This is a genomic window from Desulfotomaculum defluvii (genome assembly GCF_054657375.1).
Window position 1 is genome coordinate 115343 of the sequence record NZ_BAAHYV010000001.1, and the last position, 57671, is coordinate 173013.

The following is a 57671-nucleotide window of genomic DNA, read 5'->3' on the forward strand; positions in this document are numbered from 1 at the left end:
ATTTGTCTATTTGGTTACTTTAGTTTCTAAAGGTAATTTTAATGCTTTCCATTCTGTTAAACTACCATCGTAATTTTCTACATTCTTATAACCTTGCTACGCTATAACCTTAGAATAGTCGAAGGCCAACTATCAAGCTATGGCATTTTTCAGATCATCAATAAAAGATAAAACAGCCTCTTTTTTAGTAGCCCAGGAAGTGACTAGACGGATAGCTGAGTGATCCTCATCAACTTTGCCCCAAACATAAAAAGAGTACCTTTTCTGAAGCTTGGTAATCAACCAATTTGGTAAAACAGGAAATATCTGATTAGAGGGAGAGTGCGTTAGAAACCGATAGCCTGCCCTACTGATTTCCTGCCGCAGTAAACCAGCCATCTCATTGGCGTGTCTTGCCAGGCCAAAGTATAAATCATCCTTAAAAAGTTCCAAAAATTGTATGCCTAACACCTTGCCTTTAGCCAGCATTGCTCCCTTTTGCTTCATATGGTACCTAAAATCATTTTTAAGTAAGTTATTGCAAATTACCAGGGCTTCACCCAAGAGAGCACCGTTCTTAGTACCGCCAATATAAAAGGCATCAACTAAGCCCCCCATATCAGCAAGAGTTAGGTCGTTCTCTTCCGAGCATAGTGCCGAGCCTAGACGGGCCCCGTCCACAAACAAAAATAAGTTGTTTTCCCGACAGCACTTGTTCAACTGTTCCAGTTCGTATTTTGTGTAGATTGAGCCAATTTCCGTTGGGTTAGAAATATAAACCAGTTTTGGTTTGACCATATGCTCGTCCTCGTGCATATCAACGGCAGCTTTAATATGGTTAGGATTAAGTTTGCCATCGTCAACTTCAATGGCGATGATTTTATGACCTGTGGCCTCAATGGCCCCGGTTTCGTGGACTAGAATATGACCAGTACTAGCTGAAATAACAGCTTCATGGGGCCTTAAAAAGGCTGAAAGGGCAGTGAGATTGGTCTGTGTACCACCTGATAAAAAATGAATATCTATATCATTTCGCTTAATTATTTGTTTTAATATTTCAACTGCCTGGAGGGAATAACAATCTTGACCATAGCCTTCAACCTGTTCCATATTCGTTTCTATCAAAGCGTTCAATAATCTTGGATGTGCGCTCTCGCTATAGTCATTCTTAAAACTGTACATTCTTATAATCCCCTTTGTTTAAAGTTATGTTTTGCTATAACTAATCCTTTAATTCCAAGAACAAAATGTCGTCTATACCGTTATCAAAAATTTTCATTTCCAACATATGTCCGCTTTTTTCCTAGGTACTGTTCTGTAATATTTCACATTAGGATAGCCAATAACCATACAGGTTACTATCTGCCTGTCTCCATCAATGCCGAGAAAATCCATAATCCTTTTACTTCCCTGGGCTGCCCTTACAAAGAATCCGCTAAAAAATGTTCCTAAGCCTAAGGCATTGGTCATAAGTTCCATGTTAGAGGAGGCCAGGGCTCCATTTACCTGAGATTCAGCAGTAACTATTATTATAGCTGGAGCGCTGAAAAATAATCTGTCATTTTCATGGGGATTTTCTTGATATGCTTGATGCATGTTAACCCACATCTTGGCATATCTCCTAAACCTCTTTGTTTCTGGAGTTAAATTGGCCAGCATATCTTCCCCTATTTTCTTTAAGCTTTCATAGGTTAAAGCCTTTAATTCCCGGAGCCCTTCTCTTACTACTATATAAGACACATCCTGCATATTACTGCCTGTTTGAGTAAATCTACCAGCTTCTATAATTTTAATGATTTTTTCTTGTTCTATTTCTCTATCTCTAAATTGTCTTATGCTCCTTCTGAATTTAATAAAATTAAGTAACTGATCAGCATCCACAGAAAATGCTTCTCTGTTATATTCTTTTACTTCTTCCATGTTATACTCATCTATTGATACTGCATTTTTTGGGCATATAGCGATACAATGCCCACACTTAATGCAGGTTTTGTTTTTAACCTTTGCTTTTCCGTCAACTAGTTCTATATCCTTGGGAAAACAATCTTGTACGCATTGTCCACATCCTATACATTCTTCTATGTTTACTGTTATCATTTAGCAATCTACTCCTTAATGTTTTTTCCAACTAATATATTAACAAAATTTACTTCTTTATGGGAAGATTACGTTTTCTGTTTATTTTGATCATAATTACCCTCCGCCAGTTCCTTAGAGTATTCAGTTGATAATATCTGGTCGTAGCTCTTGCTATCTAAGCGCCTACCAGCTTGATTGATTTTGGGGGCAAGACGAAAAAATTTTATACCCAGATAAATTGAGGTATATAAAGCTATTATGATAATTCCTGCCAGCAAGCCCGATGTTTGACCTGAAATAAATGGCATGCTTATAATAGCAATAAGCAAACTTAGCAAGCCAATCCAAGAAGTATATGGATATCCTGGCATTTGGCACTTCCCTTCTGGAGGGCATCCGTATAGCTTACGGAAACGTAAATGGCTGGCCATAATTACAGCATAGGTAAATAAGAGTGCTAAGCCACCAGAACTTATCAAAAATAAATAGACTCTGGGCAGCAGCAGACCAAGGCCTAACCCTAATAGCATAGCAAGGCCAGAGAACAATATTCCACGATAGGGAACATTGCTCTTGTCTTTTAGCCACTTAGGAGCCTGATTTTCATTGGCAAGGGAGCGTATCATTCGCCCGAGCCCAAACATAGCTGCCAGCATCGTGGAAATTATTGCTGTTATAAGCACTACATTTATAACATTACCTGCCCAGCTAAATCCTTGTCTATTAAGTGCAGCTACCATTGGACTGACATCTTCACTAAGGTGAGCCGTAGAAATCAATGGAAGAAGTACTAAAACAGAAAGTATATAAAACCCCACAAGACTTAAAACCGTATATTTGATTGCCTTTGGAACAGTTTCCTTGGGATTAGTCGTCTCTGAAGCAGCTAATCCAATTATTTCAAAACCGGCATAGGAAAAAATCACTATCAGCATGCTGCCGGCAATGCCCTGTAAACCTGTTGGAAATAGAGGTTCCCTGGCCAATTCTCCAGCACCAATTGCTGGGCTTCCTGGCATAAGCCCTACAATCAATAATAAGGCTAGAATTATGAAGGAGGCTATGGCTAATAGCTTCACTGCAGCAAGACTACTCTCCAGCTTGCTTAGCTTATCAGCTCCTAAAAGATTTAACAGTGTAACACCGATTATAATTAGGCTCCCCAGAAAAGCTATAGATATATTGGGTAGCCACTCACGAACCAGGATTGATACAGCAGTGGCCTCACTGGACATAGCTAGAATAATTCCGGTCCAGTACACCCATCCAACAACAAAGCCAGTCCCTGGGCCAAAGACTTGTGTTGCAAAGGTCCGAAAGGAGCCAGCATCAGGATTGGCTACTGTCATCTCAGATAAAGCAAAGAGTATGAGGTAAACAAGCAGCCCACCAAGTATGTAGGAAATTAATATGGCAGGTCCAGCTGCCGAGATGGCTACCGATGAACCAAGGAAAAATGAACCTCCTATAACGGTTCCTAATGCCATCATTGTAAGCTGCCCTGCAGATAACCCTTTGTGTCCTTGCTCCATCTTTTCCCCCGTGTTCCCCATATTTCTAGGTTTGTTTATTTCGCATTATTATATTTTTCATTTGCCTCAGTTTTATACCAAAAACAAAATACCCCGCAGTTTAATCCTGCGGGGGACTTGTTGATAGATTATTTTTAATAGGTTGCTCACCTTTTAGTTAGGGTAAAACTGATCTAGTTTAGCTTTTTTAATACGTCCTTAAACCCTGTGATTGGGACGACTGGAATACCCTTGGCCAGGCAGTGGTCAAGCAACCGTCCCTTGGCAAACACAAGATTACTGTGGCCAGCAGGGCAGATATCTGAGACCCCATCACCCACATAAATCACCTGACTACCTGGTTCCGTCAAACGCTTCATAAGGGAACTCTTACAGGTACCACATAGGCCACAGTCCTGGTTATGGTAGGTACAGGTAATACCAAACCCCTTCTCATATACTAGCTTATTAGCAAAATAGGGTACTTTAAGGTGATATTTTGTTAGAATGTGTTCAATACAAAGGTCGTAGCCATCACTAAGGATATATATAGGATGGCCTTCTTTCCTGCAATAACTGACGAAGGCCTCGAAGCTCTCATCAATCTCTATCGTATCCAACAGTCTCTGCAGATCAGCTAAAGAAGCCTGGAAAAGTTGAAAGGTTCTATTGGCACATTCTTGGGTTGAAATTTCCCTCTTCTCCCACAATTCATTAATCTCTTGCCAACCATCAGTTGCAAAGTTTTCTACCATTACATCACAGGTATCCCTTTTGGTAATTGTTCCATCAAAATCAACAAAAAACACTCTCTTCAGTGGTTTCACCCTCTCCTAACCTTGAGACAATGCCCCAAAGAATACTTCCCAAAAGTGATCCACCGGAGGCGGCAACAAGTCTTGTTCACTCCCATCCACTTCTAACCAGCGGCGACCCTCCCCTTGGGGTACCACTTTCCCAATCACGGCAGCGGGTATGCCGGCCATTTCATAAGATTTTAAGACATCCCCAACCTTATCTGGGTCAACTGTTAACACTAGGGTGCCCTCACTGATTACTTCGTAAGGATTCAGTTGAAAGTGGCTGCAGATTGCTTTTACATCAGGGGGCACCATAACTTGGGATCTTTCAATACGTAAGCCCACGCCAGAGGCTTCAGCTACTTCCCAGAGACCCCGAGCCAATCCACCCTCTGTAGCATCGTGCATAGCATGTACCCCACCGCAGGCTGCTGCCAGAAGAGCGTCCTCTACCACTGTCATTTCCTTAATTCTCTGGGAAGCCTGCCCCACTAGCTCTTCTGTAATGCCCGCGGACCGTAAACTATCTCCCAACTCACTCCCCAGGAGGGCCGCTGCCTCTATGGCTGCTCCTTTGGTAATCAGGACTGCATCACCCACCCTGGCACCTGCCGGGGTTATATATTCTCGGCCCATGCCCCACACGGTGATACCTCCTATCGTTGGCACATTAACCGCACCATAGAAACCAGTATGCCCACCGACTATGGAAATCCCCAGATTTCTAGCAGTCTCACTGATGCTTCGCACCAAGCGAGCTATGTATTCTTCATTGGTATCGGGCGGAATAAGAAGGGAATAGGTCATAAACTGGGGCTTAATGCCCATCACTGCCACATCACTGGCCCCAATATGCACAGTAATCCAACCAAAATCCTCCGGTGATGTGGTGGGTCCGGGGAAAATGGGATCCTCGGCAATAGCCATAAACTGGTCCCCTATCTTTAGGATGGCCGCGTCCACGCCCATACTTGGCCCAACGACCACTTCTGGGGTCATTGCACCTGTTTCCGGCAGGATTGCTTTTTGGAAAAATTCATCATTTACCTTACCAATCATTTTTTTCACCCCTTATGATGTTTACAAAAAGTCAAAAAAATAAACACCCCTGCCCGGGGTGCCACAAATAGCGTAGTTGCATTTCCCTTCGCTGGTATTACCCAGAGCAGGTTCAATGGGTTGGTAATTACCTCTCAGCCTTCCGGCACCCCAAATGACTTCTCAATTTATTTTATTGACTTAACTAATCTAATTATATCACTGACTTTAGACAAGATAAAGCCAGAGATATATAGTAAAAAGGTTCTTTTAATGTTTTTATTTGTAAATTAATCTTTACAGATATACTTAAGTAAACTACAATTTTATTAAAATAATATTTGGCTAGGGGTGCCTAACGGCTGAGAGGAATATATTTCCAACCCTTGAACCTGATGTGGTTAGTACCACCGTAGGGAAGCTTTGTGATGCTCAATTGATAAGCTTACCTTTTCGGTAAGCTTTTTTATTGTGGTCTCAAAGCTTCTTCCTTTCACAATTTTAATGAAAGAAGGGAAAATATGAATTATACTACCCAAATGGATGCTGCTAAAAAAGGTTTGATTACAAATCAAATGCGTACAGTAGCTCAAAAGGAAAATATGGATCCAGAATGTTTACGTAGATTGGTGGTAGAGGGGAAAGTTGCTATTCCAGCAAATAAGAATCACACTAATCTTGATTGCGATGGTGTTGGACAGGGACTACGCACTAAGATTAATGTCAATCTAGGTGTTTCCAAAGACAGTTATGATATTGAGTTGGAATTGGAGAAAGCAAAAAAGGCAATAGAGCTAAAAACTAATGCTATTATGGATTTAAGCTGCTATGGTAAGACACAAGAATTCCGGCGTAAGCTTATTGAAGCATCACCAGTTATGATTGGTACCGTACCCATGTATGACGCAGTGGGCATGTTGAATAAAGATTTAAAAGATATCACCGTAGATGAATTCTTTTCAGTTGTCCAAAGGCATGCTGAAGATGGTGTGGATTTTATGACTATTCATTGTGGTATGAACAAAGCTACTGCAGAACGAGTGAAAAGAAACAAGAGACTGACAAACATTGTTTCCCGGGGCGGTTCACTACTTTTTGCCTGGATGGAACTTAATAATCAGGAAAATCCTTTTTATGAATACTATGATAGACTACTAGATATCTGTGAAAAGTACGATGTCACAATAAGTTTAGGCGATGCTTGTCGTCCTGGTTCCCTTAATGACTCCACTGATCCGGCGCAAATTGAAGAACTGATAACCCTGGGCGAGCTAACCAAGCGGGCCTGGGCAAGAAATGTCCAAGTGATGATAGAAGGTCCGGGGCATATGGCACTAAATGAGATCGCTGCCAATATGTTGTTGGAGAAAAAGTTATGCCACGGAGCACCCTTTTATGTACTTGGACCAATCGTAACGGATATTGCTCCTGGTTATGACCATATCACCAGTGCCATTGGTGGTGCAGTGGCCGCTGCAAATGGTGCTGATTTCCTCTGTTATGTAACCCCAGCCGAACATCTTCGTTTACCGAATCTGGATGATATGAAGGAAGGTATTATAGCAGCCCGGATTGCAGCCCATGCTGCTGATATTGCCAAAGGAATCCCCGGCGTACGCCAGTGGGATAATCAAATGAGTGCGGCCCGTGCTGATGTTGATTTTACCCGTATGATTTCTTTAGCCATTGACCCTGAAAAAGCAAGAAAGTACAGGGAAGAGTCCAAACCAGAGTGTGAAGATACTTGTACTATGTGCGGAAAGATGTGTCCCATGAAAAACATGAAGAAAATCTTAAATGGAGAAGACCTAAGCCTTATTTAACAGTAAAAACATATTAAACTATAAACTCCCCCTGTAAGAAAGAGATAATTCACCTTTGAATTATCTCTTTCTTACTCACAGACCTCATTGGCGACACGCCCTACTACTCATAAAATATTTATACAATCTTTACCACTTGCCTATATTTAGCAATGCTATACTACTTATGAGGTGCACCGATGAGTTTAAGAAATTTCTTTTATGTGTTCCTGGCCCTTATTGGGTTAATGATTTTAGCAGTAATGGCCCTGATTCGTATTGAAGGGTTATCCCTGACAGATGCAGTTTGGCTAGCTACTATTAGCATAACTACCGTAGGTTATGGGGACGTCGTCCCTAAAACTGTTTCAGGCCGTCTGGTAACAATGGGACTGATTCTTAGCGGTGTGGGTCTCTACACCTATGTCCTTAGTACCTTAATGGTTATTATCTCTGAGGGCCAATTGTATGATTTATTGGGAGAAAAGCGGAGGAAAAAAATGATCGGTAAATTAAATAACCATATTATAGTCTGCGGCCTAGGACGAGTGGGTTCAGAGGTATTTGATACATTGAAGCGAGAGGGTCAGACCTTTATGGCCATTGAAAAAGATCCTGCCCGAGCAGAGAACTATCGCAACTCCACGATACCCATAATCATAGGCGATGCCAGTCAGGATGCTGTTTTACTACAGGCCGGCATTCTTAGAGCAAGCACCCTCATCACCACCTTGCCAGAAGACGCTGGCAATCTCTTTATCGTCATGACCTCAAAGGATCTCAACCCCAATATCAAAGTAATTACCAGAGCCACGCGGAATGAAGGTATTCCTCGACTAAAAAGGGGAGGTGCAGACAGTATTATTTCTCCCTCTACACTGGGTGGCAAAAGAATGGCTATGGCTGCAATCAAACCAGCCAGTGTTGCCTTTGTACAAACTCTCTTTGAGCAAAAAAATATCAATTACCAAATAGAGGAACTCACCATTAATTCTAGCTCCCCACTAGCCAATAAACACTTAAAGGACTCCGGCCTCCGAGAAAAATTTGGCTGTCAGTTATTGTTAATTAATAGAACCGGAACACCCATTCCCAACCCCAATCCGGATGACATGATTCTACCCGGTGATGAATTAATTATCTTTGGTCCTTCTGATAAATTGACAGATTTGGAAAGAGCATAATAAAAGGTTGAATATTATTATATTTAATTGCGGGATACCGAGGCGAAAGATTTTTTAAGTTTCGGACAACTTCGGCCCCTTCTGGTAAAGCCGCCAAGGCGTGTTCTTCCCAAGGTGTACCCAGCACTGGTTCTAAAATAGCTATTGCACCCCCATCCTCACGTGTTCGGATAAGTCTGCCACACCCCTGTTTTAATCTTAGGGACATTTCAGGATAGTCTACAGCAAACACCGGATCTAGGCCCTGTTCCACCACCTCGTACCTGCGTGCCTCCATTAGTGGTTCCTGTGGAGGAAAAGGCAAGTTCCAGATTACCAATAGAGTCAGTGCTTCACCAGGTATATCTATACCCTCCCAAAATCCTGAGCCAACAAGCACCGATGAAACTCTTTCACGAAATCTTCGGAGCAGATATCCTCGTTCAGCACTGTCTTCCCAAAGGAACTCGTATGGTAATTGGTAATTTTTAAGTCTTTGGCGAATTTTGTGTACATCGGATGGTGCATTAGTTAAAATCAACGCCCTTCCTTGAGAAAATCTTAAAAGATCATATAGTTGTTCTAAAGCAAAGTCAAACCAATCCTCTTGGCGGCTGTCAGGCACATTTTCTGGTAGATATATTTGCACTTGTTTTTCATAATCGAAAGTACTTTTAACAGTTGAACTAGAGAAATTTTTCAAACCCAAAGTACGCGCAAAGTAGTCAAAGTGTCCACCAGTGCTCAAGGTAGCAGAGGAAAAAACCATTGGCAGCCCTTTGTCAAAAAGGTGCCTATTTAACAAGCCACTAAGATCTCTTGGTACAACCCAAAAACTTTGGTCCCCATCGGCCCAGAAGATAACATCCGCTCCTTTATTCCTATAAAACCTGTCCAGAGCTACAATCGCCCGTTCAATTCTTGACTCATAGACTAGTAATTGAGATTCGGGAACGGATTGGGTATTAAGAGCTTGCTCATTTTGAAATTCAAAAAGTAATTTATCTAAAGCCCGAAGTAAAGTATTTACTGATTTTAGAAGTTCATCACTTAACATCACAGTTAGGCGGTCGGAACGTTCATCCCTGCTTGAAGACTTATACAAAAGCTCAAAAAATTGGGAACTGGCCCTATCTAGGGCGAAGCTGGCAGAAATTAAAGAAGTTCTACTCCCCTGGATATCTTCGATGGAAGAGAGCATACTCTTGATCTCTTGCTTATTCAAATACCTCCCGGCACTTAAAGCAGCAGGGAGCAGCACCTTATGCCCCTCATCAAAAATAACGGTTGAATATTCCGGTAAGATGGGAAGTTGGCCGTTTGCAGTTCTCTCATCCCTTGTCCACAAATCATCAAAATAGATAGCATGGTCACAAACAATTATATCTAAACCTGCCCTGTAATGTTCCCTAACTTTTACTAACTTACAAAATCCCCGCCTAGAACAAGTTTCACAGGGCATTGTCTCATCCCAGGCTACCTGCTTCCATATATAATCAGATATAGTTGGCATCTCGGAACGTTCACCACGCTTGGTATGTCTCCCCCAGTTGAGGATACTCACCAATTCTTCTGGTTGTTCGTATGATGTGTAATTCAACTTGCTAACTTTTTCGTCACAGATATACTGGCGTGGATCTTTGGCCATCCGGATATCAACGTTCAGATCAAGTAGCCGTGACAGATTTTCAATATCTCCATTTGGTCCTGCCAATTGTTCCTGAAGTGCTGTGGATGCACAGGCAATTATGGCAGGTTTTCCTTTAAAGCGGGCATAAGCAATGGCAGTAAGCAAATACGCAAAGGTTTTACCTGTACCTAATCCTGCCTCTGCCAGATGTACCTTACCACTGCAAACTGACTCGGCAATTCGAAAGGCAGTATAAATTTGTTCCTCACGAACCTCATAGCCCCTTTGGGGCAGCACATCGTAAAATATGTCCCCGATCCAATCTGTTAGCTTTTCTGAAAAATCTTCTTTACCTAGGTATGTAAAGGGTACGTTTTGTTCTGACGTCCTAATTTTTGCTCACCGCTTTCCAAATTTCAGGGCCACTGTGTTATTATTTTTACCTCTTTATTTTTCTCTAATTTTATGGCTTTAAACTGCGTTAGCAGAAAAATTAAACTCGTCAGTTAGTACGTCCCATTGATGAAATATACAACATTATATTCTATTTGATTAAGCATGTTTGCATTATTTTTTAGAATAAACTCGCTTAGTCATTGAATTTACTAAATTGTTCCAATATAATCTATAATAACTGTTATAAAATTATTGAACTATTTTAAGGTGGAAGTAGTATTGTTTAACGCTTGGGTATAATGATTCGTTTAAAGTGTTTGATGCTGGATAAATATTTTAAGAGAAAAATAAGTGAGTAATCACCTAAAATCCAGGGATAACAACAAACGAAGTATTGAAAATAATGTTTAAAATTGGGAGGAGTTAAGATGTCACGAGTGTATAATTTTTCAGCAGGTCCAGCAGTATTGCCTGAAGAAGTTTTAAAAGAGGCTGCAAACGAAATGTTAGATTATAACGGTACAGGCATGTCTGTGATGGAGATGAGCCACCGTTCTAAGTCCTTTGAAGAGATTATTACTACTGCAGAGCAAGATTTAAGGGATTTGATGAATATTCCCGACAACTACAGAGTGTTGTTTCTCCAGGGTGGTGCGAGCCTTCAGTTCTCGATGATTCCAATGAACCTAATGAAAAACGGTGTTGCAGATTATATTGTTACCGGACAATGGGCAAAGAAAGCTTATCAAGAAGCTCAGAAATTTGGAAAGGTTAACAAAATTGCATCCAGTGAGGATAAAACTTTTTCCTATATACCTGACTGCTCTGACCTCCCGATTTCAGAGAATGCTGACTATGTTTATATATGTGAGAATAACACTATTTATGGAACTAAATACAAAAAATTGCCTAATACAAAAGGGAAAATATTGGTATCCGATGCTTCCTCATGTATCTTATCCGAACCAGTAGATGTAACTCAATATGGTGTTCTTTATGCAGGGGTTCAAAAAAATGTAGGCCCTGCAGGTGTAGTAATTGTAATTATCAGAGAAGATCTAATCACAGAGGATGTGCTTCCGGGAACACCAACAATGCTACGGTATAAGACCCATGCTGATGCAAAATCCTTATATAATACTCCCCCTGCATATGGAATTTATATTTGCGGTAAGGTTTTCAAATGGCTGAAAAAAGTCGGTGGTTTGACAGCAATCAAAGAACACAATGAGAAGAAAGCAAAGATTCTATACGATTTCCTGGATCAGAGTCGGTTATTCAAAGGCACGGTTGTCAAGGAAGATCGTTCCCTTATGAATGTTCCGTTTATAACTGGCGATGCAGATATGGATGCCAAATTTGTTAAAGAAGCAACTGCTGCTGGATTTGTGAATTTAAAAGGCCATAGGACAGTTGGCGGCATGCGTGCATCTATTTATAATGCAATGCCAATTGAAGGTGTTGAGAAGTTGGTTGAATTAATGAGAGAATTTGAAGCGAAAAATCTTAAGTAGAATACGAAAACAACGCTACCTTTCAGATAAAACAAAGGTAGCGTTGTTTTGCGTTTTACCCCACTCATAAGCCTGCGAAGACATCTGCTCCATTCCTTATCAGCAACTGGACAACTTCTGCGTTTCCTACTATGGATGCTCTAATCAAGGGAGTCTGCCCATCATTTCCTTTTATATTAATATCTGCACCTTCGTCTAATAACACTTGAACTTTTTCCTGGTTTCCTTCATAAACTGCATAATGTAATGCACTCCACCCAAAATTCTTGTCAACGGCATTTACCTCTGCATCACTATCTAATAACAATTTCACTGTTTCACAAGAGTTTTTTATATTAGGGACTACCCCCGATGCTAACATAAGTGGTGTCATACCATCTTTCTCATCAGATAAATTAACATCCGCGCCGCCTTTTAGCAATAGCTTAATGGTTTCAACATTTCCACCGATGATGGCAAGGTTAAGTGGTGTAATTCCAGCCGTAGACTGAATAGCATTTACTTCTGCCCCGTTTTTCAGTAATAGTTGAATTATATCGTTATGCCCCTTCTCAGAAGCATACATTAAGGGGGTTAGCATCAAGTCATCCTTTGCATTAGGATTTATTCCTGCGTTTAGGAACAGTCTTACTATTTCAATGTCATTATCTTTAACGTTCTGAATAAAGGTACTTTCATCAAAATTCACTCCCATCTGTTTAAGTTTCTCTTCCGCCAGCCTTTGTTCGTCTTGACATCCTGTAAATAAAAATAGGATCACCACAAAACAAATTGACAACTTCTTAAATCCCATATTTTCACCTCTTTATACGATTAGATGCTCTCAGAAGAACTTTAGGTAGAAGCTATAAACTCTTACTAATATTTTGGGCTTTTTTCAGGAAGCAACTTGTTTTTAATTCAAAGTGAAACTTTAATAAATTCAGTCCACATCATATATTTTAGAGCTTTTGCAAGGGTCAATAACCTGGGTAATTACGTTTTGGGCAAAACATACTTGAATAACATTAATACTTAATGGATTGGATGTTTTTAAGTAACCATATATATCTAACACTGTACACCTTGCTTGATAGACTCCGGGTTTTGAATAAATATGATGATAGTTTCCGGTTTGTGTCGTTATTTTGGGAGATCCGTCGCCAAAATCCCACTGAAAGGCAACTACACTGTCTGAGTTCTGACATACACAGTTAAAGGCAACACTCAGCGGAGCGGCCCCTGTAACAGGAGTTGCTGTGAATAAGGTAATGTGGGCTGCTTCGTATACCGATATGTCTATTGAAGCAGTGGAAAGGGTAGCGCCGTTGTCATCTAACAACGTGCAAGTGACCGGATAGGTGCCAGGCTGTCTGTACTGGAAGGATGTAATTCCGGTAGTTGTTGTTCTATCAATAACTCCATCTCCGTTAAAATCCCACTGGTACTCCTTGACTATATCCGGGTAATTAACAATACAATTAAATGTAACGTCCAAGGATGCAGTACCCGCGGTAGGCTCTGCTGTCAAAGAACAAATTACTGTACTGCTTGCTATCTCAACGCTTGCCAGCTGGTGAATGGGAACCAGCATTTTAGTAACGCAACTTTCTAAAAAAGGATTATTATTTTGGGGTACCGAGGCAACACCAGAGACAAAGGTATAAACTCTAAAACTAGAAGCTCCTGCCGGGGGAGTTAGGATAATTGCACTGCCTGCTGTGCCAGATAAAACTGCATCAACCACTCGCTTGCTAAAGGCACCAGAAAAAAATGAAACATTCACTTTTTGACCAAGAAATTCATCGAAGAATATACTTCCGGAAGACATTTGATAAACTTCGTTAATCGCACTTATGACACTGGATTTATTATTGGTTAGTAGGTTGTTTAAATCACCTATGCGGTTGTCTAAGGCCGGTGACCAGACCAAACCATCATATACTTTTAACTGGTGTGATAATGTGTCAAACCATAATTGTTCTTCTACTTGATTGGTTGGTTCTATGGGACTAACTATCACATCCCTTATTTTGTTCACATTTAAATCTGTTCCTGTGACGAATAACTCCATCGTATCCGTAGACAAAAACAATTGCCCCGGGGAATTATCTGTGGCAGGTATACTCGTTCGAGGGCCACGTTTAATTTGAATTATGGTTGGCATATTAGATTTCACCTGCCCATGATTCTTATGCTTTACTAGAAATGTCCGTAAAATATTAAAGAGAGGCGCAGGCAGAATGCCTGCGCAGGCTCATTTTAAATAATTCAACTTTATGCTAGGTATGTGAATGTTACTGCGTCGCTGGCCCCGCCAGGCCCAGTAACGGTCACGTCTACTGCTCCTGCTTCTGTTCCAGCCGGAGAAATGGCGGTGATTTGTATGTCACTGTCGATAGTATAGGATGCTGCCGGTGTTGCACCGAAATTTACACCAGTAGCACTGAAGAAGCCAGTTCCGGTTAAGGTTACTGATGTGTTTCCGGCTAATGGACCATCATTAGGACTTATGCCATCTAATTCTGGTACTAGTACTCCTCCGTCAATTGTTGCGTGTGTAAGAACAGTTGCTGTTGTAGTTGTTGCTGCAAGTTGGGCGTCGACTCCACTAGCAAAATCACTAATATCAGCTGCTGTATAGGTGTGGATTGAAAATACAGGATCAACATGAGGACTCTCACTGCTAGCCGTTGTACAAACATATAATTTATTATCATCAGTATCAAACCATAAATCGCCTACTTCTGCAATTGTTGGAGCATCTGCAGCAACAGTTATATTGGGGTTTACTAACCTAAGACTCCCATCTGATTGACCAACGTATAACTGATTTAATGTGGTATCTAATACAAGTTCTCCTTCTGCTGCATTACCTGAGTATGTGTTAACTTGTGCAGTAGAACCCCGTTTAAGTTGAAAAATTGTTGCCATGTAAAATCACTCCTTTGATTTTTCCATAACACTTCCGGAAGTGTTTACATGGTAACATATGCAATTTATTCCAATTTTGTTCATTATTTAATATTTATAAAATGTATATTTAGCGGTCATTTGTCCCTTGCTGTTCGTTGATAAATCGGGTTTATCTTACGTATGAAGACTGATAGTATATTTCCAAATTCCAAAACTAACTGCAATTATTATTATATTAAACACAATAGTTTGGGTTATTATTTTTTTATCTTTTATCTTAATATAAGATAAGTAATTCAATATACTTACACTAACAACAAGCCAAAAAGAACAAAAGAGAAAAATAATAGCCATTAATTTAATATCTCTCAAAAATAAAAACCCACCTACCGATACGATAAGCCACTCAAAATTTTTGATTATCGAACTATTACTTTCTTTTCTAAATGGATAAGGATTATATTGACCTTTAGTATATAAATAGATCCCTCTAAAAATTTTAGAGAGTAATATAATAGCCACAACTATGATATAAAAATAATTTTCCATAAATATCGCAAATACCGCCTTTAATAAGTCCCCGAAATTAGATCTGTTCAAGCCTTATTTTTGGTGCTGTCATATTACCACTATCAAATTCGCCTTTACCTTTATCAATTAAGAAGTTAAAATCTAAGCAATTCTTTTTCTCTGGTTGTAATACAAATACGCTTTGATTATTGTTATCCTTTAGGGCTAAATCCTCTATAAAGAATTCGTTATTAATTAATTTTATAGATACTTTCAATTCTTCTTTGCCATGATTTGTTAAGATTATAGTCCCAGTTACCTTTTGCTTTTCCCCTTCAGTATTAACATTGCATTCACTTTCTTTTGCTTGATATTCAACCACATTTAAACCTTTTTGATAAGAATAATAAGTATTTTTGGTGTACTCTGTTACCGCAGGAACTATAAATATAAAAAGAGCTAAAAAAATCCCTGGCATTTTCCTGACTAAATAGGGGTGATCCTCTTTTAGACAGTCAACTGCTCCACGCCAACCAATAACAACAAATAAAAGTCCATAAAAAAATGTATAACGCAAACCCATCTTTTCTTCATCATTTTGCCAAGCTTTCAATCCTACTTTGTGAAGCAAATAATCCCCTAAGCAAAATCCATTGGAAGCTATAGTTGCAAAAAACAGCCCAAATATCATAAGCAACAGAAAAAGTATGCCGATATAACTCTTCTTCATCTACCTTTCTCCTTCTGGGTTAATTAACAGTAGCATGGATCATATTCTCTGGTTTAACTTAGTTAAAAATAACCATGCGTCATTTTAAAAGCCCCACAATTACTAATAGTTCAGGAATTGATTTCATTGATAACCCCCTTATAAAATGTTTATACTAAAGATATCCAAATTCCTCCCTAAAGTTTACTAATGATAACAATTTAAGATTTCCATCCTAACTTCTCTACATACCAAAAGGGGATAGGCAAATTGTCAGCCCCTTTTGTATTTATTGTAATTAAATAAATTAAGATAAACTCTCAGAATATTATTTACATCCCAATAATCAAAGTGTAAAATTACACTAATAGTGTAATTTTTGGAGTGATGACTTCTGGATAGAGTTGAGTTTATTAATAAAATGGATTCAAAGCTAAGACTTATCAGAAATGAACTGGGATTTACCCAGGATAAAATGTCTGAAATTATAGGCTTATCTAAGAAAACACTGGTTCAGATAGAAAAGGGGCGGTCAAGTTTAGGCTGGACAGGGTCTGTAGCTGTGGCCTCTATATTTCGAGATAGTGAAATCCTTCAAATGACTTTTGGCGGAAATCCACAGGAACTGATTTTTTCCCTTGCCTTTGAGAACTATGAAAGAGATTATCAAAGTACCATGGGTGGTAAAGTATGGTGGAGAGATTTGGAGCAAAAAGCTTCTTATAAAATTCAGCAAAACATTATCAGTCAGCATTATAGAATTCTGGATAATCAAGATAGACGGGTCTGCTCCTCCTTTAACATCGAGTATATACGAAAGAGATTACTTGAATTATGTAAAGGGGAAAGTAAAAATGATTACTGAGTTACTACGAAGAATAATTTTAGGAAAAAAAGAAAGATTTCTGTTTAAAGGCTACCAGAACGGTTTAGTAGATTTTAATTCAATTGACAGGGAAACGGGCATATATATTCACATTCCCTTTTGTCAAACCATTTGTCCGTACTGCCCCTACAACAAGATAATATATGATAAAAACAAGGCCCTGGCATATAAAGAAGCCTTAATTCAGGAGTTATCCTTATACAAAGAATATCTAGTAAATAAGAATATCTCTTCTGTCTATATTGGAGGTGGAACTCCTACCCTGTTATTGTCAGAACTAATAGAGATTATTCAGTTCATTAGAGATAATTTTAACTTCAAAGGTGATATTGGTATTGAGGTTCATCCAAATGAAGCAAATGCGGAGGTATTCAGCACATTAGTAGATATAGGTATAAACCTTATAAGTCTTGGTGTTCAGACTTTTAATAATCAAGCACTTAAAAATATAGGTCGTAATTATAGTGCTCTTGACATAGAGCACGCACTCTCTCTTATCAAAGATTACAATTTCAAGTGTGTCGATATAGATATTATGACTAATCTACCTGGCCAGACCATTGAGGATATTAAATATGACTTAGAAAAGATATATTCTTATGACATAGACCAACTCTCTATATACCCTATGATTATTTTTCCCATGACTAAAATTGGCAAGGACATAAAACAAAAGAGTATTAGTCGGTTTAGTGAGTTTCAGGAGCGATATATTCTCAAGGTCATAGACGAAACATCCCAAAATTATGGCTACCATAGGACCTCCGTCTGGACCTATGGTAAAAGCCATCATAACAGATATACTTCCGTAACCAGGGAAAGTTTTGTTGGTTTTGGAGCGGGAGCAACTTCACTGTACGGAGATTATTTCTACCTCAACACTTTTGATGTTGACGAATACATTAATGCTGTTAAACATCAAAGAATACCAATTAATCTTGTTAATGTTATGAATGAACGAGAGAAAATGATTTTTTGGATTTTCTGGAGATGCTACGAGGGCACTATTGACATGCAGAGATTCCATGAACTATTCGATAAGGACTTAGATAAGGAATTTAAGCTATTAATCAACCTCTTAAAATTACTTAGAATAACCAAAAAACAAGGTACTGAAATTAAACTAACTGATTGGGGAAGATTCGCTTACCATTATACTGAAAAACAATACTCAATTCATTATCTAAACCACTTATGGGAGAATTCAATGAAACAACCCTGGATTAAAGAAATACAAATATAAGGATCATAGAAAATGAAGATTAAACACCTCCTATCGCTCATTTGTTTTGGCATCAGTACGATTTTACTAAAAAGAAAGAAACCTATTTTAGGTACTATAATATTGACAGATTACTGTAATTTAAGCTGTAAGCACTGTGCAGTAAACAACATTAATAGGCAAATGTTCTCTTATAAAAGTATTAGAAAGGAAATGGAATGCTTCTATAAAGAAGGTATCCGGATTCTTTTCTTCTGTGGAGGCGAAACTGTACTTTGGCAGGATTCAGGAAAAAACGTCAAGGATTTGATTCGGGAAGCAAAAGAGATCGGTTTCTATATAGTTAACATTGTAACCAACGGAACAGTTGATCTTAACTTTCCAGAAGCTGATGTTATATTCCTAAGTCTCGATGGTAATAGACTATCTCATAACATAATTCGGGGAGATACTTATGATCTCATTCTCAAAAACCTTAGCAGGGCTGAGGGATGTAACATTTGTATCTACATGGCAGTCAATAAATTAAATTACTCACACATTGAAGATGTTTGCCAACTTACCAAAGAATACTCAAATATTAATTCCATCTCTTTCAACTTTCACACCCCCTATAAAGGGACAGAATCACTAATTTTAAACATGGAAGAAAAGCGAATTGCAGTCAGTACTATCAGGAAAATGGTTAAAGAAGGTATGCCCATTTTCAACCTCTATTCCGCCCTTGATGCGTTCTTAAAAAATGACTGGCCCAGGCCCTGCTACCAGTGTATCGTTTCCGAAAATAATAAGAGGTACATATGTGGAAGGTGTGTACAAATCGACGGTTTATGTAAGGAGTGTGGTTATTTATTTGCAGTAGAATTTTCACTCCTTTGCAAAGGGAACATTCCAGCAATTTTTGATATGTTAAAAACCTATATAAAATATGTTTAAGCAATTCTGTTACCTTAAATTTACTTAAAACTAATTATGATTTTCACCTTGTTCTTAACAAAGATCCCATCAATACTGTTCTATCAACGTTACTGATTGGACTGTCCGGGATAGCATTTCCCCAGAGATACAAAAATCTTTGCAAAACAAAGGAAGGTGGGCCCCAATACTCGGAGGGACTAGTTGTCCTATGCCCTTAAGACAATAGACACCCAATTACTCGGGTGTCTTCAAATATTTTATTCTAACCCAAAACCATTTAGATTGATTTTGCCCATATTTTTATAATCATTACTTTGTTTTAATAATTTTCGTAAAGCTGTTCTCGCTTTATGCAAACGCCATTTTACAAGTTCTTGGGTAATATCCAGTATTTCAGATACTTCTTTGGTAGTGCAGCCATTAACTTCTCTTAAGACGAATACCTCACGTTGTTGTTCCGGTAATTTTGCAATTGTACTATATAAAATCTGTTTGATCGCATTTTTCTGGCATCCTTGATCTGGGTCAGAACAATCACTACTTGAGGGGGTGGATTGCATTTCCTCATCCGAATGCTCTCTTTGAACACAACTTTTACGTTGATGGTCTATTGTAGTATTTACTGCTATTCTATAAAGCCAAGAGGAGACCTTTGATTCACCCTTGAAAGTTTGTTTTGATTGGAAGGCTTTAATAAAGGTATCTTGTGTTAAATCTTGAGCAAGGTGATAATCACCGGTCATTCCATATATAAGATTCAATATTTTCTGTTCATTATCATTAATGATTTCTTCAATAGAAAGGCCATCTGAAATAGTGTCTGGACCGTAAAGATTATCCATAAGACGCATACTCACACCTCCCATCATTTAAAGTTAGTTTTTTAGTATCTTTTCAAACTATGCCGAAATTCTAGTTAGACTTTAAAACCCACATAATTTTTTACTTAGGTTTTCAATACCTAAGTAAAAATATTTACCTGAAAATTTTCCTAGAAATAATGTTATCCAGTGATAAAGTACCTGCCCCTTTGATCACAAAATATAAGGATATTAAAAATAAAACAAATACATATTCAACGCCATCTGCCGGACCTTTTAAATCAAGAAAGAATCCATTTGGCAAACTTACCTTAATTGCTGCACCTGCCATTATGATAGCTAGACCCAAAGCTGCAGGACGGGTTAAGAAACCTAGTAATATTGCTATTCCACCAAAAAACTCACCCAAAATTACTAAAGCTGATAGAACTTCTGGGATACCCATTGCCTGAGAAAAATAAGCTATTGTCCCAGACCACCCGTGTCCTCCATGAATAATATGACGAGATAGAGCCACCGTTCCGATTTGTGAGAGCCACCATGTGCATGAAATAGAGCCATCATGGTACTCAAGAGAGCCACTGCCCTCTTAATCCCCCTATAATGGAATTTGCACTTCTTCAGTGTAAATAACATCTAGGAGGATCAGCAAATGATCAAGTACCGTGAAATCCTTCGGCTCCATAGCCAAGGCATCAGTCAGCGTGGCATAGCAGCAAGTTGCCAATGCTCACGTAACACCGCATCAGCTGTTATTCAACGAGCAGATGAATGTGGAATATCCTGGCCGTTTGAAAAAGACCTATCGGACAGCGAGCTTCAGGATTTAATGTTTCCCGAAAAGGCCCTACCCACTTCGAGGAAAATTCCAGATTGTGAGTATATCCACAGGGAGATGGCAAAGAGCGGAGTGACGTTAAGCCTTTTGTGGAATGAGTATTGTGAGCAGTGTAGGCTAAGTAATGAGATTCCCCTCATGTATAGCCAGTTTTGCAGGTATTATCGCAAATATGCCAATACCACAAAGGCCACTATGCATATTGATCGTAAGCCAGGGGAGCAACTTGAAGTGGATTGGGCTGGACAAACAGCCCAGATTGTTGACCGAATTACGGGCGAAACAATTAAAGCGTATGTTTTCGTCGGGGTTTTATCCTGCAGCCAGTATGCCTATGTAGAAGCATTTCTATCTCAGAATCAGGAATGCTGGATTGCAGCCCATGTGAATGCCTACAATTTCTTTGGTGGTGCGACCAGAATTCTTGTTCCTGACAACCTAAAAACAGGTGTGGAAAAGTCTTCTTGGTATACGCCTACCATTAACAAGACTTACCATGAAATGGCTGAGTATTACGGTACTGCGGTTATCCCCGCCCGTGTTCGCAAGCCCAAAGATAAGCCAAATGCCGAAGGTGTTGTGGGTAACATATCCACATGGATCATAGCATCCTTACGGAATCAGAAGTTTTTCTCTTTAAGAGAGTTGAATCATGCAATTCAAGAAAAGCTGGCTGAATTTAATATCAGGCCATTTCAGAAAAAACCAGGGAGCAGGCTGAGCGTATTTCTTGAAGAGGAGAAATCAGCTCTTATGCCACTGCCTGCAACCCCATACGAATTAGCTATCTGGAAGACAGCCACTGTGCAGTTCAATTATCACATATCTGTGGACAAAATGCATTATTCCGTGCCCTATGAATATATCAAGCATAAAGTCGACGTTCGCATAACCAGAAATGTAGTAGAAGTTTTCTTCAACAACCACCGCATTGCTTCTCATGTAAAGCTTCATGGGCGGGTAGGACAATATAGTACCATCGTAGACCATATGCCAGACGACCATAAAAACTATACCTCTTGGAACGCTGAAAGGTTTATTTCCTGGGCAGAAGGGGTTGGTCCTAATGCCGCTACAACCATTAGGGCGATCTTATCTGCACACAAGGTAGAGCAACAAGGCTATAAGTCCTGCATGGCACTGCTAAAACTAGCGGATAAATATTCTGTCACCCGTGTAGAGGCTGCCTGTAAAAAGGCTCTTACTTATACACCACAGCCCAGTTACAAGAGCGTTCAAACAATCCTGAAAACGGGTCAGGATAAAGTTGCTACAGAAGAAGATCCCACCCCACCTAGTAATGAATCCACAGCAAACTTTGGTTTTACTAGAGGTTCAGGATACTACGGGGGTGAACAGTAATGATTAACGAGACTACTGTATCAAAATTAAATGAAATGCGTTTGACTGCAATGGCTGATTCCTTTAGGGAACAGCTAAAGGATAATTCCTACCAGGAGCTAAGCTTTGAGGAACGTTTTGGCCTTATTGTGGACTTGGAGTGGTCTAGACGGAAGAACAATAAACTAGCGAGATTAATTAAGAAGGCTGATTTCAGGTTTCCCAACGCTTGCATCGAGGATATTGAATATCATGCCGACAGAAAGCTTGATAAGGCCCAGTTAACTAGGTTATCTACCTGTAATTATATTCAGGACAAGCATAATGTCATTGTCATGGGTGCATCTGGTAATGGCAAGTCATATCTTGCTTGTGCATTAGGCGTAGCCGCCTGCCGTAATTACTATACCGTTAAATATGTCCGTCTCCCAGATTTGCTCGATGAGTTGGTCGTGGCTAGAGGAGAAGGCGTATTTAAAAAGACCATGAAACAGTACAAAAACGTAAGCCTGCTCATCCTTGACGAATGGCTTCTAGTACCACTGAAGGGGGCCGAAGCACGTGATCTTCTTGAGATCATCGAGGCAAGGCATGGGAATGGCTCAACCATCTTTTGTTCACAATTCGCACCTGGTGGCTGGCACCAAAAGATTGGCGAAGATACCCTGGCAGATGCCATTCTTGATCGTATAGTTCATGATTCGTATTCCATATTTATTGATGGTAAGATCTCGATGCGTGAACGACACGGGCTAAAAGATAAGTAGTTAACCAATTAATGCGGGAGCCATCGTCACCAAATGGGGGTGGCTCTCCCATATGAACATCGTGGCTCTATTTGATGCACATAGTGGCTCTCAACAATCGGACTAGTGGCTCTAAGCCATCATAATATTCACTCCAAACCATCCAAAGAGTTTTTGGGAACCGTGAGCCATAAATACAGTACCTAAAGAAATTCTTAACACCAGATCAGCTTGTTGCGGAAACACCTGAAAAAGTTTTTCGATTAGGCTTTTATTTTGTGACAACGTAGTTACCTCCTCATTAAAATTAGTAGATCGGCGCCAACCTCTACACTATTAAGACGAGACTACTAGTTAATTGGATAGTGGTAAAATGATTTTTTCCCGCTGTTAATATGTGGAACGAGAGTAACTAGAGATATTCCTGTAAATTGCGTTCTAATTTCTATACTCATTTGTATTCACTTCAGACATAAGAGGCTTTTAATAAATTGGTTGGTTAAGAATTGAAAGATTGAGAATACCTTGGCCACTATCTTTTTTCTGTCTTAGAATTATTTTAGCTATGTCATTGTTTGGGATAAATATTTAGTAAGCAAGGCATACTAAATTATAATGATTAAATATGAGGAGAGAGTAATATGAATATTGAACAGGTCAAAGAAATTTTGACTGATGGAACGCTAGGGTATTTTGCAACTACTAACGGGGAACAGCTTGAGGTTAGAGGATGGCAGTATCAGTTTGCAGAAGACAACAAATTTTATTTTATCACTGCAAACACGAAGGATGTTTATAGGCAGATGAAGGCAAATCCACAGGTAGCCTTTGCTGGTGTCAGTAATGATCATAACGTTAGAATATCCGGCAAGGCAATTTTTGTAGGTGCTGATGAAAGGAAGAAGTATTTTTCGAGGTTATCTCAGGGAGTCCAAGATTTGTATAAGAGCTGGGATAATCCTGTTGTGGAGATATTTTATCTAGAGAGTGGAGAAGTTAAGATTAACAAAGGATACGAACCCTTTCAAACAATTAAGTTCTAATGATTCGAAAGTAGTGAACTACTAGATACTAAAATTAATGGACAAAAGAAAGAAAAAAGCTACGCCGGTTTACTCTTAACCTGTTCCATTTTAAAGTATAATTTTAAAATTGGCAGACCCTCCCTTTATCCGTTACAGGAAGGAAAGTTGTCTCAAATTTATCAGGCTTTCTTTTATCTTTATCCTCGATATCATATCAATAAATACAGTAAAATCAAGGCTTTAGTGAGTTTTGGGTAGTGGTTTGGTACAGGTTTGAAACGGGCGTTTTTTTAAAAAGGCAGGGGGATCCTGTTTTGGGCTTCTGAATCACCTGTTTTCAGCTCTGTTTTTATCCTCTGCCTACTCACCCCTACAGGGATTTCTGTTATTTTTCTCTGCTATTTTTTATAGTGTTTTCCCCTACTATCCCATTTATTCTCTATACCTTCTATATGCTCCTGATATAATTTTGACAACAAAGCAAACAACTTACACTCATATACTATCTGGTTTCTATAATACTCACACCCCTAGCCCCTTACCAATGGTTGTTCTGAACAATTCTTTTTATACAATTCCATAAGCCTAAAAGAAAGGTCTAATGATATTTCAAAAGCTTTACTTACCTCAGGAAGTGACTTTTTCCAAAACCCATGTTCAATACAATTCTCAATTATTGAGTATTGACTTGCGGGTAAGTATTTTTTCCAAACCCCAATTTCAGGTTTGTGTTCATATACTACATAGTCCTTCTTTTTTTCATCCCAATACCTCTTTTTAAAATAACTATTGGATAATTCAAGTTCAGGGTATTTTATTGATAACGCAGATAAGAGTTTACTAATAGCTCTTAAATTATTGTAAACATTCCTTTGAAAGTTTGGTTTTCTAGATATTCCACTTATAAAAAATTCATTATCATCAAAATCTTGTTTTTTCTCATTTAAGCTTTTTAATAATTCCCATACTCCACAAGTAGCTTCGGAATATTCTATTAGCTTCTGTATTGTTTTAGGCGATAATTTTGTTATTTCCCGATATAGCTCTCTTGCATCCTTGTTAAGGAAGCTACCCGTATTAAAAGTCACCGAAACTGATTTTATAAACTCAAGCACTTCTTCGATTTCAGAATTATTAATACTCTTACGGTTTACCAACTGCCTTAACTCAACAACTAAAGAACTAAAATCAGTTGATAATATTCCGGGCATTTTTTTAAGAAATACCTTAGATAACTCTGTGTAATACCATAAACACTCATCTCTGGTACAATTAAATCTTTCCCAAATTACATCACCATACCGCTTTTGGTCCCGTAGTATTGATTTGACATTATGTATTTTGTCAGCCAAAGATACACGTAAAGATAAATCCGACTGCTCCAAATGGGCTAGATACCTTTCTTTACGTTGTCTCCACGGTGGTTTAGGACTCTCACTAGTATCACTACAAGCTAAAACAATTGAAGCTACCCCATCACCAAATAGGCTTTTTATATTCGATAGAGTATCTAGACCACCTTGGTCTTCTACTGCATCATGTAATAATGCAGCAATTACTTCGTCTTCAGACCCTCCATCTTCAATAACTATAGATGTCACCGCAAGTAGGTGGCCAATGTATGGGATCTCTTTTATACCAAGTTCTTCTCGTTCCTTAATCGTAAGTTTTCTGACCTGGTTTGCATGCAATCGACTGGCATAAACCAATGCGTTTGTAAATCGTTCTGTTAAAATACTAGACACCACACACACCTTCTCAACTATTTATTAAATCTTAAAATTAGATATTCATTGCCCTTACCTCGTCTAATTGCTTTTCAATATCCATTGAAAGATTATATACTTCCATTAATCTTTCAATACTACCATGTGGTAAATCATACATTTTAACTAATTCATTAATATTCTCTCCTGGCATAACATAGCGCGGATAATCCTCGGGATTTTCCAGGTCCCATGAATCAAATATAATTAAACAATGGGTAGCACCTCTTTTTACCCCCTCGTTTAACCACTCTCGAATTTGTTGCTTAGTCGTCCCGATTCCTTTAATAATAAACCCCTCCTTCTAAAGAAGTTTCTGCTACTTTCCCAAATATACATAATATTTAATTTAAACAACCGTTTGGGGGACTAGCAAAGTAGGCCATTTCTTTACTAAAGAATTAGATGTATTGTCTTCTATTTAAAATAACGAAGTCCTATATCCCTTTTGTAAAAATTACATAAATTTTTAGATATTTTTATTGTTATTTACAAAGATAAAACCGCTCATTGCGCCGGTTGATACTAAGGTCAACCTATACTTACCCCTCTTCCTTAGAAGGATTTCTCGTTATATATCCGTAACAATTCTTGGTACCAGTGTTGTGAATATGTTAAATTAAATTGTACCGCCCAAGTCTACTGTTTCAAATCTAAATATTTTCATATTCTTCCCCCATATCTTGACTCCCGTAGGACACCCTCCTTTGGGTGGCCCTCTAACTTGATATTAGTCAGCTCTTGGCTGTATATCTAATTACTTTAGAGCAGATGATAATTCACATTTTAAAAGGCAAATTGGGGCCTTACAAGTGCGAATTGCCATCTGTTCTTTTTTTGTTCCCATTTAAATCAATCAAAGGGGGTGATAACGGTGGTACTCAATTCTCCCATCCAACATACAACCGTTATGAGGTGGAAAACCACTGGGAGATGTCTTAAATGGAAAAACAAGCTCCAAATAATGAATTAAAGAAGGGATGATGCCCTATGAAAAAATCGTTAGTGGTAAACTCTACAATACTGAGACTTCGAAACTAATTGAGTCCTGGTCAACTGGTGGTTCTTTAAGTGGATAAGTTTAAGGTGTAAGTAAAGAAGCCACCTCCTCATAAAAGGAGTTGGCTTCTTTGGCTTTCTTGCGTATTTATCTTTGGAATCCCATGTGTCCGTTTCCCATATGCTGACTGGACATCATTGAACCAGACATGGCTCGATGGTTTTGTAGCATTTCATTATGATTCTGGCTCATCTGCTGGTGATTTTGCTGCATCCAGGAACTCATTTGTTGCTGGATCTGTGGATCTATTGGTTGCTGATTCATGACTTGTCCACTAGGCATTGTTTTAGAAGTATCCGTTTGCATCATTTGATCCACTGTTTTAGCGCCATCCACCGTGTCACTGCTTTGCTGCATATTTACAGTTGAATTGGGAGTTTTAGTATTCTCAGGTTGAATTGGTGCATTCGTTATGGGCAATGCGTAAGCAGCCCCCACCATGGAAATCCCCAAAACTAATGTAGAAACTCCAGTAACCAATTTCTTTTTGCTTAACATTTGTCAAACCTCCTGATGTTTATTTAGGAACTCTTAATTTTAGGTGCTCCTTGTTCCTTTTCACTTACTCATTCGCATATGAAAACAGTTTTTGGGTGGGTTACGTTTTGAAACATAGTACAAATTTAAAATATCCCGATAATGTGACATCTTTGTAAAGGTTTTGTTAAACTTGCAAGCTACACTTAAAGTAAAGGCTTATAAATACCTATCTTTTTTCGCTTACCCACCTAAAAAGACTGCTTCATTGCGAATGTCTAATAGCGGAGGAAAACAATGTTTCAATTTAGACTTAACAGATTATTACAAAAAGCAACGAACGGCGATGCAAGGGCCAGGGAGGAACTCCTTGTCAAACACCGGGATTACATTGCCAAAGTAAGTTCCCGTATCTGTAAGCGTTTTTTAAGCTGGGAGAATGATGATGAGCTAAGCATTGCCTTATTAGCTTTCAACGAGGCCATAGACAGCTATGATTTTAGTCAGAGAGCTGCTTTTTCCTCCTTTGCATACACCGTGATGCAAAGACGCCTAACGGATTACTTTAGAAAAAGTCCTTCCAAATACGAACTTATGCTTTCTGAGAACACTGAGTTTGCCGATAGCAATATGCTATTCCTATTGGAGCAGCGATCTCACACCTCCTATGAAGAAGGTTTGCAGCAGGAAAAAATGGCCGAAACCATCGAACTGTACCAACAGCATTTGAACAAATACGATATTACTCTGGAAGATCTGGTACTATGCTCCCCCAAGCACCGGGACAGCCGGGAAAAGTTATTTCAGGTGGCTATGACTATTCTCCATAACAAAGATTTTCTAAGCTGCCTACAGAAGACTCGAAAGCTACCTGCCAAAGAACTCGTAGAAGTCACCGGACTAAGCACCCGAGTTTTGGAAAAGGGCCGTAAATACATTATTGCTACGGTAATCCTGCTCACCGAACCGGACCTTTCCGCTCTAAAGAGGTTCACCAAACCATTCAGTCCCGAGACAGAGAGGTAAAAACAAATGGTAAAAATAAAAGCAGTAGTTATGGCCCACAGAGAAAAATATAAGAATACCTTAGTTTACACCGAAGATGGCCAATACTTGACCACCCGTATCAAGCCGGAACCACAGGTTGGTTCTACCATCTATGTAAATCAATCGTCCATTATGGCTAAACCTAAAATGTTGGTTGTTGCAGCGGCTGTTCTTTTAATCCTATTCACCGGTCTAATGCCTAATTTTGCTCCCACTCCGGCCGCTGCGGCCTATGTAAATCTAGCTTGGCAACCGGAAATTGGACTATGGGTTGATGGAGAAGGTAAAGTCACCCAGGCCAATATCGTGGGACTACCGAATGAGGATTTTGGCACCACCCTTAAGGGGCAAGACCTTTATTCTGCTCTTAGTGAGCTATTACAGTACAGCCAGGAACAAGGGTATTTAGAAAAAAAACAGAGTATGGTTATTGGCACCCTGATTAAAACAAATGAACAAAACCTCCCCGATATAACGGAACAACAGTTAAAGGACTTCCTATACAGCCAATTAGAAAAGCAGGGTTACCAAGGGGCACTGGTGGTAACGGTCCAAAAGCAGGAAATCCTTAAAACTGCTGAAAAGGCTGGCATGCCCTTGGGGAAGTATGTGGTTTATGAAAATAGTCGTCAACAGAATCAACCAGTAAAACTTGACCTGCTTAAACAACAAGATGTCCTCACCGCCTTATCCCAGGCAGGTGTTAAAGGTGGCGACATCTTTGGTCATCATTATATGGAGGTTAATGAGCATATGCATGAACAGGGAAGTCCTATGGAAAATGGCACTATGATAACCAACCCTATTCACCAACAGAGCTCTTTACCCGCTACCCGACCATCCGAGGGTACATCTAGCCAAACCCAAATGCATACAACACAGGGGACCATGAACCATTCAGTAATGCAGGATCAACACAGTTCTAGCACTTCACATGATACAGAATCACACAGTGGCCATATGGGAATGAACAGACACCAATAAAACTAAAGCCAGATAGCATTATTCTTGCTATCTGGCTTTATAAGTTTTGTTAGTTCAAACTAGTGCGTTATACTACTGCCAACGGCAAGTTTAGCATGACGCTCTTCAAGTCCTTTGTATGATGCACTTTTCCCGTGCCCACTACCATATGGGTTGCGCAAAGCTGCCAAGTTTGTAGCTATCGCACGCAAATTACCCAAAATGGCTTTCATCTCAGATGCTGCAGATGTCGTATCGGGTATGTCTTTGGGCATTAGCTTAAGAAGTTTAACCGTCTCGCCAGTCAACTGCCCTACATCCCAGTTCTTGTCCCATTCTACTCCTTTTTCATCAAGAATAGTTTTGCAACAGCTCTCAACCAATTCCTTAGCTTTTCCGATTGCTTCTGTTGGATTTTCAGACTGCATTTTTAACATTAAATCAATCTGTGCAGAAAGATATGTGCTTGAAAATTTCTCTTTCAACTCTACCGCAGCGGAAGCAAGAGGATTTTTGTTATATAAGATACGTTCCATTATATCTTTGCATCGGCCATACACTTTTGAATATTCCCCACTGTTTTCAATTTCATATTCGTAACGAACTTCGTAATAGTCCAACAAATCTTTCAACAACTTTATGGTGTCATCCTCGGTAGCTTCGCTAATATAAGCCATCAGTGATTTACCCTTTGATTGTTTGTAAACCTGCGCATAACGGAACCCCAACACTTTCTAATGTAAACACGTTAAAGTCATTTGTGGAGAAATTTAGTACATAGCCGCCTCTATTGAACAGCTTCATAAAAATTCCTTTTTCAGTTTGAGATAGCCTAGGCATATTTTCTTCCTTTTCTTAGACATTTTTTATTCTTAAGCCATAGTAATTTGTTAGGTTATCTTCTCAATAAGTTCAAAACAGGGCTTCCCATAATTGTTATACTGTCGGCATCTTGAACTGCTGATTATTAGCCTAATGGGTATATATGAATATGGGAAGTTTTCATCCAAAAATGTTATTACTCTTTCAACCAATCAGGCGTAATATCATTAATTGATATATCTATACTTGGATGATTCTTAACGTCATCAAAAGCTTTTTGTAAATCTTTAAAGTCTATTGGATTAAAACTCATATTACCATTTTTGAATTCCTCTATAGAATTGTATTTCACAATAGCCGGGGATTTAACTCTATGCTTAATTACAAAATTGCTTATTTGTTGATAAGCATCCACAATCTCTTTTGATAAGTGATAAACTACTGTTAAAAGCAAAACTGTCAAATTGACATTCATGGGTTTTATATATGGACGTATGTCTATATTCTCATCCAACTTTTCTAAATCCTTTTTAACATGTTTCCACTTAGAGAACTCCATTAAATGGCTTTTGCTAAATTCTAGACTATTCCCACTAAAATCTACTTTATATTTTGTAAAAGGTAAGGAATAATGCATGATAAAATTCCTTAATAGTACAAGGAATCTATATTCAAATTTTTCATTATAAAGATCGTTTGTTGTTTTTCTAAAATCCTCTAGTTTATTGCCCCCTTTTTTTGTTAATACCTTTTCAATCTGGTCTATAAACATGCCAATGAATGAACAGTAATTAGCAATCAGCCGATTACCCTCTATAAATATATTATCGGTTTTCATATTTTGTATTGATGAATAATTAAGGTAAATAGCTTTTAAAAATGATTGTAGCTCATTACCATTTGAAATCGTAATTTCATATAGATACTTTATGTGTTTATATTCTGATATTGGTTTTAGATGGTAATAAAGTTGATCTAATTCTTCCTGTTGAATATCTTTTAATACCTTAATAGTTCGTTTTCCATCTACTATATTTATTTCTGCTAACTGTATGTACAACCTAATCCCCCCCTGTAATCGAGCATAAAGTAGATCTTACAGGTGTTAATAAAGAGTTTCCTTATGTTAAATTCACCTTCGCATTATAGACACTTGTTATCTCCTTCCAAATAATTGTAAACACTATTGGTAAGGAGGCTGATCTTATGCAATCTAATAAAACTTGTCCACTAGTTGAGCAATATCTAGGGTATCTTGTAGTAATAAAAGGCCGTTCTGAAAACACTATTAAGGAATACCGCACAGATTTACTTATGTTTTTCAATTTCATCATGCTCTCACGCAATACCCCTATAATAAATAATAATTTTGCAGCGGTTAATGTGGAATTTATCAAAACTATATCTCTCAATGATATGTACTCATTCATTGCATATTGTCAAACTGAGCTACAAGCTTCTGCAGGAACCAGAGCCAGAAAAATAGTATCAATCCGTCAATTTTGGAAATACCTTAAAACCAAAGCTAATCTTATTGAAAACAATATTGCCGACGAGCTGGAAACTCCCAAAATTCCTAAAAGAATACCTAAGTACCTAAGTCTCGAAGAATCTGTCAGACTATTAATCCAATGTCAAAAATCTCCCCGAGATCATTGTATTATCACGATTTTTCTTAACTGTGCGTTAAGACTATCTGAATTAGCGAGTTTAAATATTGAGCAGGTGGGTAATGATGTCTTAACTGTTATAGGTAAGGGAAACAAGGAGCGTAAAATCTTTTTAACCCCGGCTGCTAAAAAATCAATCAATAATTGGATGCAAATTAGAAATACTCTCAATGTAAATACTAAAGCTCTATTCATTTCAAGGAATTCCGGTCAGATTACTACAAGAGCCGTCCAAAATATTGTAAAAAAGTACGTTTTAGCTGCTGGCCTTGACCCTAAAACTATCTCTGCTCATAAATTAAGGCATACTGCTGCAACTCTAATGTACAAATATGGCAGAGTGGGTATGCGCTCTCTCCAATTGATCCTTGGGCACGAAAGTATTGCAACCACCGAAATTTATACCCATATAGATGAAAAGCAACTACAGTCAGCAGTAAATTCTAATCCACTTGCAATGATGTTTAACTAATTGTCCTCATTGGATATTCACTTGGTTTATGGATTATGAAAAGTTGTGGTTTTTAATACTCTAGCGTTTTACAAAAGTAATTCTTTCATCTTTGTAGGTATCTGTTACATAATCGGTTTCATAGCATCCGCGTTTAAAACCCGACATCGGTAGAACCCCCTTTCTAAAATATCGATTTATGATCTTTCAGTTATGACAGGCTGGGTTGGTAATTACCATTTCATATGAACAAATAGGTAATTATTTAAGATTTTATTGCTAAGTGTTCTCACCTCTTATATTAACGTAGCAGCAATTCCGTTGAGGATCAACCAATTGATTAACATTATTAATGGAATTAAATAAAAAGGTTAATTTCTATATTTAATGACTAAACCGAATGACTTCTATGTAAGGCTGGTTAAAATAAAATAAATTAACTACATTTACACCTGGAGGATGAAATGCAGAATAAAGATGAGAATTACAAATATGCTACATTCGCCGGAGGCTGTTTCTGGTGTATGGTAGGACCATTTCAGGAACTTATTGGTGTGTTAGACGTTAAATCTGGGTACACAGCCGGCCATATAGTGAATCCTACCTATGAAGATGTATGTTCAGGTACAAGTGGACATTATGAGGTAATACAAATTACTTATGACCCTTCAAAAGTTAATTACACATTACTGTTAGATACCTTTTGGCGGCAAATAGATCCAACAGACACGGGAGGACAATTCTATGATAGAGGACAGCAGTATCAGACTGCAATCTTTTATCATGATGAAGAACAAAAAGAACTAGCATTTGCATCAAAGAAAGAACTAGAAAACTCTGGAAGGTTTAAAAAGCCAATTGCAACCAAGATATTGCCAGTTTGTAATTTCTATCCTGCAGAAGAATACCATCAGGACTATCATAAAAAAAATCCCACACATTATAAAAGCTATCGCACCGGTTCAGGCAGGCAGGATTTTATTGATAAAACATGGGGTGATAGAGCATGAATGACACGAGACTTACCATACCAGATAAACAAGAAATTAAGAAAAAATTAACGCCAATTCAATATAATGTAACACAGGAGAATGGTACGGAACCACCTTTTAATAATCAATTCTGGGATCATAAAGAGCAGGGCATTTATGTAGATATCGTATCTGGTGAGCCATTATTTGGTTCTTTTGATAAGTTTGATTCAGGCTGCGGCTGGCCTAGTTTTACAAGGCCCCTTGAAAAGGAAAATATTAATGAAAAGATAGATAAAAGTCATTTTATGACTCGGACTGAAGTGCGAAGTAAACATGCGGATTCTCACATTGGACATGTGTTTACAGACGGCCCGAAACCGACAGGCTTACGCTATTGTATCAATTCTGCAGCCCTTAAATTTATTCCGGTTAAAGATCTAGAAAAAGAGGGGTATGGGGATTATCTGAGGTTCTTTACTTAAAATTACTCCTAGAAGCCGATGGGAAAATAAGTTCGAAAGTCACAGTTTCGTCCCATTCAACCACGTGACCTACACATCCCTACAACTGCCTGAAGTACAAAAAAAGTAATGTGTAACTTTGCCAAGAACTTTGGTGGAGCACCCGTCTTAGTAGCTGTTATTTGTCCGTCGGCAACTAATGAGGCGGACAGTAATGATTACCCACTAGCCGCCGCGGCTGCCGTCCAAAATTTACTATTAGCGGTCTGAGGCAAGCACCTCAAGCTCAGAGCGTCTTAAATATTCAATCCGGTTACAGTGTCATTGGAATAGTTACTTTAGGGTACTTTGATGCTACTCCGTCGGTTCAACCAAGCTGTTTAACTAACTTTTTGACTGTCATCGTTAGATATAAATGGTTTATGGATTATGGGAAGTTAATAATTAGAGTGATTTATTCTACCTCATCTTCTAAAACGATCTGACCGTTTTTGTTTTTAGTGAATCTATTTATATGATAGTTCTGGGGGTTCATATATAAATACCAGCTATTGTCATTATGTTCGGATAACACTGCAATAATAATTTCTACTGTCTCTTTATACTTATTGCTAAAACGGTTTTCTAATATTAACTCAAGCTTTGATGCTAGAATAGAAATCGGACAACTGAAATAGAGATATTTCCTAGTTTAGTATAAAATTAAAATAACTGAACTAGGGGGAACTGTTTAATGGGAAAACACAAAAAACAATACAGTGCTGAATTCAAGCAGGATGCTGTAGACTATTATCATTCATCAGGCAAAAGCCTAGAACAAGTAGCTGGAGATCTTAAAGTTAGCAAGTCAGCCTTGAGTAAGTGGGTGGCAAGTGCTAATACAAATAATGGTACAGTTAATCACAGAGGATCGGGCAATTATAGCTCAGACGCTGAGAAGGAAATTGCTCGCTTAAAGAAAGAATTAAAAGATTCAAAGGATGCGCTGGATATCTTAAAAAAGGCTATAAGCATACTGAACAACTAACAGAATCCATTTATTTAGCAACAAGGCTAACATCGAAGGAACGCAAGATTTCTGTTAACAGTGTGCTCAAATTATTGGGCGTTTCTTCCTCAGGATATTACAGTTGGGTCAAACGGGCCCCATCCAGTCAGGAAATTGGGAAGCGAGAAATCAAAGCTGAAATTGTAGAGATTTATAATGAATCACATCAAATATACGGGGCACCTAAAATAACATCAATTCTTCAATCCAGAGGTCATGTAATTGCAGAGAAGACAGTGGGTAATTACATGAGGGAAGAAGGAATAAAAGCCATATGGGTACGCCCCTACACCAGAACAACTATAGATCCTGAGTTTGATGACAAACTCAAAAACATCCTTAATAGACACTTTAATCCGAAGGCACCTAATGCTGTCTGGGTTACGGATATAACCTATATATACACCATATCTGGATTTGCTTATTTGACCAGCGTGATGGATCTTTTCTCTAGAAAAATCATAGGCTGGCACGTGTCGGATAGTTTATCAACAGAGCATGTATTAATGGCCATAGAAAAGGCTATAGTAATAGAAAAGTTAGTCAACCAGTTATTATCCACAGTGATCGTGGATGTCAATTTGTATCCCAAAGCTATCTTGAAGCTACACCAGCAGCACACTTTATCCACAGTTACTCAAATAAGTGTAACCCCTGGGACAATGCCTGTATCGAAGCCTTCCATGCCTTAATAAAGCGAGAATGGCTCAACCGGTATGTGATCAAAAATGCTAGGCGCGCTCATGAATTAGTATTTGAGTATATTGAGACTTTTTACAACACAGTTAGAATTCATGAACATTGTGGCATGATGTCACCTTATGATTTCGAGAATGCTTTAGCGTGTTAAATTAATAAACTGGAATTATTTCTACTTTTAATCTGTCCGAAATCTTGACTGAAGACCACTCAATAAGCCCTTGTGAAACAGGTAAATGCTGTGCCAAAACCATCTATGGTAAAACTCAGACGGAAAATCTTCTGTTTACTTTTCTATTAGGTTAACCATATTATTAGCAGATTTTTCTAATAACCCTTGTTTTTCTTTCCCCCTATCTAAAACCCAAATCATTATACTAATCTTTACCAATTAGTATACAAGGAAAAATGGCATACCATTTAGTTGCCAATGGTATGCCATTTAATATGTCATTTTACTATTTTGGACCTCTTAACGGAACCCGTAAGTATTATCTGGAACCCTTTTAACATTAAGTACAGTTATTATTTTTTATTATTCAAAATGGATATCCCCTGGGTTAATTATTAGATACTCAACTCCCTCAATATGAGAAATCTTCATTTTAAGGGGTAAATGAAGGGCTTTTTCAAACTTAATGCTTTCTTCCTTGCTTAGTTTAGAGTATCTTGTCACCAGAGTTGTCTTGGAAATATATAATCCATAGGGCACTTTTCCTGGTATTAGGTCAATAGGGTCATCTTTTGCATTACCGAAGATACGTAAAGGAGTAGAAATAAAAGGTTCCATTTCAAAAGGAAGAAAGGCTGTAGCTCTTAGGTTTTTAATGGGCTTATCTGTTTTGTTTTCTATTAGAATATCGTAAAGTAAAAACGTGTCGCTCTCCTGGTGATTTTGCTTTAGGATTATTTTCGGAGTGATCTTAAATACTTTGCTATTCTCAGAATTCTCCCAGGTAGTAACCCCTGAAATATCCGAATCATATAGCAAATTTGGATTTTGCACAGTTTTTACATTCTTTGATGCTACATGACCTGCAGTAACTAAAATTGACATGATAAAAACCAATATAATAGCAGCTAGCCTTCTTTTATTCATATCTCTACTCCTTACATTGATTTACTAGGAAACTATCCCTGCCCAAGTTTCAAGACCGGGGTCATTCTGCCAGTAACGGTTTTCAGCTTCGGTTTTAATATATGTGTCATTAGAGAAGTTTGGGGAGGAATTGGTTTTAATGGTGCTATATCCTTCATCTTTGGTGAAATCTTTGGTATCTGTACGTGTATAACCGGAAGTATTTACATAGGAAGCATATTCATGTCTGTACCATTCTCTATTTCTTGCTACATGAGGGAAGAAGGAATAAAAGCCATATGGGTACGCCCCTACACCAGAACAACTATAGATCCTGAGTTTGATGACAAACTCAAAAACATCCTTAATAGACACTTTAATCCGAAGGCACCTAAGGCTGTCTGGGTTACGGATATAACCTATATATACACCATATCTGGATTTGCTTATTTGACCAGTGTGATGGATCTTTTTTCTAGAAAAATCATAGGCTGGCACGTATCGGATAGTTTATCAACAGAACATGTATTAAAAGCGATTGAAAAGGCTAAAGCGAATCGAAAAGTTAGTCAACCAGTTGTTATCCACAGCGACAGAGGATGTCAATTTGTATCGAAAAGCTATCTTGAAGCTACACCAGCAGCACATTTTATCCACAGTTACTCAAATAAGGGTACCCCCTGGGACAATGCATGTATAGAAGCCTTCCATGCCTTAATAAAGCGAGAATGGCTCAACCGGTATGTGATCAAAAACTCTAGACACGCTCATGAATTAGTATTTGAGTATATTGAGACTTTTTACAACACCGTTAGAATTCATGAACATTGTGGCATGATGTCACCTTATGATTTCAAGAATGCTTTAGCGTGTTAAATTAATAAACTGGAATTATTTCTACTTTTAATCTGTCCGAAATCTTGACTGAAGACCACTTTTCATAGCTTGGTTAATGGCCTCAGAATCATATTGCTTGCTTAGTTGAATAATTTCTTCCATTTGCCTCCTTAGGTGCCCCGGTTGATAACGACTTAATCCTTGTAAATAGGCGGCTGCTTCAAGCGCCAGTGCCTCAAATTCAGTTTGTAAGGCACATTTTCTTGGGGCTTTTTGCTTGTTATGTTCCGGGTAATGGGCATCGTCCATAACAGTCTTTCCTTTACCCTGGTTCAATCTATGTTTTGCAATAACTTTATTCTGGTGAATGATTTCAATATGATCTTCATAACGCTGGTAATTTACCGTTTTCCGGGATAAAAAGGAAGGTACTGAGTATTTGTTATTATCAATCGAAATTAAGCTTGTTTTGGTGGCCTTACGGGATTCATATACTGGGAGTGGTGTATCTATATTAGGAATGGGTTTTAGATAAGCTTGTTCTTCTACCAATTGCTCCATGGGAACACAACCCGTGGTTCCATGAACTTTTTTATTAGCAATGGTATTCAACCAAGTTTGAGCCTGATCATTTAAGTTCCTCAGGCCATTAAATTCCCTAGCATAGAAGAAGCCACGTTTAACATATTTAACATTAGATTCTACCTTGCCCTTAGTCTCAGGGTCACTTACCCAACAGGCCTTTGGTGTAAATCCATATTTTAGAGCCAACTGAAGTAGATTTTCATTGAATTTGACTATTGTTCCAACCCGTTCAGATACTACTGTTTTGGCATTATCAAAAAGTATAGTGCCGGGAACCCCTACTACGTACTGCAGTGCCCGATGAAGGCAACCGTTAAAAACGGCCATATTTAGGGATGTAATAAATTCGACATAACGAACTCTAGACCAGCCAAGGCAAAAAACAAATACATAGAGTTTTTTACGATGGCCATTTTCTATGATTTCACCACAATGACCCCAATCAATTTGGGCCTGCTCGCCAGGCATTGTTTCATATGGCTTAAATTCCCGAACCTTTTTAGGCCGCACTGTTGCCACATAACGACGAACATTACGTTCCGAACCAGGGTAGCCTTTTACTTGAATCTCTTCAAAGATTCTCTGTGCTGATAATTCTGGCCACTTCTGTAACCGGTTTATGATATACTCTTTGTATGGGTCTAACTTTGAGGGCCTGTTGAAGCCTGTTTTGACTTGGCTGGGATCATTAGTATCCCAATACTTAGCTACTGTTTCCCGATGTATTGATAGTTTTTTGGCCGTTGCTGTTTTGTTAAGTCCAGCTTCACGACATTCAACAATTTTCACGATTTCCCACACTCCAGTCATTATTGCTCGTTACCTCTCTTTCATATCTCGGTTGTTTGGCGATAACAGAGATATTCGAGGTAACGGGCATTTTACATTTTTGGAATGTCCATTAGTGTCGGTTTTTCGTGTCCATTTATGAGGATTTTATCATGGCCATTAACAAATGTCTTACTCCTATTAAAAAATAATCCATGGCTCTAGCAAGTTCAATTATTGCAATTTGACCGGGTAATTGACTTTTCTTAAATTTTTGTTCTTCAATATTAATTATTCGAACAATTTCTTTTATGCTATCTGACATGGAAACATCATACTCCCTATTTTCCCCACAGTCGATTCTCCCGAAAAATGTGTTCCGCAGCAGAAAGCGGCCCTAGGGAATAAACTCGCCATTTTATTCCCAACAAATCAGTGTGACCTTCGCATTATAGACACTTGTTATCTCCTTCCAAATAATTGTAAACACTATTTGTTAAGGAGGCCGATCTTATGCAATCTAATAAAACTTGTCCACTAGTTGAGCAGTACCTAGGATATCTTGTAGTTATAAAGGGACGTTCTGAAAACACTATTAAGGAATACCGCACAGATTTACTTATGTTTTTCAATTTCATTATGCTCTCACGCAATACCCCTATTATAAATAATAGTTTTTCTGTGGTTAATGTGGAATTTATCAAAACTATATCTCTCAATGATATGTACTCATTCATTGCATATTGTCAAACTGAGCTACAAGCTTCTGCAGGAACCAGAGCCAGAAAAATAGTATCTTCCGGCAATTTTGGAAATACCTTAAAACCAAAGCTCATCTTATTGAAAACAATATTACCGACGAGCTGGAAACTCCGAAAATTCCTAAAAGAATACCCAAGTACCTAAGTCTCGAAGAATCTGTCAGGCTATTAATCCAATGTCAAAAATCTCCTCAAGACCATTGTATTATCACGATTTTTCTCAACTGTGCGTTAAGACTATCTGAATTGGCAAGTTTAAATATTGAGCAGGTGGGTAATGTGGGTAATGATATCTTAACTGTGATAGGTAAGGGAAACAAAGAAAGCAAAATCTTTTTAACCCCGGCTGCTAAAAAATCAATCAATAATTGGATGCAAATTAGAAACACTTTCAATGTAAATACTAAAGCACTATTCATCTCAAGAAACTCCGGTCGGATTACTACAAGAGCTATCCAAAATATTGTAAAAAAGTATGTTTTAGCTGCTGGCCTTGACCCCAAAACGATCTCCGCTCATAAATTAAGGCATACTGCTGCAACTCTAATGTACAAATATGGCAGAGTGGATATGCGCTCTCTCCAACTGATCCTTGGGCACGAAAGTATTGCAACAACTGAAATTTATACCCATATAGATGAAAACCAATTACAGTCAGCGGTCAATTCAAACCCACTTGCAATGATGTTTAACTAACTTTTAACTATCTCCATAATCATTAATGGGTTTATGGATTATGGGAAGCTGGATTCGTAGACTGCTATTACGGATTTTTATGGATTTCCATTCGTAACATGAACACCACCAAGTTTCCTCCAATGTATGTGAGGTAGATTTACTGCCCAAACTTCCTTTGCTCCTTGATATGCTCTAAACTTATCAATTAACCCGTCTTGCGTAATCCTAAAGGATATTTTGCCTGCTTTTGGTGCTGTCCTATCCCAAGGATTTGTAAAATCACCTAGTAGTGCTAACATAATAGTTGACCACCTTGGTGGCCAGTGATAATAAAAAAATTGACCACCCCGAGAGCCCTATCCTGTATGATTGAAGTTGACGAGACAACAACATACAGGAGGAAAGGACATGCTCAAGATGGTCGATATAGAGTATATCAGAAAAAAGCACTTTATTGAAGGTTGGTCAATACGTAAAATCAGCCGTAACCTTAACGTTGCACGGCAGACCGTCCGTAAAGCTCTTCAAAGCTCAGACATACCAAAATACAACCTATCCCAAAACAAGCCTTGTCCAGTTATGGACCCATACAAAAATATCATTAGGGAATGGCTAGAATTCGATAAAACCCAGCCTCCTAAACAACGGCATACTGCCAGACGTATTTTTAACCGACTCTGCGAAGAGTTTGACTTTACTGGCAGCGAATCATCGGTAAGACGTTTCATCCAGTTAGAAAGAAATACAACTAAAGAGGTGTTCGTTCCACTTACAGCTGATTGGGGTGAGCAAGCCCAGGTAGACTGGGGCAGAGCAAAGGTCTACATCAATGATCGCTTAACCGAGGTTTGCCTTTTCTGTCTAAGACTTAAAGCTAGTTTAGTTCCATTTGTTTGGGCCTCTCCTACTGAAAAATTAGAAGCATTTCTAGAAGGTCATAGACTTGCCTTTGAGTGGCTAGGTGGAGTACCCGAGACCATTGTGTATGATAACCCAAAGACAGCAGTTACTAAGATTTTAAAAGGGCCATATAGAGTTGAACACACCATGTTATCTAGCCTAAGAGCCCATTACCTATTTGACAGTGAGTTTTGCACCCCTAGTAGGGCTAACCAGAAGGGTACCGTAGAGAACCTTGTTAAATATGTAAGGCGTAATGCCATGGTTCCCTTACCACGGGTTAATTCCCTTGAAGAACTAAATCAGAAATTAATAAGCTGGTGTGAAAAACAACGCCAAACTAACGCTAAAAATTGGGAATTGGAACGCCTGGAATTAAGACCTTTGCCAGCAAGTCCTTTTAGATGTTGTAAAACCAACGTAGTTAAGGCTAACAGTTTACTTCTGTTCCAGTTTGAACGCAATTATTACTCAGTTCCCATGGATTGTGGACACAAAAGACTCCGGGTAGAAGCATTTGTGGATAAGCTAGAAGTCTATGACAGTAACAAATTAGTAGCTGTTCATAACCGTTCCTATAAACGTGGCGAAAAAGTCATGGAACTGGAACACTATCTACCTGTAATTGCACGGAAGCCAAGGGCTGCCAAGAATGCCCTGGTAGTTAGAAAGCTTCCTGAAGTTTACCAAAAACTAAGGGTTATGTTGTGTAAACGTTCTCCGGAAGGATATCGGGAATATGCTAAAATTCTTCTCCTAAACATGGAGTATAATTTCAAAGATGTATTAACTGCCGTAGAAGATAGTCTAAAATCAGGCTACATAGGGCTTGAGCACATACGACAGTTGTTGATATCTAAAGGATTAAGAATAAAACATACAGTCAAAGGGGTCGCCACCAATACACTTCCCAACCTGGACATTCCCGTTGACAGCCCCTCTAAGTTTAATTACCTCATAGGGGGTGCCACAACATGAGTGAGCATTTAGATCCACGGGAGGCCATGGTGGATATCTACTGCAAGCAACTTAAGCTTCCAGGGTTAAAAGCTTCTTTCCGAGAACTGGCCCGGGATGCCATGGAACAAAACCAGACACCCACTTCATTTTTAGCTGCTTGTCTAGCTAAGGAAGTTGAAATACAGGTTCAAAAAAGATTATCTACAAGACTGAAACAAGCTAAATTTAGTGAAATTAAAACTCTGGAAAGCTTTGATTTCACCAGTATTCCTAAACTTCCTAAGACAAAGGTTATCTCCTTGGCAGAATGCAAATTCATCAAAGAACGAGAAAATGTCATTCGCATAGGCCAATCTGGCACTGGTAAGTCGCACATTGCCACAGCCATTGGGATTACAGCTATTCAGCTGGGATACAGGGTAAGATTCATAAAGGTTTATGACCTTATTCAAGAACTTTTAAAGGCAGAGAGTGAGTATCGCCTCCCGAGGTACCTTAAGATCTGGAATAAATATGACCTTGTTATTTTAGATGAGCTTGGCTACATAAACCTTGGTACCGGTAGCCCCCTTCTCTTCCAATTCTGCTCTGAGCGTTATGAACAGGGAAGCCTGGTCATAACTACAAACTTAGATTTTTCACGTTGGGAGGAGGTGTTTGGGGATAATGCACTAACAATCGCTCTCCTAGATCGGTTAACGCACCATGCCCATGTACTTCCGTTTGTGGGTGAGTCTTACCGATTTAAAGAGAGCAAGGAAAAACTAGACCCAGATTTAAATCAATAAACCGCCTCGAGGGTGGTCAACTTTTTGATTGACATTACTACTAGGAAATATCTCTATTTCAGTTGTCCGATTTCTATTCTAGCATCAATGTTCTATTGGGAAGTTTCAATAAGGGGGATATAATTTTGTACCTAGCAATTGCAATTTCCTTATTAATATCACTAACCATATTAAAATCTTCGACTACATATGCAGTGCTAATTTGACTCGTTCCTACTGACTTAATGTTTTTACCATCAACACCGAATCTAAGTGTTCCTTCCTTTAGATACGTTGCAATTTCTGTTCGAGTAAAAGTCTTAGATCCACCGAAAGTTACGTCTTGGGTAAGAACTTTATTATCATAAAGGCACTTTTCGATTAGATATACCTTCCCGTTATATTCAAACTTTTTCCCTGGTAGTATACTCGTTCTAGGCATTTTCCTTAACCCCCAAGATTGGTGTTCTTACTAGATATTGGTTCATCTAAATTTACCTTTAATATATTTCTGTATATTAAATAGTAAATCTTTTGAATTGCATCATCGTAACCTTTACTTTTCATATACATTTTAAGAAACTCCAAAGTTATTAGTTTTGAATTAATCACTTTACTAATAGCCTCATTAATAAAAAATAGGGACACCTTTTCCCGGGAATATCTTTCAAGCATCTGGATATTCCAAAGAAGGTGTCCATTTCTAATTTCTTCAGTAACTATTTTAAATACTATACCCTTTTTAAGGCAGAAATCTTTACCTATACTGGTTTGTCTAAGAGTATTAGGATTATTAATTCGATTTGATGGCTTTACTTCAACCAATTCCGTAACCCCTTCTTTTATCACAAGAAAATCAGGGGTATAGTGAGATACCTTATTATTAAAAATAGATTTTATTTTTATAGGTTGTTCCCAGTATTCTAGTACGTTCGCATCCCATTCAAGGAGAGACACAAAATCTCTTTCTAAGGTACCTTCCCAAAAAATAGTTCTACCCATTTTACTGCTTGGGTACTTCCCAATTAAGTTTCTTCCTGCACTACGATTTGTTATTTTTCGGACAGGCATTGTACCCACCTCTTTAATAAGCTCTAATCCTATTTTAGGTAATATGTATTAGGTCCAGTTCTAACAAACACTTGTCCAGATCTGATCTTCTTTGTTATTGCTGATACCACAGAATCTCGTTCTAAATTAACCTCAAAATCTCTACTTGCTACTTCAATTATTTCTTTGATGTGCATAGGTCGTCCGGTATTTCTAAGTATATCTTGAATTATATCGAGCTTAGACGTACGTTTCGGGCTACTCATTTGTTCATTATTTTTCATATATTTGTTGATTATTTTTAGCGTCGACTCCGCTAATTCTTTTTGAAACGCTAGAAATTGTTCAAACTCCCCCATATAATCCCTCACATATTCATGTAATACATCAATAATACACGCCGCCCATTAGGTATGTCAATAAATTATTACATACTTTTTAAAAATTATAATCTTTTATCTATCAAGGGTAATCAAGTGAATTAGGTATGTATCTTATGTCTTATGCTCTTTTGTTCTGTTTTTGCTTTGTTAATTTTAAGAACTTCCCACTGTCGTAATGTCTCTGGGCAAACTGACATAGCCTCTGCAACTTTAGCAATTGTAATAGAAATATTGTTATCTAAAAGATTATTTAGAACTTCTAATACTCTTTCTTGCTTCTGCAATTTATCAATTCGTTTGTCCTCTCTAGGAATTTTCCTTTGAATATATGCTACTTGTACATCAGACCTAAACCAGTAAAATAAAAATTCATTGTATATCCAACCTTGGTTGCGCCAAAACCCTTTAGCTCTAACCCCTTTATTTATTTCTTCTAGCATTATTTCCAGCTTGGAATCTTCGTGTTGTTCTGGCACATTAAATGGAATATTATTTTTTTCCACCAAGCTGTTAGCAAATAAAAAGATACAACACCGTCTTATCCTATCCTTTGTTTGTGAGAGTTCCAAGGCTACTTGTGCAAGAGTTTTATTTTCTAGTAATAAAGGACGAACTTTGTACCAAGCTAAATTTATAAAATAACCTCTTTCAATCAATGTTCCAGTATTAGCATCTATTGCATACTCAATACCACATTCATTGCAATACAGGTAGTATTTTAGGTTTTCACCACCTATTAATGACTTTACTGAGGTTAAGGTGCGATGCAAGCTACCTGGCTTTTTGTAGCTCTTACACCAAGGAGCTATGCAACTAATTTTCTCTTTTATAGTTTCTTTTTGACTTAATAAGGAGTCTAAAAATGATGTTAGCACATTGATTTTTGGTATTATTTCAATGTTGAGTCTTAGTAATCTTATTAAGTTTAGGAAATTATCTATATGAAGGACACGACTACCAACCCTTGTTCCCCGAGCCGTTTGGAGTAAAACCTGCTGGGTATTCTTATTAAAACAAGATTTCTTTAAAGTTTCTTTGCTATATGTTTCCTGATAGTTACATGCAGTATAGATTAGTTTAGAAGCAAGGATTTGGTTGAAATTACACTTATAATTACTTCCCATGGTTAGAAAATTATCATTTACTCCAAGTAGGTAATTCCAATCGTCGCACCTACTTTTATCCATATCTGTTGTATTTATCCTGGGAGCATCTGCAAGTGAAGAATTGCAATAGCTGCAGAGGCCAACCTTAGATTTTACATCTAACAAGGGAATACTTCTATGACACCGTGGACAACAGGAGATTAATTCAACTTTATGTTTCGGGCAAACTTCTATTTCTTTAACTTGCCAGATTAATTTATAAAACAGTTCTTCTTCAAGGCATTCTGGACAGAACCATCTTGTTTGTAATGTGATTCCACTAAGAATCTTGCTTGACAAGAGTTGAGTTTCAGACGTTCCATATGGATAAAACTTGGATAAAGCTTCTTGGAATGTCATTAATAGAATTGTTTCTTTATTTATATTTAAAGAACAAGTCATCTTTTTTAGGTCTAGTAAACAGCCTGGAACAAAGTCAATAACCCGCGCCATACTAGATTGTGGATAGTGCTTGCCCTTAAGAATAAACCATCGCCATAACTCGTGAGAGGATATATAATTTGCTTGTGCTACCCTTTGAAGATATCCAGTTAAGGATTCCCCTTTATTGGGCTTTGGCCTATTTAACATGATTTAGTTTCCTTATACTAATATTGCCAATAGATTAACCAAAATCTATTTTTTACAAACAAAAGCAACAACCTTTAAGGTGTTGCTTTGTTATAAAAGTGCTTATTATTTGGTTAGCCATTCCGACTAAATTGTTATTAAACAATCTGGGGACCCTGCAGCACCCCATACTCCTCAAATTAAGATTTTTACGTATGGCTTTACAAAGGCAAGAGCCTTACGACAAACCCCTTTTTCAAATTTATAAGAGGTGAGCTGTAACATATATCCTTGTACCTACTCTTTTTTGCACTTTGCACTCAATCTCAGTTCCCATAATATCCATTTGAAAAGCAAAGAATTTAGCCAGTTCCCTTGGAACAAATCCAAGTTGATTACTTCCAGCCCATACCTGCACAGCGAAGTGATCAAACTCATTATCTGGCTGCCTAATTAAAGTTAAGTAATCACCAACCCGCAATTGTTTAGCCGCTTCAACCCTTTCAGTTTCATATGGAATTCCCTTTACTATAAAGGTTTGAAAAGGGTCAGATTGTTTAACTCCGCTCTTCAATGTTAACTTAGACGTCACGTTAAATATATTCCGTAAACTGTATTTTGATATCACACCAAAATTAATAACTTCCTCTGGATTAAGGTTAATAAACCATTTTACAAAGTTTGGTATTTCGTATGGTCCGTTATATGCTTGAGATAGTATCTTACAAGATTCTCTTGATAAAACCCCTATACCACGTAACCATAATGCGAGATTAGTTGGCAAACCGTATTTAACTTTTGATGGAAAACTGGTTATACTTGGATTTAAACTTTCCCAATCTTTATTCATAACAAAGGATGCAATAAAAATAATTGAAGTGATTCCCCAAGGGTACTTAAAGGCAAGACAGTCCTCTATATATACATTCATTAAATCAACATAATCTTCACCAACTGCATTTATCCAAAGTGGTCTAAGGCTATCCAAGTTAGTTGCACCTATCCAGGAGAAAATGAACGCTTCAAGTTTATAATTATTAATAATATTGACATTTTTCAATGTCTCTTTTGGTTCCATTTCCTCAATTTTAAATAAACATTCTAATGCAATGCTTAAAAACATTTCCTCATTGCCATTAATAAATGCATCGCTGAGATTTGCTTCTGAGTCTCTTAAAATCTTTTCAATCGCTAAACATGAGTTTAGTGACAACCCTGTTCTCGCAAATACTACCTTCCTCTCTCTTGATTCAACATCCCAAAAACGCTTGGCGTTATTTAATAAAACATTTTCTACAAGTTCCGTATCGTTCTCGATAGATTGTATTTTAAACAGAGTATCACCTATAAACGATTCAATTAATTGTTGATCAGGTGTATCAACAACTTCTTCTACTAGAAAATTCATGAGAGCTGGTTCAGTTATGTTTAAGATAATTTCATCAAGTGTTTGTTTAGATAACCTTCCAGCACGGTGTAACTCCATTGCTACTGTAAATATACTACGAACACGTTCTGAATTCATGGGATCTGAATAATTATTAAATAAATATTTATCTCTATTTGAATTAATAATGAAGATAATTTGACCTTCCGTTTCACGTCCTGCTCGTCCAGCTCGGCCGACAATATTCCAAAAATCCCTAACTTTAACAGAAAGTCTATTAGATGGGTCCGGGTTAATATCTAACGAATAAACTAGTAATGTTTTTATCGGTAAATTAACTCCCTGACCAAGAGTATTAGTAGATACTAAAATTTTTAACTTCTTCTGGGCATATTCTCTTTCAATGGCTCTTCTAACCTCATCCGCGAGATCACCAAAATGGGGTGCCACACCCCTTTTAATACATTGAGTAATAATATGATCATTGCCGTACCATCGGATCGCTGCCTCTAATGATTCGCTATCATCAATCTTAGGGAATTGAGTTCTTGCATCGAAATATTCATCCAGGATATTTATTAGTTTTATAAACGCCTTTAAAACACTATAGACTCCACCGCCGCCAGAACGACCAACCGTAGCACAATAAATTAAAACAGAACCTTCCTCAAGATATCTGTATGCTAGAAGCGCCGCTGTTTCTGATTTATTATTAGGAAAGTTATGTTTCTTAACCTTTAGGTTTTTCTTACCGTAAGTTGTTTCCCAATGTATGTGATTGATAAAATTAGGAATAAAAAAATTGTTATTTTTCTGCTTGGGGTTTTGTACATAATTTTTAAAATCAAGCCTACCGTTATCCCCATTCCATGAGAAAAATCCGAGCAGTCTTCTAGTGGGTTGCCATGTAGTCCCATCATATTGCTTTGGAGAATGAATTTTAGCTTCCTCATCAGCTATTAACCATTTTGCAAAATCATTGCTATCGTCATCAGGCATGACCGCTGAAATAAATAGGAACCGGCATCCTTTAGACGTAAACCACCTTTTTAGTCGTGTCAGAAGTAACTCAAATTGTGCTGATCGACTATCTAAGTTCCCTAATACATGACCCTCATCGATAACAATTAGAGAAACATCATTGAACATTTCAGACTTAACTCTAAGCAAAAAATCCACCTTTTCTGGAGTAGAAACTAAGACATCAGATTCTCTTAACCAAAATTGATCAAGGTCATCCAATTCAAAACTACCAGCCAGACTTGAAACTAAATATCCCAGTCTAGAAAGATGATTACTAAGCGAATTCTCAATTTCATTTACCAATGAACGAAATGGAGCAATATACAAACACTTTTTATTATTACTGATCTGCTGTAAGATAGCCAATTCTGCTATATAGGTTTTCCCCGCGCTAGTAGGCATCTGTATGATAAAGCCTCTGTTATTTTCCAACAACCCCTTATGTATTGCGGTAATTTGAGATTGCCAAAGTTCAGCCTGAGATATTCTCCTTTCGGGAGGTATTAGAGTATCATCGGAGTAGGGATTTGACGCGAGTAATCTCAAATATGGTGTCCAAACATCAGGCGACTCTTGAACAACACCTGATAAAACTGTCCAGGATGTACGTTGATAGGAAAGCATTAATTTTAATTCTAACAAGGATAAAATTGTGGTGAGTGTGGCGTCTCTGAGGTTAATTGCATATTCTTTAGCTTCAGCAATATCATACTCATATTCAGTTTTGTGTCCGATAAGCTGATATTTTATGAATCCATTAATGGCTAATTTCCAATGTGTTTCCATTTCGTCCATCTCAGAACTTGTGGAAATTTGTGATGTAATTGTATCCAGGGCCTGAAGTTGTCTCCTCATGAGCAGAGTCACTAATAAAAACAATTGATTAAGACTATCGTCTAGTAACCCATTTTCTTCAATTGCATAATTTAGAGAGTTCAACATACAATAGGCATTTGCCTGATAGCCTGATAAGTCATAACATAATGCTGATAAAACCTTAGCGTACTCTCGATCATATTCCTCAGACATTTCGGACAGTACCTCAAATAACTCTGCAGCAGCTTTGAGAGCTTGTATACAAATATCACTCTTTTTATTTTTTAGAATTTTAACACTTGAAGAACTTAAAAATAGTGTATACCCCCAAATAGTCGTTTCGTTATATGTCGCATTAAATTGCGCACCCATTTTTTTGGCGTAGATCTGGCCAAATTGATTTTTCAAAAAAGAAGAATCAATTAATTTAACTATCTCCTCTTCTTTTTTATCAATATACTCATGTAGTTCCATAAACAATGTCCTCCCCCACATCCGGAACCAGTGAAAAAGAGTTTTTAGCTAAATTATCAAGTTCATCGATAAGAAGAACATTCACATTAAATCCTTGTTTCAAATCTTGTAAATTGTTCAATTCAACAAGGACATCTTCACTCCATAACTTTTTCTCATGTACAAGAAAAATGTGATGATCTGTTGGAAAATTAGCCTTTTGTAATACTATTTCATCAAATTGGTCTGCAAGTTCTAATTTTCCCTCATTGAAATAGAGCGTAGACATAAAATCAGCTATTGTTATAATAGCTGAGATGTCATTGGAAAAAAGTGAATTGTATGCCTTTACTCCTATTTGTTTATCATATGTAATCTTCGTTTTCGTCTCACAAACACATAGTCCGCATACTTTTCCAGATTGGTCAAGTTTTACGCCAAATACATCTATACCAAATGAAGATTTTTTTCTATTAAGCTTATATCTAAGTTTTATTAACGCTGTTTCTAATTGACTGATATCTCGAAGATAAAGGCTAGTAATTATTTCGCCCCAGTCCCCACGACGTACATTTTTGTCTATCACTTCAGTGACTTGCGGGAAAACCTCATTAACTAAATAATCTCGAAGTTCCCTTTTATCTCTTCTAGAATATCTTCTTTTTAGATGGTCGGGATTTTTATATGCTAATAATAATTCCCTTGCAAGCCATGTTGGAAATCCGTTTACTTTACGAATATCCGTTTCGGAAATATCGATAACATTATATTTGTATTGTTGGTTATTTCTATTAGTATAAACAAGCCATTCTCTTATCATTGCAAATCCTCCAACATATCAAAAGCAACTCTTCATAAAAGACATTAATTCACCCTCATAAGGTCTGAACTTAAACTTGTTTAAAGAATACAAGACGACAGTTTCCCTGATAAACTAATTATTTTTCCCATCAATTTTAACTTTGAAGAATCCTAGTAAGAGTATTCTATCACCCATAATTCGAGAAAGTTTAAAAATTATGTCGAAACAGATAAATACATTTTCATTTGTCTGATTATTTAGGCTGAAAGATTTGAAGCCAGACAAGAACACCACCACTCTATAAAGGTGGTGGTGTTCTTTGTTCTTAAACTTTCCTGAAATCATTCTCAAACTATATTGCAGCATTCTCATACTTTAATGAAAAAGACACTACAACAATATCAATATCCTATATTCTCTACTCCACCGTCACGCTCTTGGCCAAATTCCTCGGCTTATCAACATCACAGCCGCGATATACAGCCATATAATAGGCTAAAAGTTGCAGTGGAATCACGGTAATAATGGGTGCCAAGATCGGGTGGGTTTTTGGAATGTAGAGTACTTGGTCTGCTACCTTTTCTACTTCGGTATGGCCTTCCATTGCCAGAGCAATTACCGATGCATCTCTGGCTTTTACCTCTTTGATGTTGCTGACCATTTTTTCAAAAAGGCTTTGCTGGGTGGCCAGGGCAATTACTGGGATATTCTCCACGATCAGGGCCAGGGTACCGTGTTTTAATTCACCGGCAGCATAGGCCTCGGCATGGATATAGGAGATTTCCTTAAGTTTCAGGGAGCCTTCTAGTGCTACGGCATAGTCTAGGCCACGTCCGATGAAGAAGGTATCCTCTGCCTTATGGTATTTATGGGCAAATTCCTTAATGGGTTCAATATCATCCAATACTTCCTGTGCTTTGGTATAGATCGATTTAAGGTCGTCAAGAATTTCTTTAATGTTTCCGGCTGCCAGGGTGTTACGCTCTTGGGCCAGATAGAGGGCCAAGAGGTACATTGCCACTAGCTGAGTGGTATAAGCTTTGGTGGAGGCCACGGAAATTTCCGGCCCAGCCCAAGTATAGATAATATCGTCTGCTTCACGGGCAACGGAGCTGGCAATAACGTTGGTAATGGCCACCACTCTAGCACCACGGCGGCGAGCTTCTCTGAGTGCTGCTAAAGTATCGGCAGTTTCTCCAGATTGGCTTACGACCACAACCAGGGTTTCTTCATCCACAAGGGGATCCCTATAGCGGAATTCCGATGCAATATCTACCTCCACTGGAATACGTACCAATTGTTCGATAACATATTTGCCCACCAATCCAGCGTGGTATGCAGTACCGCAGGCGGTAACAATCACTCGTTTAATATTTTGAATTTGCTGGGGGGTCATTTTGATTTCGTCTAAAACTACTTTATCACCCTCATGGGAGATTCGGCCTTTCAGAGTATCTCTAAGGGCTCTGGGCTGCTCATTGATTTCCTTTAGCATGAAGTGATCGTAGCCACCCTTTTCAGCCTCTTCAGCATCCCAGGTTACTTCAAAAATGTCCTTTTGCACAATTTTCCCGGTAACATCCTGAATGATAACTTTATCTGCCCTTAGGTCAACTACGTCACCGTCATTAAGCAGGTAGCATTTCCGGGTGTGCTTCAATAGGGCAGGAATGTCTGATGCCAACAGGTTTTCTCCTTCACCCAGACCAACAACCAAGGGCATATCCTGACGAACCGCGATAATGCGTCCCGGTTGATCTATGGAGATGGTCATAATGGCATAGGAGCCTTCCAGATGGGATACTGTTTGCTGTACCGCTTCAATGAGGTCTCCTTTGTAAAAATGTTCGATCAGGTGTGGGATAACCTCGGTATCAGTCTCGGATTTAAAGATATGTCCCATTGAAGAAAGCCATTCCCGTAACTGCAGATAGTTTTCTATAATCCCATTGTGAACAACCGCGATCTTCCCATCATTGGAAGTATGGGGGTGAGCGTTCACATCACTGGGGCGTCCGTGGGTGGCCCAGCGGGTATGACCAATGCCAATGGTGGCCTCCACTTCCCTACCGACCAGGGCCTTTTCCAATTCGGCCAAGCGACCTCTCTTTTTCTCAACTTTCAAACCATCTTTATCTAAAACAGCAACGCCGGAAGAATCATATCCTCTATATTCAAGTTTCTTTAAGCCATCTAAAATAATAGGGGTTGCAGGTTTACTACCTACATAGCCGACTACACCGCACATAAATGTCGACCTCCTTAAAATAGTTATGCCGCAACCATAGGGTCACGGCGTCATGCTTTTTGTGTAATTTTCCCCCGATAAAGGCAATAAAATACCCGGGCGTAAAACATTGACAAAATGTCGCCTGTTAATCAACCTGCAGACTTTGTACCAAAAATTACTCTCTGGTTTTGTTCTGCGCTTACGGCCGCGATCTAGCCGGAGGGCATCCGCCGAAATATCGATACTCCCTCTCCTCGTCAACCCTCAAGGGGGTTCTGGCGCTTGTGTATTTAGTTGTGGCAAGTTATTTTACAGGCATCACCTCCTTTTCTAGCTTTCAATCCTAAATACTGCTTTGAAAAGTAGCACCGTCATTCAACGGTGCTAGGCACCTGGGTTGTCGTTCTAACGGGAGCTAAACCCTTCGTTAGCCTTAATGAGTCTTTAAGTTACACTATTATATGATGTGGGCAACATTAAATGTTGCCCACAATTTCTGACATTTTTTCTACAATTCGCTGTAGCTCATCCATATCCTTTCCTTCTACCATAATCCGCACCAATGGTTCGGTACCGGAAGGACGGACTAGGATGCGACCTTGGCCAGCTAAATCCCGCTCAAACCTGCGAATGGCTTCGGAAATAATGGGGCTGTTCATGACATAGTTCTTATCTTTTACATGCACATTCTTAAGAATCTGGGGGTACCTTTCCATTTGACTCGCCAGTTTGGCCAGAGGCATATTACTTTCTTTCACTACAGACATAAGTTGCAGTGCAGTAATTATACCATCTCCAGTGGTATTGTGCTCAAGAAAAATAATGTGGCCGGATTGTTCTCCACCAAAACGAGCACCGGTTTCCAATAGTTTTTCCAATACATATCGGTCTCCCACTTTGGTTTCTACCACTTCAATATCGTTTCTCTGTAAAGCCTTATGTAGGCCGAGGTTGCTCATAACAGTAACTACGGTAATGTTCTTGCGTAGTTTCTTTTTAGACTTTAGATGTTTGGCGCATAACACTATTATTTGGTCACCATCAACCAAATTACCTTCATGATCCACAGCCAGTACTCTGTCGGCGTCTCCATCATGGGCTAGACCAAGGTCAGCTCCCTGCTTGACAACCTCCTCCATCAAAGTCTCAGGATGGGTCGATCCACAGCCAGCATTGATATTAACACCATCTGGCCGGTGAAATATGGGAATAACCTCGGCACCCAGTTCGGAATATATTCTGGGTGCGACCTGATAAGCAGCTCCATTAGCACAGTCCACTACTATTTTTAACCCTTTGAGATCAGTGGAAATGGTAGTCTTAGCATAGTTAACGTATTGGTCTACTGCATCTTCCACATAATACAGCCTACCTAGGTCTCCCCCAGTGGGCCTGGGTAGTTCTGTGGGATCGTCCAGAGCCATTTTTTCTATCTGATTTTCCAATTCATCCGGTAGTTTGTAGCCACTGGGTCCAAAAAACTTGATGCCATTATCCTGAACAGGGTTATGGGATGCTGAAATTACAACTCCTGCCCCTGCCTTTAATTTTCTTGTCAAATAAGCAATACCCGGTGTAGGTAATACCCCAACTTTATAAACATCCACACCTACGGAACATATTCCTGCCACCAGAGCTGCTTCTAACATATCACCGGAAATTCTTGTATCCCGACCTATTATCATTTTATTGGGGTGACCCTGCCTAGTTAAGACATAGGCCCCAGCTCGCCCCAACCTAAAGGCAAGTTCAGCTGTAAGTTCTGTATTAGCAACCCCACGTACCCCATCGGTACCAAATAGTTTAGCCATTAAAAATCTTTCCCCCTATCTGTTGAGGAAGTCAAATATTTCTATGCCATGCAAATTAAAGTAATTATACGTTCATTTATTTTGCATGTCAATTTACAAGAATAGTATGAACAAGACCTGCCGTTGGTCCTTTGTTTGCCCTGGAAAAATTCACAACTCTTTAAACTACTCTCCCGGGCTTGGCTGCTTTGCTTCATCGCCTTCATCAGTATTTCCCTGAGGCGGTGTCTCCTTAGGTGGTTCTGGCTCAGCCGCAGGCTGTTTAGGTTTTACTTGAATGGCCACCTCAACCTTCCCTGGAATCAGGTCTACTACTCCAGAGGGCAACTGCAAAGGTACATCTCTGATAGTATCTTTGCTAATACCGTCAATATTGATGACTTGAGTACTAATACTATCCAAATTATTTAGAATTTCCTCTGGTGCATATACCCTTACATTGGTTGGCTGGGCAATAACTCGTACAAGCTGAAAATTGGTCTCAGGGCTACCAGTATAACTGGGCAATATGGGTAAATCACGATAAGGTAAGGAACGAGTAACAGGTACCAATATCTTAACCCTCTCGGGTGTTGCTGATAGTCCCGTGGGCAGAGGTACTGTCTGTACTTGTTCTATATTTTGAGATGCGCCAGATACATCTACATTAATATTGATACTTGTTACGTTTTTAAGAAGACGAGCTGTACCATGAACTAATACTGTGCTCGGTTCAATTACAGGTTCCAATACAGTATATCCGTACTTGGATTCCCCCTTGATTACTGCATTAACCGTTAATTGTTTTTGAATAACTCGGTCTGCCGTAATTTCCAATCGAGCTGGTTTTACCTGAACCACCTGTAATCCACTGGGAGCTGTTACCTGCACCGGGCGGTTGTTGACTCCTTCCTGCAAATTACTTAAATCCACAGTGGCTTGAAAATCTTGAGCCCTCACACCTGATAGCTGAATAATGTTTTTACCCTGGACACGGACAACAACATTCTGAGGTAGTTCGCCGATCGTTAGCCCTTGGGGTATCGTACCCCGGGTATCCAACATTACGCGAAATTCCTGTTCCTTGCCGGGGTTGTGAACGATATTTACATATAACCAGAGAATAATGGCCAGTAAAAAAGATAGCAACAACATTGTTTTGTTGCTCAATCTCAGGCGAATCATTCCTCGTTCCTCCTTAATACCCCGCTCAGTGAGTTATTGGTCTTGGGTTCCAAGGCTTCGGATAATTTTTGTTTGAGGGTTGATTCATCCAACATACGATCTAAAACACCATCAAGAGCTAGGGAAATAGCTCCGGTCTCCTCCGATACTATGACTGCCAGGGCATCAGATACTTCCGTAATCCCAATTCCCGCCCGATGGCGAGTTCCCAATTCTTTGCTAATATCTGGATTCTCGGAAAGAGGCAGAAAACAAGCTGCTGCTGCCACACGGTCACCCCGAATTACAACGGCCCCATCATGGAGGGGTGTATTAGGAATAAAGATATTGACGAGAAACTCACCGGACACAATTCCATCTACCTTGACCCCTGTATCAATATACTCTTCCAAGCCCGTAACTCTTTCTATGATAATAAGGGCACCCATTTTGTTTTTGGTCAAAACAGTAATGGCCCTTACCACTTCATTAATCATACGGCTTCTATCTGCTTCCTTCAGAGTACTCATTGATCTGGCAAAAAACTTGCCTCGCCCGAGACTTTCCAGAGCACGCCTAAGCTCTGGTTGAAAAACAATGGGCAAGGCCACCACCAGACCTGTCATTACCTGTTGTAGCAACCAGTTCAGGGTATATAAATGAAACCAGCTGGTGACAGTGGTTCCCACCAACAGAACCACCAATCCCTTAATCAGTTGGACGGCCCGAGTGCCTTGGATAATTCTCATAAAACGGTAAATTACATAGGTCACAAGGAGAATGTCCAAGATGCCAGTTAAATTTATAATGTCAAGGTTTAGCGCCTTCAGTTGTGGTAGCAACTGGCACTCCCCCTATATCTGATATTTTCTAGTATAACTAAAATTCCTGGGCTAATCCGCCATATACATTTATACTTGAAGTTTTTCGCTATTAATTTGCATTAACCTTCTGGTAAAAATAATGAATTATTTCACTACCTAACATTTCTTAGTTTTTTATTATACACGGGTACCTAGAGATTAGGTTTAATTTTTAAAAATAAAAAAGACAGATTCTTAATCTGCCAAAGTTTTAATCAAGATTCAATTTCTCCATTATCATTTAAGGTTACTCCAAAGGGCTTGGAAAGTATCTCAATTCTGTTTATTTCTGTGGTTTTCACATCCCCCTCTAATATCCGGGGTTGACCTCGATCCAAACGAGTTGGTGCTGGAAGTGAAGACAAAATTACCAGTACTGTAGATAATAGGTTTCTTCTGATAAATCTCCACTACCTGTAAGCAGTGGGAATGGTGTCCCAGGATTATGTCGGCACCATTATCTACCATTAATTTGGCCAAGGTAGTCTGATCTGGACCAGGGTAATCACCTAATTCTTTACCCCAGTGAATTGAAACAACCAATATATCAACCTTATTATGAACCTGTTTAATTGTATCAAGCATCACTTTAGTATCCCAACCACTGGTGCTTATGTCCGGCCACCCACCCCGGGTAGGGCACTACTCGGCTGAAGGAAAGGGCACCAATTTTTAAGCCATTACGTTCTCTTATCACCATCCTTTCATTATATGATGTCCCTTGTCATTTTAGAAACGAAAACTATCAGACAATTCGGCCCAAAAAATACCAAAAAAATTTATATAGCAGGAACGTTTTTGACAATTTATCGTCCTTATATTTAAGATGTTCTTGTTTTAGCTAAATATTTCTATTATTAGAGGTAAAATAACCATGAAAAGTATCTTTTTCCTTTGTTTGTCTCTATTTCTTCTTACGGTTTTTCCACAATCAACGGCCAACGGAAATTCCGATATAAAGGAACCCCTTAAGGAAAAATTATCGGGCAAAGTATTGTTTGTGCCTTTGGATGAAAGGCCAGTCAGTTTGGATTATGTAACTGAGACCATTGGTGGAGCAGGGATAGAGGTAATTATACCGCCTAGGGAATTACTGTCCAATAAAAAAATAGCAGCAGATACCGACAAGCTTTGGCAATGGGTATTTGAAGAATGTCCTCGAGTAGACTATCTGGTGTTGTCCAGCGATAACATGCTTTATGGGGGGCTTATTCCTTCCCGTATACACTCCCTTGATATGCAGGTCTTAACCAACCGGGTCGCTAATTTCTCTAAGATCAAAAAAATCAATCCCAAAGCAAAGGTTTATATTTTTACTACGATTATGCGATCTCCAAGGGAAGGTGGTAACACCGAAGAACCTGATTACTACCTTACTTATGGCAGCAAACTATTTCAGT

52 protein-coding genes, 2 pseudogenes and 2 riboswitches (1 of these 56 cut by a window edge) are annotated in these 57671 nt (G+C 38.5%); of the genes and pseudogenes, 21 read left to right on the forward strand and 33 right to left on the reverse strand.

The annotated features are described in order from the left end of the window. Positions 1-132: 132 nt before the first annotated feature. The 5 genes from ACYQ03_RS00540 to ACYQ03_RS00560 form a co-directional block, all read right to left on the reverse strand. Positions 133-1161: a threonine aldolase family protein gene (locus ACYQ03_RS00540; RefSeq protein WP_459906843.1), complete on the reverse strand. Its 1029-nt coding sequence runs from the start codon at positions 1159-1161 to the stop codon at positions 133-135. 93 nt (positions 1162-1254) lie between these two features. Beyond that, a complete protein-coding gene (locus ACYQ03_RS00545) occupies positions 1255-2076 on the reverse strand; it encodes a nitroreductase family protein (protein ID WP_459906845.1) in 822 nt (273 codons plus the stop codon). A 68-nt stretch (positions 2077-2144) separates the two neighbouring features. Continuing rightward, positions 2145-3590, reverse strand: coding sequence for an amino acid permease (locus ACYQ03_RS00550; protein ID WP_459906846.1), 1446 nt, complete (start codon positions 3588-3590; stop codon positions 2145-2147). Between the two features lie 173 nt (positions 3591-3763). Further along, on the reverse strand, positions 3764-4396 hold the full coding sequence (locus tag ACYQ03_RS00555; RefSeq protein ID WP_459906847.1) for an MtnX-like HAD-IB family phosphatase: 633 nt from the start codon (positions 4394-4396) through the stop codon (positions 3764-3766). A 6-nt stretch (positions 4397-4402) separates the two neighbouring features. Continuing rightward, positions 4403-5428 carry an AIR synthase family protein gene (locus ACYQ03_RS00560; protein WP_459906848.1) on the reverse strand — a complete coding sequence of 342 codons (1026 nt, stop codon included), beginning with the start codon at positions 5426-5428 and terminating at the stop codon, positions 4403-4405. A gap of 66 nt (positions 5429-5494) precedes the next feature. Beyond that, positions 5495-5591, reverse strand: a riboswitch (TPP riboswitch). A 153-nt stretch (positions 5592-5744) separates the two neighbouring features. Further along, positions 5745-5843: riboswitch (TPP riboswitch) on the forward strand. Positions 5844-5928: 85 nt separating this feature from the next. On the opposite strand from ACYQ03_RS00560, the gene thiC reads away from it, so the two are divergent. Together thiC and ACYQ03_RS00570 are read left to right on the forward strand one after the other, a co-directional pair. Beyond that, positions 5929-7230, forward strand: a complete 1302-nt coding sequence (gene thiC, locus ACYQ03_RS00565; protein WP_459906850.1) for a phosphomethylpyrimidine synthase ThiC — start codon at positions 5929-5931, stop codon at positions 7228-7230. Between the two features lie 179 nt (positions 7231-7409). Next, entirely contained in the window at positions 7410-8393 is a 984-nt protein-coding gene (locus ACYQ03_RS00570; RefSeq protein ID WP_459906851.1) for a potassium channel family protein, read from the forward strand. On the opposite strand, the gene ACYQ03_RS00575 is transcribed toward ACYQ03_RS00570, so the two are convergent. After that, a complete protein-coding gene (locus tag ACYQ03_RS00575) occupies positions 8347-10299 on the reverse strand; it encodes an ATP-dependent DNA helicase (protein WP_459906853.1) in 1953 nt (650 codons plus the stop codon). The genes ACYQ03_RS00570 and ACYQ03_RS00575 overlap by 47 nt on opposite strands. 527 nt (positions 10300-10826) lie before the next feature. Here ACYQ03_RS00575 and serC point away from each other — a divergent pair. Beyond that, complete coding sequence (gene serC / locus ACYQ03_RS00580) at positions 10827-11912, forward strand: 3-phosphoserine/phosphohydroxythreonine transaminase (protein WP_459906855.1); 1086 nt, start codon at positions 10827-10829, stop codon at positions 11910-11912. Between the two features lie 64 nt (positions 11913-11976). Here the strand turns inward: serC and ACYQ03_RS00585 are convergent, their stop codons facing one another. The 5 genes from ACYQ03_RS00585 to ACYQ03_RS00605 all read right to left on the reverse strand — a co-directional run bounded on the left by ACYQ03_RS00585 (position 11977) and on the right by ACYQ03_RS00605 (position 16047). Further along, positions 11977-12705 carry an ankyrin repeat domain-containing protein gene (locus ACYQ03_RS00585; RefSeq protein WP_459906857.1) on the reverse strand — a complete coding sequence of 243 codons (729 nt, stop codon included), beginning with the start codon at positions 12703-12705 and terminating at the stop codon, positions 11977-11979. Between the two features lie 129 nt (positions 12706-12834). Then, positions 12835-14058: a PKD domain-containing protein gene (locus tag ACYQ03_RS00590; RefSeq protein ID WP_459906859.1), complete on the reverse strand. Its 1224-nt coding sequence runs from the start codon at positions 14056-14058 to the stop codon at positions 12835-12837. Between the two features lie 110 nt (positions 14059-14168). After that, on the reverse strand, positions 14169-14825 hold the full coding sequence (locus ACYQ03_RS00595; protein ID WP_459906860.1) for an IPT/TIG domain-containing protein: 657 nt from the start codon (positions 14823-14825) through the stop codon (positions 14169-14171). A 156-nt stretch (positions 14826-14981) separates the two neighbouring features. Beyond that, complete coding sequence (locus ACYQ03_RS00600) at positions 14982-15356, reverse strand: hypothetical protein (protein ID WP_459906861.1); 375 nt, start codon at positions 15354-15356, stop codon at positions 14982-14984. Positions 15357-15393: 37 nt separating this feature from the next. Continuing rightward, positions 15394-16047: a hypothetical protein gene (locus ACYQ03_RS00605; protein WP_459906863.1), complete on the reverse strand. Its 654-nt coding sequence runs from the start codon at positions 16045-16047 to the stop codon at positions 15394-15396. A 373-nt stretch (positions 16048-16420) separates the two neighbouring features. Between ACYQ03_RS00605 and ACYQ03_RS00610 the strand changes: the two genes are divergently transcribed. From ACYQ03_RS00610 to ACYQ03_RS00620, 3 genes are read left to right on the forward strand one after another with little or no spacing between them, the layout of a single operon-like run. After that, positions 16421-16891, forward strand: a complete 471-nt coding sequence (locus ACYQ03_RS00610; RefSeq protein WP_459907086.1) for a helix-turn-helix transcriptional regulator — start codon at positions 16421-16423, stop codon at positions 16889-16891. After that, the gene (locus ACYQ03_RS00615) at positions 16881-18155 is read left to right on the forward strand and encodes a coproporphyrinogen-III oxidase family protein (protein ID WP_459906864.1); all 1275 of its coding nucleotides are present in this window, start codon (positions 16881-16883) and stop codon (positions 18153-18155) included. The genes ACYQ03_RS00610 and ACYQ03_RS00615 overlap by 11 nt, the downstream gene beginning before the upstream one ends. Positions 18156-18167: 12 nt before the next feature. Beyond that, positions 18168-19070, forward strand: coding sequence for a radical SAM protein (locus ACYQ03_RS00620; RefSeq protein ID WP_459906866.1), 903 nt, complete (start codon positions 18168-18170; stop codon positions 19068-19070). A gap of 239 nt (positions 19071-19309) precedes the next feature. On the opposite strand, the gene ACYQ03_RS00625 is transcribed toward ACYQ03_RS00620, so the two are convergent. After that, positions 19310-19903 (reverse strand): RNA polymerase sigma factor, encoded by a 594-nt coding sequence (locus tag ACYQ03_RS00625; protein WP_459906868.1) that lies wholly within the window; start codon positions 19901-19903, stop codon positions 19310-19312. 124 nt (positions 19904-20027) lie between these two features. Continuing rightward, a complete protein-coding gene (locus ACYQ03_RS00630) occupies positions 20028-20390 on the reverse strand; it encodes a DoxX family protein (RefSeq protein ID WP_459906869.1) in 363 nt (120 codons plus the stop codon). A 135-nt stretch (positions 20391-20525) separates the two neighbouring features. On the opposite strand from ACYQ03_RS00630, the gene istA (ACYQ03_RS00635) reads away from it, so the two are divergent. Both istA (ACYQ03_RS00635) and istB (ACYQ03_RS00640) read left to right on the forward strand, forming a co-directional pair. After that, positions 20526-22073, forward strand: coding sequence for an IS21 family transposase (gene istA / locus ACYQ03_RS00635; protein ID WP_459906871.1), 1548 nt, complete (start codon positions 20526-20528; stop codon positions 22071-22073). Next, on the forward strand, positions 22073-22819 hold the full coding sequence (gene istB / locus ACYQ03_RS00640; RefSeq protein ID WP_459906873.1) for an IS21-like element helper ATPase IstB: 747 nt from the start codon (positions 22073-22075) through the stop codon (positions 22817-22819). Before istA (ACYQ03_RS00635) ends, istB (ACYQ03_RS00640) begins: the two co-directional genes overlap by 1 nt. Positions 22820-22930: 111 nt before the next feature. On the opposite strand, the gene ACYQ03_RS00645 is transcribed toward istB (ACYQ03_RS00640), so the two are convergent. Then, positions 22931-23083 (reverse strand): DoxX family membrane protein, encoded by a 153-nt coding sequence (locus ACYQ03_RS00645; RefSeq protein WP_459906875.1) that lies wholly within the window; start codon positions 23081-23083, stop codon positions 22931-22933. Between the two features lie 356 nt (positions 23084-23439). Between ACYQ03_RS00645 and ACYQ03_RS00650 the strand changes: the two genes are divergently transcribed. Beyond that, on the forward strand, positions 23440-23841 hold the full coding sequence (locus tag ACYQ03_RS00650; protein WP_459906877.1) for a pyridoxamine 5'-phosphate oxidase family protein: 402 nt from the start codon (positions 23440-23442) through the stop codon (positions 23839-23841). 512 nt (positions 23842-24353) lie between these two features. Here the strand turns inward: ACYQ03_RS00650 and ACYQ03_RS00655 are convergent. Together ACYQ03_RS00655 and ACYQ03_RS00660 are read right to left on the reverse strand one after the other, a co-directional pair. Continuing rightward, positions 24354-25568 carry an HD domain-containing protein gene (locus ACYQ03_RS00655; RefSeq protein ID WP_459906878.1) on the reverse strand — a complete coding sequence of 405 codons (1215 nt, stop codon included), beginning with the start codon at positions 25566-25568 and terminating at the stop codon, positions 24354-24356. Between the two features lie 1168 nt (positions 25569-26736). After that, positions 26737-27147: a hypothetical protein gene (locus tag ACYQ03_RS00660; RefSeq protein WP_459906880.1), complete on the reverse strand. Its 411-nt coding sequence runs from the start codon at positions 27145-27147 to the stop codon at positions 26737-26739. A 276-nt stretch (positions 27148-27423) separates the two neighbouring features. Between ACYQ03_RS00660 and sigI the strand changes: the two genes are divergently transcribed. Next, positions 27424-28152: an RNA polymerase sigma-I factor gene (gene sigI, locus ACYQ03_RS00665; protein ID WP_459906881.1), complete on the forward strand. Its 729-nt coding sequence runs from the start codon at positions 27424-27426 to the stop codon at positions 28150-28152. Positions 28153-28158: 6 nt separating this feature from the next. Then, a complete protein-coding gene (locus ACYQ03_RS00670; RefSeq protein WP_459906883.1) occupies positions 28159-29157 on the forward strand; it encodes an anti-sigma factor domain-containing protein in 999 nt (332 codons plus the stop codon). Positions 29158-29216: 59 nt separating this feature from the next. Here the strand turns inward: ACYQ03_RS00670 and ACYQ03_RS00675 are convergent, their stop codons facing one another. Together ACYQ03_RS00675 and ACYQ03_RS00680 are read right to left on the reverse strand one after the other, a co-directional pair. Next, the gene (locus tag ACYQ03_RS00675; RefSeq protein ID WP_459906885.1) at positions 29217-29813 is read right to left on the reverse strand and encodes an abortive infection family protein; all 597 of its coding nucleotides are present in this window, start codon (positions 29811-29813) and stop codon (positions 29217-29219) included. Positions 29814-30154: 341 nt separating this feature from the next. Beyond that, positions 30155-31018 (reverse strand): hypothetical protein, encoded by an 864-nt coding sequence (locus ACYQ03_RS00680; RefSeq protein ID WP_459906887.1) that lies wholly within the window; start codon positions 31016-31018, stop codon positions 30155-30157. A 146-nt stretch (positions 31019-31164) separates the two neighbouring features. On the opposite strand from ACYQ03_RS00680, the gene ACYQ03_RS00685 reads away from it, so the two are divergent. The 5 genes and pseudogenes from ACYQ03_RS00685 to ACYQ03_RS00705 all read left to right on the forward strand — a co-directional run bounded on the left by ACYQ03_RS00685 (position 31165) and on the right by ACYQ03_RS00705 (position 35412). Then, the gene (locus tag ACYQ03_RS00685) at positions 31165-32100 is read left to right on the forward strand and encodes a tyrosine recombinase XerC (protein ID WP_459906889.1); all 936 of its coding nucleotides are present in this window, start codon (positions 31165-31167) and stop codon (positions 32098-32100) included. 443 nt (positions 32101-32543) lie between these two features. After that, a pseudogene (gene msrB, locus ACYQ03_RS00690) lies at positions 32544-33535 on the forward strand (peptide-methionine (R)-S-oxide reductase MsrB). A 712-nt stretch (positions 33536-34247) separates the two neighbouring features. Further along, positions 34248-34541 carry a transposase gene (locus ACYQ03_RS00695; protein ID WP_459906892.1) on the forward strand — a complete coding sequence of 98 codons (294 nt, stop codon included), beginning with the start codon at positions 34248-34250 and terminating at the stop codon, positions 34539-34541. Continuing rightward, positions 34478-35254, forward strand: coding sequence for an IS3 family transposase (locus ACYQ03_RS00700; RefSeq protein WP_459907087.1), 777 nt, complete (start codon positions 34478-34480; stop codon positions 35252-35254). Before ACYQ03_RS00695 ends, ACYQ03_RS00700 begins: the two co-directional genes overlap by 64 nt. Next, positions 35233-35412 (forward strand): IS3 family transposase, encoded by a 180-nt coding sequence (locus tag ACYQ03_RS00705; RefSeq protein ID WP_459907088.1) that lies wholly within the window; start codon positions 35233-35235, stop codon positions 35410-35412. The genes ACYQ03_RS00700 and ACYQ03_RS00705 overlap by 22 nt, the downstream gene beginning before the upstream one ends. 384 nt (positions 35413-35796) lie before the next feature. On the opposite strand, the gene ACYQ03_RS00710 is transcribed toward ACYQ03_RS00705, so the two are convergent. Beyond that, positions 35797-36360, reverse strand: coding sequence for a hypothetical protein (locus ACYQ03_RS00710; protein WP_459906894.1), 564 nt, complete (start codon positions 36358-36360; stop codon positions 35797-35799). Between the two features lie 222 nt (positions 36361-36582). Between ACYQ03_RS00710 and ACYQ03_RS00715 the strand changes: the two genes are divergently transcribed. Further along, positions 36583-37215, forward strand: coding sequence for an IS3 family transposase (locus ACYQ03_RS00715; protein ID WP_459906896.1), 633 nt, complete (start codon positions 36583-36585; stop codon positions 37213-37215). A 27-nt stretch (positions 37216-37242) separates the two neighbouring features. On the opposite strand, the gene istA (ACYQ03_RS00720) is transcribed toward ACYQ03_RS00715, so the two are convergent. Further along, positions 37243-38550, reverse strand: coding sequence for an IS21 family transposase (gene istA / locus ACYQ03_RS00720; protein WP_459906898.1), 1308 nt, complete (start codon positions 38548-38550; stop codon positions 37243-37245). A gap of 136 nt (positions 38551-38686) precedes the next feature. Next, on the reverse strand, positions 38687-38854 hold the full coding sequence (locus ACYQ03_RS00725; protein WP_459906900.1) for a hypothetical protein: 168 nt from the start codon (positions 38852-38854) through the stop codon (positions 38687-38689). Positions 38855-39042: 188 nt separating this feature from the next. Between ACYQ03_RS00725 and ACYQ03_RS00730 the strand changes: the two are divergent. After that, positions 39043-39986, forward strand: a pseudogene (locus ACYQ03_RS00730) (tyrosine recombinase XerC). 77 nt (positions 39987-40063) lie between these two features. Here ACYQ03_RS00730 and ACYQ03_RS00735 read toward each other — a convergent pair. Next, positions 40064-40267 carry a hypothetical protein gene (locus ACYQ03_RS00735; RefSeq protein WP_459906902.1) on the reverse strand — a complete coding sequence of 68 codons (204 nt, stop codon included), beginning with the start codon at positions 40265-40267 and terminating at the stop codon, positions 40064-40066. Positions 40268-40376: 109 nt separating this feature from the next. Here ACYQ03_RS00735 and istA (ACYQ03_RS00740) point away from each other — a divergent pair, with 109 nt between their 5' ends. Then, positions 40377-41846: an IS21 family transposase gene (gene istA, locus ACYQ03_RS00740; protein WP_459906904.1), complete on the forward strand. Its 1470-nt coding sequence runs from the start codon at positions 40377-40379 to the stop codon at positions 41844-41846. Beyond that, positions 41843-42616, forward strand: a complete 774-nt coding sequence (gene istB, locus ACYQ03_RS00745; protein ID WP_459906906.1) for an IS21-like element helper ATPase IstB — start codon at positions 41843-41845, stop codon at positions 42614-42616. The genes istA (ACYQ03_RS00740) and istB (ACYQ03_RS00745) overlap by 4 nt, the downstream gene beginning before the upstream one ends. 73 nt (positions 42617-42689) lie before the next feature. Here the strand turns inward: istB (ACYQ03_RS00745) and ACYQ03_RS00750 are convergent, their stop codons facing one another. The 11 genes from ACYQ03_RS00750 to ACYQ03_RS00800 all read right to left on the reverse strand — a co-directional run bounded on the left by ACYQ03_RS00750 (position 42690) and on the right by ACYQ03_RS00800 (position 56856). Continuing rightward, positions 42690-43037: a hypothetical protein gene (locus tag ACYQ03_RS00750; RefSeq protein ID WP_459906908.1), complete on the reverse strand. Its 348-nt coding sequence runs from the start codon at positions 43035-43037 to the stop codon at positions 42690-42692. A gap of 5 nt (positions 43038-43042) precedes the next feature. Next, entirely contained in the window at positions 43043-43666 is a 624-nt protein-coding gene (locus tag ACYQ03_RS00755; RefSeq protein WP_459906910.1) for a TnsA endonuclease N-terminal domain-containing protein, read from the reverse strand. 29 nt (positions 43667-43695) lie between these two features. Beyond that, complete coding sequence (locus ACYQ03_RS00760) at positions 43696-44004, reverse strand: HTH domain-containing protein (RefSeq protein WP_459906912.1); 309 nt, start codon at positions 44002-44004, stop codon at positions 43696-43698. Positions 44005-44126: 122 nt separating this feature from the next. After that, positions 44127-45764: a TniQ family protein gene (locus tag ACYQ03_RS00765; protein WP_459906914.1), complete on the reverse strand. Its 1638-nt coding sequence runs from the start codon at positions 45762-45764 to the stop codon at positions 44127-44129. A gap of 241 nt (positions 45765-46005) precedes the next feature. Next, positions 46006-49443 (reverse strand): DEAD/DEAH box helicase, encoded by a 3438-nt coding sequence (locus tag ACYQ03_RS00770; RefSeq protein ID WP_459906916.1) that lies wholly within the window; start codon positions 49441-49443, stop codon positions 46006-46008. Next, entirely contained in the window at positions 49430-50242 is an 813-nt protein-coding gene (locus tag ACYQ03_RS00775) for a Hachiman antiphage defense system protein HamA (protein ID WP_459906918.1), read from the reverse strand. Before ACYQ03_RS00775 ends, ACYQ03_RS00770 begins: the two co-directional genes overlap by 14 nt. 400 nt (positions 50243-50642) lie before the next feature. Next, positions 50643-52472 (reverse strand): glutamine--fructose-6-phosphate transaminase (isomerizing), encoded by a 1830-nt coding sequence (gene glmS / locus ACYQ03_RS00780; protein WP_459906920.1) that lies wholly within the window; start codon positions 52470-52472, stop codon positions 50643-50645. A gap of 458 nt (positions 52473-52930) precedes the next feature. Further along, positions 52931-54265: a phosphoglucosamine mutase gene (gene glmM / locus ACYQ03_RS00785; protein ID WP_459906922.1), complete on the reverse strand. Its 1335-nt coding sequence runs from the start codon at positions 54263-54265 to the stop codon at positions 52931-52933. A 165-nt stretch (positions 54266-54430) separates the two neighbouring features. Further along, positions 54431-55429, reverse strand: a complete 999-nt coding sequence (locus tag ACYQ03_RS00790; RefSeq protein WP_459906924.1) for a CdaR family protein — start codon at positions 55427-55429, stop codon at positions 54431-54433. Further along, entirely contained in the window at positions 55426-56250 is an 825-nt protein-coding gene (gene cdaA / locus ACYQ03_RS00795) for a diadenylate cyclase CdaA (protein WP_459906926.1), read from the reverse strand. The genes ACYQ03_RS00790 and cdaA overlap by 4 nt, the downstream gene beginning before the upstream one ends. A 294-nt stretch (positions 56251-56544) precedes the next feature. Beyond that, positions 56545-56856: a CapA family protein gene (locus ACYQ03_RS00800; RefSeq protein ID WP_459906928.1), complete on the reverse strand. Its 312-nt coding sequence runs from the start codon at positions 56854-56856 to the stop codon at positions 56545-56547. A 289-nt stretch (positions 56857-57145) separates the two neighbouring features. On the opposite strand from ACYQ03_RS00800, the gene ACYQ03_RS00805 reads away from it, so the two are divergent. Beyond that, positions 57146-57671 carry the start of a DUF4127 family protein gene (locus tag ACYQ03_RS00805; RefSeq protein WP_459906930.1) on the forward strand. It continues 1067 nt past the right edge of the window, so only the first 526 of its 1593 coding nucleotides appear in the window; it begins with the start codon at positions 57146-57148; its stop codon lies beyond the right edge, outside the window.

Bases quoted from the DNA above. Each gene is read 5' to 3' on its own strand.
- ACYQ03_RS00540 (WP_459906843.1), bottom strand. From the start codon at position 1,161: ATGTACAGTTTTAAGAATGACTATAGCGAGAGCGCACATCCAAGATTA.
- ACYQ03_RS00545 (WP_459906845.1), bottom strand. From the start codon at position 2,076: ATGATAACAGTAAACATAGAAGAATGTATAGGATGTGGACAATGCGTA.
- ACYQ03_RS00550 (WP_459906846.1), bottom strand. From the start codon at position 3,590: ATGGAGCAAGGACACAAAGGGTTATCTGCAGGGCAGCTTACAATGATG.
- ACYQ03_RS00560 (WP_459906848.1), bottom strand. From the start codon at position 5,428: ATGATTGGTAAGGTAAATGATGAATTTTTCCAAAAAGCAATCCTGCCG.
- thiC (WP_459906850.1), top strand. From the start codon at position 5,929: ATGAATTATACTACCCAAATGGATGCTGCTAAAAAAGGTTTGATTACA.
- ACYQ03_RS00570 (WP_459906851.1), top strand. From the start codon at position 7,410: ATGAGTTTAAGAAATTTCTTTTATGTGTTCCTGGCCCTTATTGGGTTA.
- serC (WP_459906855.1), top strand. From the start codon at position 10,827: ATGTCACGAGTGTATAATTTTTCAGCAGGTCCAGCAGTATTGCCTGAA.
- ACYQ03_RS00585 (WP_459906857.1), bottom strand. From the start codon at position 12,705: ATGGGATTTAAGAAGTTGTCAATTTGTTTTGTGGTGATCCTATTTTTA.
- ACYQ03_RS00590 (WP_459906859.1), bottom strand. From the start codon at position 14,058: ATGCCAACCATAATTCAAATTAAACGTGGCCCTCGAACGAGTATACCT.
- ACYQ03_RS00595 (WP_459906860.1), bottom strand. From the start codon at position 14,825: ATGGCAACAATTTTTCAACTTAAACGGGGTTCTACTGCACAAGTTAAC.
- ACYQ03_RS00600 (WP_459906861.1), bottom strand. From the start codon at position 15,356: ATGGAAAATTATTTTTATATCATAGTTGTGGCTATTATATTACTCTCT.
- ACYQ03_RS00605 (WP_459906863.1), bottom strand. From the start codon at position 16,047: ATGAAGAAGAGTTATATCGGCATACTTTTTCTGTTGCTTATGATATTT.
- ACYQ03_RS00615 (WP_459906864.1), top strand. From the start codon at position 16,881: ATGATTACTGAGTTACTACGAAGAATAATTTTAGGAAAAAAAGAAAGA.
- ACYQ03_RS00620 (WP_459906866.1), top strand. From the start codon at position 18,168: ATGAAGATTAAACACCTCCTATCGCTCATTTGTTTTGGCATCAGTACG.
- ACYQ03_RS00625 (WP_459906868.1), bottom strand. From the start codon at position 19,903: ATGCGTCTTATGGATAATCTTTACGGTCCAGACACTATTTCAGATGGC.
- istA (WP_459906871.1), top strand. From the start codon at position 20,526: ATGATCAAGTACCGTGAAATCCTTCGGCTCCATAGCCAAGGCATCAGT.
- istB (WP_459906873.1), top strand. From the start codon at position 22,073: ATGATTAACGAGACTACTGTATCAAAATTAAATGAAATGCGTTTGACT.
- ACYQ03_RS00650 (WP_459906877.1), top strand. From the start codon at position 23,440: ATGAATATTGAACAGGTCAAAGAAATTTTGACTGATGGAACGCTAGGG.
- ACYQ03_RS00660 (WP_459906880.1), bottom strand. From the start codon at position 27,147: ATGTTAAGCAAAAAGAAATTGGTTACTGGAGTTTCTACATTAGTTTTG.
- sigI (WP_459906881.1), top strand. From the start codon at position 27,424: ATGTTTCAATTTAGACTTAACAGATTATTACAAAAAGCAACGAACGGC.
- ACYQ03_RS00670 (WP_459906883.1), top strand. From the start codon at position 28,159: ATGGTAAAAATAAAAGCAGTAGTTATGGCCCACAGAGAAAAATATAAG.
- ACYQ03_RS00675 (WP_459906885.1), bottom strand. From the start codon at position 29,813: ATGGCTTATATTAGCGAAGCTACCGAGGATGACACCATAAAGTTGTTG.
- ACYQ03_RS00685 (WP_459906889.1), top strand. From the start codon at position 31,165: ATGCAATCTAATAAAACTTGTCCACTAGTTGAGCAATATCTAGGGTAT.
- ACYQ03_RS00695 (WP_459906892.1), top strand. From the start codon at position 34,248: ATGGGAAAACACAAAAAACAATACAGTGCTGAATTCAAGCAGGATGCT.
- ACYQ03_RS00710 (WP_459906894.1), bottom strand. From the start codon at position 36,360: ATGAATAAAAGAAGGCTAGCTGCTATTATATTGGTTTTTATCATGTCA.
- ACYQ03_RS00715 (WP_459906896.1), top strand. From the start codon at position 36,583: ATGTCTGTACCATTCTCTATTTCTTGCTACATGAGGGAAGAAGGAATA.
- ACYQ03_RS00725 (WP_459906900.1), bottom strand. From the start codon at position 38,854: ATGTCAGATAGCATAAAAGAAATTGTTCGAATAATTAATATTGAAGAA.
- ACYQ03_RS00735 (WP_459906902.1), bottom strand. From the start codon at position 40,267: ATGTTAGCACTACTAGGTGATTTTACAAATCCTTGGGATAGGACAGCA.
- istA (WP_459906904.1), top strand. From the start codon at position 40,377: ATGCTCAAGATGGTCGATATAGAGTATATCAGAAAAAAGCACTTTATT.
- istB (WP_459906906.1), top strand. From the start codon at position 41,843: ATGAGTGAGCATTTAGATCCACGGGAGGCCATGGTGGATATCTACTGC.
- ACYQ03_RS00750 (WP_459906908.1), bottom strand. From the start codon at position 43,037: ATGCCTAGAACGAGTATACTACCAGGGAAAAAGTTTGAATATAACGGG.
- ACYQ03_RS00755 (WP_459906910.1), bottom strand. From the start codon at position 43,666: ATGCCTGTCCGAAAAATAACAAATCGTAGTGCAGGAAGAAACTTAATT.
- ACYQ03_RS00760 (WP_459906912.1), bottom strand. From the start codon at position 44,004: ATGGGGGAGTTTGAACAATTTCTAGCGTTTCAAAAAGAATTAGCGGAG.
- ACYQ03_RS00765 (WP_459906914.1), bottom strand. From the start codon at position 45,764: ATGTTAAATAGGCCAAAGCCCAATAAAGGGGAATCCTTAACTGGATAT.
- ACYQ03_RS00770 (WP_459906916.1), bottom strand. From the start codon at position 49,443: ATGGAACTACATGAGTATATTGATAAAAAAGAAGAGGAGATAGTTAAA.
- ACYQ03_RS00775 (WP_459906918.1), bottom strand. From the start codon at position 50,242: ATGATAAGAGAATGGCTTGTTTATACTAATAGAAATAACCAACAATAC.
- glmS (WP_459906920.1), bottom strand. From the start codon at position 52,472: ATGTGCGGTGTAGTCGGCTATGTAGGTAGTAAACCTGCAACCCCTATT.
- glmM (WP_459906922.1), bottom strand. From the start codon at position 54,265: ATGGCTAAACTATTTGGTACCGATGGGGTACGTGGGGTTGCTAATACA.
- ACYQ03_RS00790 (WP_459906924.1), bottom strand. From the start codon at position 55,429: ATGATTCGCCTGAGATTGAGCAACAAAACAATGTTGTTGCTATCTTTT.
- ACYQ03_RS00800 (WP_459906928.1), bottom strand. From the start codon at position 56,856: ATGCTTGATACAATTAAACAGGTTCATAATAAGGTTGATATATTGGTT.